This is a genomic window from Gordonia sp. OPL2, assembly GCF_003797825.1.
Classification (GTDB): domain Bacteria; phylum Actinomycetota; class Actinomycetes; order Mycobacteriales; family Mycobacteriaceae; genus Gordonia.
Genome location: NZ_RKME01000038.1, coordinates 1 through 45,342 on the forward strand (window position 1 = coordinate 1; position 45,342 = coordinate 45,342).

The following is a 45,342-nucleotide window of genomic DNA, read 5'->3' on the forward strand; positions in this document are numbered from 1 at the left end:
CATCGGATTCAGTCTCAGCAGAGAAGGACACCCCCCACACTCTGACTGCGACCACCGACAAGCGTGAGACGTCAACGATGTCCCGACGACACGACGTCAAGCATGTCCCGAGCCCTTACACGTCACACGTCGGCAACCCACCGGTGGCGGGTGGAGCCGTCGTGCTGGTACTCCGTCTCCAACTCTTGAAAGAACTCAGTGATGTACATGCTGGAGCGATACGGGAAGTACCGAACTTCGTCGACGTTCTGGGCATCGTCGCGTCCGAGGTTGCCCACGACGAGGTTTCCAAGAGCTTCGAGGTTGCGGCGACGGAACTTCACATGGGCATTGTTGCAAGCGACGCCGACGAATGCCCACACCTCGCGCGACCCTGCGGGCGATGCCCGATCAAGACCGAGGCGTTCGACTACCAGTTCGTCGGACCATCCGGGTAGCGTGTCGCAAGGGTCGGTTCCGAACTCGGCGGCCATGCCGTCGGCGGCAGGGAGATTGCACGCCCTGGTGGTTCTCGATCAATTTCCCACGGTGTATAGCGTGGACTTGCGGCGTTGAAGGTGTGCTGCAGGAGGATTTCCATCAGTGAGTTGAGTTGCCCGACTCCTTTGAGCCCGTGGCGTCGGTATGACTCATTCGCCTCGTAGACATCTGCGCGGCACATGTGCTGATCCGCCTCAAGCGTTCCGCGGTAGAGTGAGGGCATTCTCGAAGCCACTGACGAGCGCGAGTCAGATCTGTTGCCGGAGTGTCCTGTCTGCACGTAGCTCCTTCAAGGTGGGCGCCATTCAAGTGGCTCCTCGCCGAATCCCAGGTCAGGCAACAGGCTGTTTGATCGGATTGTGGACCACTGCTCGCGTACCAGGTTGCGCGCCGAGCTGAGATCGCCGTCGTTGGAATCCTCAGAGTAGAGCGATTCTGTCGCGAACTCGGCGGCCCCGCCGGTGTAGACCTCCCAAATCGCGACGGCTAGCGCGTGTGGAGTCACTGCTCTGAACGTGCGGCTCGTGCTAAGAATTCTCGCAATGGAGATCGTGAGATCTGGATTGGCAAGTTGAAGCCGCCGGCGGTGGTAATCGATAGGAGGCGGGCCGGTGAGCAGTTCCCGGGTCTGGTTCTCGATCTGATCCAGGGTGTCGGTCCAATCGCCGCTGCGCTTGATCTGGCGGATGAGTAGTGGTGGGTAGCGCGAGAATTCGTGAGGCAGTCCTAGCGCGAAAGCGATATGGCCCCAAGGTCTCGCGGTCCCAGACCGTGCAAGGAGCATGGAAAGGACGGCGCGATCCTTCGCAGTCGTGTAGTCGCGGAATCCCGTCCAGTGAACTTGAGGTATCGACGAGAGAGGAATGTGGTTGCCCGGGATCTCGTGGGCCGTCGGATAACGGGCACACCCACTAGCAACTCGAAACGTCAGTTGTGCCGTCGGCGATAGCTTTTCGGCGAGCGGGGTGATGGCGAGGTGGCCGATAACCGCATTCGTCCGACTACGGGGCAAATCTCGGCCGTCCCTGAGAAGCCAGGTTCCTGGAGTAAGGACGCTCTGCTCTACGGCGAGCGAATGAGCCGCATGAACGTCCTCCTCGCAGAGGATGGACTTTACCTTGAGGAGTTGCTCGAGGCACGCGGCGTCAGGGTCGCTTGCTGCCTGACAGCTCATAATGGGCTTGCCCAGCGTCAGAGCCGCGTCGAAGTATTCGCGTGTACTGAACCGCTGACCGCCAAAGCTGTTCGTCGAAGGCTCTGATGCACCGCGTGCGAGTTCGAGAATCCAAACCTGAGCTTCAACGATCTCGGGGGCAACCCTACGGAACTCGACGTCGCGCAAGTCGTGGCCGCAGTATGCGTGTCGAGTTCTTGGTGTTCGGGGGCGATTGTCGCGCTGCGGACAGGCCCAGTTGGGGTCGGTGCTATTGGGCCAACTCGTGCCCGCCCACGGCGTCTCGGCGCACCGAGGGCAGTTGGTAGGCATCAAGATCGCATGTTCGACACAGACGCGGTGTAGCGGCAGTGACCATGTCGAGTTCCAGTATCCTTGCTGAGCAAGGCATTCGGGACAGTAGGAAGGGTCGAGGGGCATCGATTCCGAAGACTTACCGTACCGTTCCCAGTGCGTGCGAAATGCGGAAACAGCCTCGGATATGAGTCCTGCCCGGAGGTATCGGGCTCGTTCGTCCGGTAGCCCCACCGTATCCACAATCAAATCACTGTGCTCAGCGATATGCGCAGAGACTCGTGTGGGGGACCAGGCACTCGTTGGAATCCCGAGTTCTCGGAGTAGCGCGCGTGCGGTGAGTCCGTAGCGGTGGCCGAAACGGCGCAGCCAACTCGGTGCGGTCTCATCGTCCCTGGGGGCGACGAGTATGGGAAGCCGCCGCGGGTTGTACCCGTCTGGTATCGCAATTGCGGAGGGTAGTTGCTCCGCGTCGGTTCTCTCACCTCTTGGGAGTGGTGAGCCGCTGAGCGGCATTGTCAACGACGACCTCCTCCAGGATGCTCGCAGTAATTTGCTCGGTGCCCGTCTTAATAGCCAGATAGGCGGCCCGATCGAGCAGGTTCGTCAGTGAACCGATGTGCCCTTGCGTTCGGCGGAAGAGTTCCTTGCCGAAATCGGATAGTGTCCCAGGCGTTTGCGCGGCGAGCATTAGGTGCAATTCGAGGGCGTTGAGAAGCGAGATCCAGGCGACGTTGCTGGCATCGGAGTCGGTGTTGAACGGCGCGACGCGTGCACGTGTGGCACGGCGGGCAGTCTGTGCGTACACGGCACCGTCATCGCCTCCCAGGCCCTCGTCGAAGAACTTCTTCTCTGTGAGGCGTACACCGACGTAAATGAACGTGACCGCCATTTCGTTGGCCAAGCCCTTCAGATGATTGCTTACTTCGCGACCGTGACGGTCTCGAAAGTCGATGAAGTGAAGGTCATCGATGACAATTATCTGAGTCTCGCAGCTCCGTACGCAGTCGACCGCGAGCGCACCCAAACCAGAAGTATTCGCACCAGCTACCCCCAGATGGCCATAGAAGGCGAGGATCTTTCTGTTCAGGCCCTTGAGGGTGATTCCAGCATCGAGCGGGATGAAGGCGACCGGAATACGCTGATCGCCTGCGGCGGTCTCGCTGCTGAGGCGGCGAATTGCAGTTCGATGGAACTGCCTTGCGTAGCGGATGGCGATGGTGGTCTTACCGAGACCTGGCGGGGCGTCGATCACGACCGATCCGCGGAGGCGGTCGCCATCGCGACGGTTGGACGCCATGACTTGATCGATGACAGCGAAGGCGTGCGTGAGTTGAGCTGTCTTGACAGTCGGGAGGTTGGCATTCCATACAAAGCGAGCTTCGTTGTAGTCTTCGCGCTCGTCGTCGCTGAGCGCTGCGATCTGTCCCTTCGTGAGGAGTTCCAGGCTCGCGCGCGGCGGCGAATGCACGAAGTCGTGCCAGCCCACTTTTGACGCCAGGTTGTAGCGATGCGGTTGATTGTTTCGAAGCCATAGTGCCCATGGGTTACTCATTCGTCGAATACCTCATAGCTCGAATCGTCTGCACCTTGGTACTTCTCAAACACATCGAGGTCATCGTCCAAATCCCAACCTGGAGGGCGACGTTCTGCTCTCCTCGCGAGAAGGTCGATAACTCCTGGCAGTGATGCAATCTCGTCGTCAGGTTGGCCATCGCCAGTATCGCTTGCCGTGGAACGGGTGCTGGCCAGGCGTCGTGCGAGGGCGCGGTCGCGCTTGGATTTGGTGTTGCCTTTGGACCACTCATCGAGGAGGTTGCGGACGGCGTCCTGTGGGTCGACATGCCGGTTTTCGCGGACGGCCAGAAGCTTGGTGTAGTCGGCGGCGTCCGAGGAGAAGGGCTGGTCGAGTCCACCTGCGTGCTCCCAGACCAGAGGCGACCATTTGCCAGATGAGGGGTCGCGGAAGTACACGCGTCGAACATCGCCGCTGTCTATGTGGATTGGCCATTTTCTAGCCTTCGGACCACCGAAGTTGGACTTGCTATTCCGGTAAGGGTTGAGCGCCGCGCCATCGTATCGGCGCCCATCCACTTCTATGCCATAGTGCTGGATCGTGCGCCACTCCACATTGAGAAACTCGTACGCAAGGTCCGGTGAGGACGGGATGGTGAGTCCACCGGCGCGAGCCAGGCCGATCTCGTACATTTCGAGCGGTGATAGTTCGAGGCCGGGCGTCTCAGGGAGACACAAGCCTTCGTGTTTCGACCGGTGGTACACCCGAGCTGTCCACTCGCGAATTATCGACTCAAGCTCGGCGACGTAGTAGAACGCTTGACTCTCAATGTCTTCACCGCGGTGATAGACGTCGGGTCCCTTGTAGCCCGGCAGTTGCTGAAGCAGGCCGAGCCGAATGGTCTTGAAGAAGCGTTCGACAGTTGGCTTGTCTGACGCCTTCTTTACGATCGCAGGCTGAATCGAGATTCCGAGTCGCGCACAGGCGGATCTGACATGGTGCGAGAGGTAGATCTTGCCATGGTCAACAACGATTGACTCGGGTAGGCAGCCTGGGATGCTCGGAGTGGCATCGTCTGCGGTCGGGTCGTCGCGTTCGATTGCGATCGAACTAGGCACGCCGTGAAACGGCCACGCTCCGTCGTCGACCGGTTCTTGGGGCGTCACCGACTGGTGTAACACATTGGCCACGTCGATTGCCTTGGTTGAAATCGGGGTCAGGCGCAGACCGACAATGCAGCGTGTATAGAGGTCTTGCGCCACAGTGAGTTCGACCGGCACCCAACGCAGCGTGATCGGCTCCATCGCGAACACGTCGAGGCGCGTTGTGTCGAGTACGAAGTACTCTCCGGGGCGCGTGGCGCGCAAACGGCCATACGGGGCCTCCGGCCGGTCGGCGGCGATTCGCCGTGCCTTTCCGCTGCCAAATGAATAGCGACCCTTGGAGAGCTCGTCCAGCCAGCGGTAGGCGGTCGCATTGGATGGGGTGGGCGCCAGATCGGCGCCACACCGCTCGGTCAGCAGATTGTTGGCCTGGTCGATTACTATGTTTCTGCTGGGTGTGGATTCGCGTGTGTACCGATTGAGTACGTCGAGGCACGCCTCCCGCCAGAGTGGGTCGATCGGCGAGCGCTGCTTCCTTGCTTCGACGAGGCCGGCTGGTCCTGACTCTTGATACGCCTTCACCCAGCGTTTGACGGTGCGGTCAGACATGTTGTGTGCGAGAGCGACCGTTTCGGAGCTGCGACCGATAGAGTCGCCGCTGTTGTGATGCATCTCCAGTACTGCTTCGACGACGGCGAGCCGTGCGTTGTAAGTCTCTTGCTGTTTCTTCGTAAGATTCGAAAGCAGTTGTCCGGACGTCTCGCAGGGCCTGCGAGGTGCGTCGAGCGGCTGAGAAGACCTCACGAGGTGTGGAGTGCTCACCGCTCGTGTGCCGCGATCCGATTCGACTATCGACCGACTGTCGCTGATCTCGACTATGCGGACCACGGATCCGTCGATCCACACCCGATCGCCAACAGCAAGTCGATAAGTGTTGCTCATACGGCCTCGGCTCGATGGATCAAGGTGTTGTCGCCGAATGGCCGGGTGAGATCGGCCGTGAAGGTGCCCGTCCACAGAAGCTCGAGGACGATGTGTCGAGGCCGTGCAATCCGCTCGGCTGCGAGTGTGGCTTCAGCGTGCGCGATTGAGAGCTCCTCTGGAAATCGTTCGAGCACCGTCTGGAACAGGGCCGCGCGCGACTCGCGGCGAGCCTGAGAAGCGAATCTGATGTTGTTGATCAACGCCGAGTCCTCGCCGGTCCAAACCTCATAATCGGCGGAGAGGCGCTTGGACACCACCTTGGTCCACGTGAACACGGCCTTGACCTCGTCTTTCTGCGCGATTCGTGGATTCTTGACGTCCACGACCAAATATGACCCATCAGCCCGCGTCAGTAGGAGATCGGGACAGTGGCGTCGGCCGGTACCTCTGTCGTCGCCGGTGATCCAGAAAGGTTGCGCCGTGATCCAAACGACTTCGGGATCGAAGTCGGCAAGCAAGATGCGGTCGCGTTCGAGAAGGCTTTCGTAAACCACGTGGTCGGCTGTTGTACGGGTCCAAAAAAGACCTGGATAGTGGCGTTGGCCGGCGTGGGACGGTGGCAGGCGCACTGGCTGGGCTCGGGCCATCGAGCTGATCGAGTGATCCCTGACCTGACTGATGGTCTCGTCACCGGCTTCGGTAACGAAGCGAATCTCGGTCGCACCGATCTGATCAGGCATTTTGCTATCGTGCCGCATGACAGCCCGATGAGAACGATGACACGCCTATGACAAGCCGATGAGAAAATGACACGTTCGGTGAGAAGCTACACAACGATTCCGCCCCTGGCGAAATATCCCCGGGAACAAACATTCCGCCACCAGGGTTGAGTCGGTCAGACTGAACTTTGGAGGTTACATGTCACAGACATACTCGGTGCCCGTCCTGTTCGTTCCTGACCTGGTCGTCCTGCCCGGCATGGTTGTGCCGATTCCGCTCGACGATGCCGCTCAGGCGACGGTGGACGCCGCCCGGTCCAGTGAGTCCGGGAAACTGCTGGTCGCGCCGCGACTGGACGACCGTTACCCCACCTATGGCGTGATCGCCTCGATCGTGCAGGTCGGACGTATCCCCGGTGGCCAGACTGCCGCTGTCGTCAAGGGCGAGAAGCGCGCCCACATCGGTACCGGTACCCCGGGCAACGGTGCGGGCCTGTGGGTCGAGGTGACCGAGGTCGACGATCCCGAGGTCACCGCCGAGGTGAAGGCGCAGGCGGCCGAGTACAAGAAGCTCGTGCTGGCCATGCTGCAACGTCGCGAGGCGTGGCAGATCATCGACGCCGTCAACAAGATGACCGACCCGTCCGACCTGGCCGACACATCTGGCTATTCGTCCTGGCTCGACGATGTCCAGAAGCGACAGCTGCTCGAGACGCCGGACATCGGCGAACGCCTCGGGCTTCTGATCGATTGGACCAGTGAGCATCTCGCCGAGACCGAGGTCAGCGACAAGATCGCCGACGACGTCCGCAACGGGATGGAGAAGCAGCAGAAGGAATTCCTGCTGCGCCAACAGCTCGCCGCGATCCGCAAGGAACTCGGCGAGGACGAACCCGAGGGCGCCGACGACTACCGCGGTCGTGTGGAGGCCGCCGACCTACCCGAGAAGGTGCGCGAGGCCGCGCTGCGTGAGGTCGGCAAGCTCGAACGCGCCAGCGACCAGTCGCCGGAGACCGGGTGGATTCGCACCTGGCTGGACACCGTCCTCGACCTGCCGTGGAACGAGCGCACCGAGGATTCGGCGGACATCAAGGGTGCCCGCGAGATCCTCGACGCCGATCATCACGGGCTCGACGACGTCAAGGATCGGATCGTCGAGTACCTGGCCGTGCGCGCCCGGCGTGCCGGTCGCGGCCTGCAGGTCGTCGGCGGCCGTGGCTCCGGTGCCGTGATGGTGCTGGCCGGCCCTCCCGGCGTCGGCAAGACGTCACTCGGTGAGAGCGTCGCGCGAGCTCTCGGACGAAAGTTCGTGCGCGTCGCCCTGGGCGGCGTCCGCGACGAGGCGGAGATCCGTGGTCACCGACGCACCTACGTCGGCGCCCTGCCGGGTCGTATCGTGCGTGCCATCGGTGAAGCGGGATCGATGAATCCCGTTGTGCTGCTGGACGAGATCGACAAGGTCGGCTCCGACTACCGCGGTGATCCCGCGGCGGCGCTGCTCGAGGTGCTCGATCCGGCGCAGAACCACACGTTCCGCGATCACTACCTGGACCTGGATCTCGATCTGTCCGACGTCCTGTTCCTGGCCACCGCCAACGTCGTCGAGAACATCCCGTCGGCGCTGTTGGACCGGATGGAGCTGGTGACCATCGACGGCTACACCGAGGACGACAAGGTGGCCATCGCGCGGGACTACCTGCTGCCGCGCCAGGCCGAGCGTGCGGCGCTGAGGTCCGACGAGGCCTCCGTCAGTGACGGAGCGCTCCGTGAGATCGCGGCGAACTACACGCGGGAACCCGGTGTGCGACAGTTCGAACGGCTGCTGGCCAAGCTGCTCCGCAAGGCGGCGACCAACCTCGAGTCCGGAAAGGCGCAGGCGCCCATCGAGATCGGCGAGTCCGACCTCACCGACTACCTCGGGCGGCCACGCTTCACCCCGGAGTCCGAGGAGCGCACGGCGGTGCCCGGTGTCGCAACGGGACTGGCGGTCACCGGCATGGGCGGCGACGTCCTGTTCATCGAGACCAACGCGGTCGACGGTGAGCCCGGACTCAAGCTCACCGGTCAGTTGGGTGACGTCATGAAGGAATCTGCGCAGATCGCCCTGTCCTACGTGCGGGCGCACGCCGAGCAACTCGGTGTCGATCCCGCGGCGTTGAACAAGACGATCCACGTGCACGTCCCCGCGGGCGCCGTGCCCAAGGACGGTCCGAGCGCGGGTGTGACGATGGTGACGGCGCTGGTGTCGATGATCACCGGTCGCAAGGTGCGCGCCGACGTCGGCATGACCGGTGAGGTCACGCTGAACGGACGGGTGCTGCCGATCGGTGGGGTCAAGCAGAAACTGCTTGCCGCGCAACGCAACGGGCTGTCGACGGTGTTCATCCCGCAACGCAACGAGCCCGATCTCGACGATGTCCCGGCCGAGGTGCTCGACGCGCTCGAGGTGAAGCCGATGGTCGACGTCGCCGACATCATTGCCGAGGCGCTGGAACCGGCCGTCGAACAGGCGGCCTCAGCGGCCTGATCCGAGATCGGGGGCGACGTGAACGGGCCGCGGCGACAATGATTGTCGCCGCGGCCCGATGCGTTGTTCGGGGTGCGGTGTGCGGGCCGTCAGAAGTGCGACGGACGCGAGAAGCCGGCCTGATCCGACCACTGCGACGACTCGCTACCGATCGTGCAGATGTGCGACATCGCCATGTACACCATGGGACGGGTCACCGTGTCGAGCCTGCCGAGGACGAGTTGCTGGATGAGGCCGTCCATCAGTGCGACGACCAGGTTCGCCGCGTCCTCGGGACGTTCCGGCCGGAAGGCGGCACCGACGGCGACCGAGAGCTGTACGAGCTCGTTGCGGTGCTCGTTGATCATGTCCGCGAGTTCGGGATAGAACTGCGCTTCGACGAGCAGCGCGTGCCGTGCCGTCACGACGTTGCGGCCCTGATGGCGCGACGTCTCCACGAAGACGGTTCCGCACTCGACGACCTCGTCGGGGGAGTGAGGACCCGGAGCCATGAGCGGTCCGAACGCCTCCATCGCGATGTTGCGCAACTGTGCGTGGACGGTCTCGAGGGCGAGCGCGAGAAGGCGGCTGCGCGTCGAGGCGTAATAGTTGACCGATCCCGGTGCGAACCCGGCGGTCTCGTCGACGGTCCGGTGGGTGAGGGCGCGGATGCCCTGGGTCGCGATGATCTCCACCGCTGCCTCACCGAACTTGCTCCGACGCTCACCCCGACGCTGCTTGGGGAGATCCATGGCGCTCCTCTCTACCTGTTGCACTTCGCCCGGCCCCGACTATCCGTTACTGGGTGCGCGGTAGACGCCCGCCTACTTGAGCGTCCCTCATGTTACGAGCGTTCGCCCGGCCACGGCAGGTCTCTGCGACCGCTGTCACGTTCGTCATGCAGTGTGACCGTCACCACGATCATGGACGATTGTCCAGAAAAATATGTGCGGGCGGGAACATTTGCCGAACATCCCCCGTTGACCCCAATGAGAAACTTGAGTCTGATCGGCTCAACCCGGTTGACTCCGGCGACATGTTTGATTAGAACATGAGTCGGATGCACTGAAGTTCGGGCCCTACCAGGTTTCGACGAACATCCAGGCTCGCGCAGAACGTGGCGCGGGCCCGGCCACGCACTTGGGTGCAGACCCATGAACTAGGAGGAACACACATGTCTCGTGCTGTTGGAATCGACCTCGGCACCACCAACTCGGTGGTCTCCGTGCTCGAAGGCGGCGAGCCCGCCGTCATCGCCAACGCCGAAGGCTCCCGCACGACCCCGTCGGTCGTCGCGTTTGCGCGCAACGGCGAGGTGCTTGTCGGGCAGCCGGCGAAGAACCAGGCGGTCACCAACGTCGACCGCACCATCCGGTCCGTCAAGCGCCACATGGGCGAGGGCGACTGGTCCGTCGAGATCGACGACAAGAAGTACACCCCGCAGGAGATCAGCGCGCGCACGCTCATGAAGCTCAAGCGTGACGCCGAGTCGTACCTTGGTGAGGACGTCACCGACGCGGTCATCACCGTGCCGGCGTACTTCAACGACGCCCAGCGTCAGGCCACCAAGGAAGCCGGACAGATCGCAGGCCTCAACGTCCTGCGCATCGTCAACGAGCCGACCGCGGCCGCACTGGCCTACGGCCTGGACAAGGGCGAGAAGGAACAGACCATCCTGGTCTTCGACCTCGGTGGCGGTACGTTCGACGTCTCGCTGCTCGAGATCGGCGACGGTGTCGTCGAGGTCCGTGCCACCTCGGGTGACAACAACCTCGGTGGTGACGACTGGGATCAGCGGATCGTCGACTGGCTCGTCGACAAGTTCAAGAGCCAGAACGGCATCGACCTGACCAAGGACAAGATGGCGATGCAGCGTCTGCGTGAGGCTGCGGAGAAGGCCAAGATCGAACTGTCTGCCTCGCAGAGCACCTCGATCAACCTCCCCTACATCACCGTCGACGCCGAGAAGAACCCGCTGTTCCTCGACGAGCAGCTGTCGCGCAGTGAGTTCCAGAAGATCACCTCGGACCTGCTCGAGCGCACCCGGTCGCCGTTCCAGGCGGTCATCAAGGACGCCGGCATCTCCGTGGGCGACATCGACCACGTGGTGCTGGTCGGCGGTTCGACCCGTATGCCCGCGGTCACCGAGCTCGTCAAGGAACTGACCGGTGGTCAGGAGCCCAACAAGGGCGTGAACCCGGACGAGGTCGTCGCGGTCGGCGCAGCCCTGCAGGCCGGTGTCCTACGTGGCGAGGTCAAGGACGTGCTGCTGCTCGACGTCACCCCGCTGTCCCTCGGCATCGAGACCAAGGGTGGCGTGATGCACAAACTCATCGAGCGCAACACCACCATCCCGACCAAGCGGTCGGAGACCTACACCACCGCCGAGGACAATCAGCCGTCGGTGCAGATCCAGGTCTATCAGGGTGAGCGCGAGATCGCCTCGCACAACAAGCTGCTCGGTTCGTTCGAGCTCGGTGGAATCGCTCCCGCGCCGCAGGGTGTCCCGCAGATCGAGGTGACCTTCGACATCGATGCCAACGGCATCGTGCACGTCACCGCGAAGGACAAGGGCACCGGCAAGGAGAACTCGATCCGCATCCAGGACGGTTCCGGCCTGAGCAAGGACGAGATCGACCGGATGATCAAGGACGCCGAGGCGCACGCCGACGAGGATCGCAAGCGTCGCGAGGAGGCCGAGACCCGCAACCAGGCGGAGTCGCTGGTCAACCAGACCGAGAAGTTCCTCAAGGAGTCCGACGACAAGGTCCCGGCCGAGCTGAAGACCAAGGTCGAGGGTTCGATCGAGGGTGTCCGCGAGGCGCTCAAGGGAACCGACATCGGTGCGATCAAGACGGCCGTGGAGACGCTGACCACCGACTCGCAGGAGCTGGGTCAGGCGATCTACGCGGCATCGGCTGCCGAGTCGCCCAACGGTGAGGCCGCCGAGGGCGGCGCCGCCGGCGACAGCGACAACGATGTCGTCGACGCCGAGGTCGTGGACGAGCCCTCCAACTCCGGAGACAACAAGTGACCGCTGGTGGGCCGGAAGGCGCACACGCCGACGAGCCGGTGACGGTGACCGATCGTCGTCGTATCGACCCGGAAACGGGTGAGGTACGCGACGATCCGGCCGCCGGCCCGGGTCCGGCGGAAGCCGAACCGGTCGTCGACGACGTACCTGCCGCAGGTTCCGTCGACCCCGAGGTCGCGGAACTGACCGCGGCCCTGCAACGCGAGCGTGCGCAGTTCGCCAACTTCAAACGGCGTGCCGCCGAGGAGAAGCAGGGCTCGGTCGCCTACGGCAAGCAACTGCTGATCGACAAGCTGCTGCCCGTGCTCGACGATCTCGACCGTGCCCGTGAGCACGGCGACCTCGAGAGCGGTCCGCTGCGTGGCGTTGCCGACAAGTTGGCGGCCGCGCTCAGCAGTGAGGGACTCGCCAAGTTCGGCGAGTCGGGCGACGCGTTCGACCCGGAGCTCCACGAAGCCGTCCAGCACGACGGCGACGGGGCGACTCCGGTGATCGGCGCGGTGTACCGGGCCGGCTATCGGCTCGGCGAGAGGGTGATCCGCACCGCGATGGTGACCGTCACCGACCCGGCCGAAACTGGTGCACAATAAGCCAACTCCCATCGGTCCCTGAGGAGCGAGGAGCGCTAGCGACGAGCGTCACGAAGGGCCGCCCCTTCGTGACGCTCGCAGGCTCGCTCCTCAGGGGGCGGGTGAGGCCGGCAGGCTCGCTCCTCAGGGAACGGGTGAGGCTGGCAGGCTCGCTCCTCAGGGAGCGGAGAACAACTACATCCAGACAACTGATACATCGAAGGAGGTGACGTCTGGTGGCTCCACAACGGGAGTGGTTGGAACAAGACTTCTACAAGGACCTGGGCGTTGCTTCTGACGCTTCGGCTGAAGAGATCAAGAAGGCCTATCGCAAGCTCGCTCGCGAGCTGCACCCGGACGCGAATCCGGGCGATGCGGCGGCCGAGGAGCGCTTCAAGCGGGTGTCCGAAGCCCACAGCGTGCTGGCCGATCCCGAGAAGCGCAAAGAGTACGACGAGACCCGCGCGATGTTCGCCGGTGGGCGATTCCGCGGCGGGGGCAACGGATTTCCCGGGGGATTCCCCGGCGGTGGGGGAACGACCTATACAACGACCGGCGGTGGCGATTTCGACCTCGGCGACCTGTTCGGCAACGCCGGCGGCAGCGCCGGATCGGCGGGCGGCGGAGGTTTCGGCGACCTGTTCGAGGGGCTGTTCAACCGGGGCGGCCAGCGGTCGTCGACGGCCACCCGGCCCAAGCGCGGCAACGACCTCGAGACCGAGACCACACTCAGCTTCAAGGATGCGGCGCAGGGCACCACGGTTCCGCTGCGGGTGACGAGCCCGTCGCCGTGCACCACATGTCACGGCAGCGGTGCCAAGCCCGGCACGAGTCCGCGGGTCTGCCCGAACTGCAACGGTTCCGGATTCGTCAGTCGCAACCAGGGCGCCTTCGGCTTCAGCGAGCCGTGCCAGGACTGCCAGGGCACCGGATCGCGGATCGACGATCCGTGCACCGACTGCGACGGCAGCGGCGTCAAGGTCCGGGCCCGCACCATCAACGTCCGCATCCCGGCGGGCGTCGAGGACGGGCAGCGCATCCGGCTGGCCGGTCAGGGTGAGGCGGGACGTCGGGGAGCGCCGTCCGGCGATCTCTATGTCGTCGTCCACGTGACCGCCGACAAGGTGTTCACACGTAGCGGCAACGACCTCAAAGTGCAGCTGCCGGTGAGCATCTCCGAGCTGGTGCTCGGGGCGACGGTCTCCGTGCCCACGCTCGACGGCAGCGTCGGCGTCAAGATCCCGGCGAACACCACCGACGGCCGGACCCTTCGGGTCCGCGGACGTGGTGTGCCCAAGCGATCCGGTGGTGCGGGTGATCTGCTGGTCACCGTCAAGGTGGCCGTCCCGCCGACACTCGACGACGCCGCGGTCGAGGCCATGCGCCGGTACGCCGAGGCAGAGAAGGCGAGCGGTTTCGATCCTCGCGCCGGGTGGGGGCGGTGATGATGGCCGCCAACTACGAGAAGGACTCGGCCGCGACCTTCATGATCTCGGTCGCCGCCGAACTCGCCGGCATGCACGCCCAGACCCTGCGGACCTACGACCGGTTGGGTCTGGTGACGCCGCAGCGCACGAGTGGCGGCGGGCGCCGCTACTCGTCGCGTGACGTCGAACTGCTCCGCGAGATCCAACGGCTCTCCCAGGAGGAGGGCGTCAACCTGGCCGGGATCAAGCGGATCATCGACCTCAGCAACCAGGTCGACGCACTGCAGCAGCGCGTCCGTGAACTGCAGGCCGACGTCGAGAACGCCGCCGCGCGGCGCGGGGGCGAGCTCGTCCCGGTGCCACGGACCAGCGCCCTGGTCGTGTGGCAGCCGCGCCGCAAGCGCAACGCCGACTGATCGCTCGTCCCGGGCACCCGCTACCCTGACTCGGGACAAAACCCGACCGCCGGCGCGTGACAGGCGGGCCGGGACGCCCGGAGACCGAACGGCCCCAACCCGGCGAGACTCCCGGGCGAGCACAGCCGGGTGTGCACAGCCGGGGACAGGGCAGACGGGACAGGACATGGCCGACACGACGAGCGACCGCACGGCGGCTGGTGGCTCTCCGACGGCCGGTTCGATCCTCGGGATCTCGGTCGTCGAGGACCAGGTCTCCTCGGTCGTCCGAAGCGCCGACGGTGACATCGTCGCCAGCAACCTCGTCGACCTGCCCGACCCATCCGCGCAGAGCGCCGAGTCGGCCATCCACGAGCTCGTCGATTCCGTGCCCTATGAGATCGACCGGATCGGCATCGCCTGCGCCCGGCCGGCCACCCAGAGCTACCTGCAGACGGCGATGTCACCGGGCACGTCGCGGCCCGGCTGGTACGACAAGGTCGTCGTGACCGATCTGCCCGCCGCGCTCGCCGAGGTCGCCCGCTCCGTCCCGACCAACAAGGGCATCATCGCCGTCATCGATCTCGATCGCTCGGCGGTCCCGTCACCCGGCTCATCGGTGGTGACGCTCGACTCGGCGACCGGCGAGATCCTCGGCACCGCCGAGTTCGCCTATGGATCCCCCGGGCCGGTCACCGACCCCGCGCACGCGAGTGCGGTTGCCGATGCGGTCATCGCCGCGCCCGGCGGATCCTCGGTCACCTCCGTGATCTGCACCGGACCCGGCGCCGAGGTGCCCGGCGCGGTGGCCGCACTCGGATATGCGCTGGCACGACCCGTGACGGTCGTCGACCAGCCGGCATTGGCTGCGGCGGTCGGCGCCGCGACGATCGCGTCGCGTCCCGGCGGTGTGCACCGCGGGGCGTCGTCGAGCCGCCGTTGGTGGATGATCGGCGCTGCCATGGTCGGTGCGCTGGTGCTCGGGGCGATCGCCGCGTCGGCCGTCTTCGCCGGCGTCGACGCCGCCGAGGAGCGCTCGGCCCCCACCTCGACGGTCACCCAGACCCCGCCCGCCGTCACCGTCACCAAGACAGCCGAGCCGGTCACCGAGACCCGCACCGACGTCGACACCACGACCGTGACCCGACCCCGCCAGACGGTCACCCGGACGACGACGGAGACACAGACCGAAACCGAGACGGCGACCGATGGTTCCACGGTGACGGTCACCGAGACCCAGACGTCGACGGTGACAGCGCTGCCCGACGGCGGCCCGGGCGGCGGCGGACAGCAATAGGTCGACGACCGGCGGCGCCGGACGGTTCGACGCTCAGACCGGATCGTGCTGGATGCGGCTCGCGCGCACCCCGGAGATGATGAGCCGCCGACGGGTCGCCTCGATCATGGCCGCCGACCCCGCCAGCAACACCTGATGCTCGTTCCACGGCCCGGCCGCACTGACCGCGTCGGCCAGGGTGCCGATGTGATGGGAGATCCCGAGCGACTCGGGTGTCGCCATCGACGTGATCCACCACGGGTCGGACGTCTCCTCGGACACCGCGGTGATCGTCAACCACGGATTGGTCGTCGCGATCCGTCGCAGGACCGCCAGATCGTAGAGCTCGCCGGGATACCGGGCGCCGTAGAAGATGTGGGTCGGCGGCGAGTCAGCGCGTTTGGACATCTCGATGAGCAATGCGCGCAACGGGGCGAGCCCCGTCCCGCCGGCCAGCATCAGCACCGGCGACGACCGTTCGACGTGCAGCGTTCCGTGGCCCTGCGCGAAGAACCACACGTCGCCGACCCGCGTCTCGCCGACGATCGCCGAACTCACGGTCCCGCCCTGCACCGCCCGCACGTGGAACTCGAGTTCCCCGGCCGGGTTCGGCGGGATCGCCGGGGACAGGTCACGCCAGGTCTTGGGTCGCTGGGGGATCTGCACCTCGAGATACTGGCCCGGCTCGAACCGCAACGGCGATGTGGCGAGCAGGCGCACGACGGCGAGGTCGCGGGTGATGCGGAACTTCTCCACCACCTCCGCCGACCACAGGGCCGGGTGCGGGGCCGTCTCCGCGGCGCCCCGCATGACACCGGTGGTCAGCATCATCGCCTGGGTCACCGTCTGCGCCGCCTCGTCGTCCCAATAATCACCGAGCAGGTTCGCGAATTCGGAGATCAGCGCCTGGTACATGATGCCGTAGTGCGCGGGAAGGACGCCGAACTTGCGATGATCGCGACCGAGTTGCGCGAGGAACTCGATCAGTTCGGCATGCCCGGTGTCGCTCGGGATGACGTCGAGAACATGATCGATGACCCGATAGAAGGCGTCTCGCTGGCCCGCCATGACCGCCGGGAACAGTTCGCGCAGATCGGGATCGATCGAGAACATCCGGGTGTAGACGTTCGCGGCGAAACGGTCGGGATCGCGGTTGATGAGGTCGCGGAGATGATGCAACGTATGTCGTGAGTGACTCGGCACGACCCGGACACCTCCCCTCGTCGTCGGACACGGATTCCCCGCCCAAGGGTAATCAGACTAGCGGTGGATCGACGACGACTTACGATCGATCATTCGATGTCGGATTCGCGGGCACTGTGGCAGGGTCGAGTACGTGAGCACGCTCGATGGTGTGATTACGGGCATTGTCGATGCCCATCTGCACCAGTGGAATCCGCGGAGCACACCGTGGGCGGCGAATCGCCTGTCCAAGCTTTATCGTTTCGTGCCCGCATTCGGTGACCGGGTGTTCTCGATGGCCGTGTCGCAGGCCGACCGCGAGTACGTCCTCACCCCCAGCACGGTCGCCCGTGTCTACGAACCGATGCAGTATCTCGGCGATGCGTCGGCGGTCACCACGATCGCCGGCGTCCCGATCGACACCGTCGTGCACATGGAGTCGCACTGGCGCAGTGACGAGACAGCTGGTCGAGCGGAATCGCCGGCCGGGCGCTCGGCCGTCGAGGAGACCCGCTACGTGATGGGTCTGCCGTTCGGCGTCGGCCAGTCGCCGCGGCTCGGTGCGATCGTCGCGCATGCCGACCCGCGCTCGGAGCGATTCGGCGAACTCCTCGACGAGCACAGCGTACTGACCGACCGGCTGCGGGGCATCCGGTGGATCACCACCCGCCATCCCGACCCGAAGATCCGCAACGGCGCCGACGTCGACGGCATCCTCGCCTCGACGGCCTTCCTGAAGGGGTTCGCCGAGGTCGCCGAGCGGGGCCTCGTCTTCGACGCCTTCGTGTACTCGCATCAGCTCTACGACGTGGTGACCCTGGCCCGGGAGTATCCGGAGGTGACGATCGTCGTCGACCACATGGGTGCACCGGTGGGAGTGTTCGGTCCGGTGGGTGCCCGTACGGGTGCGACCGCAGGGGCCCGCGCGGACATCCTGCGACTCTGGCGCGAACGGATGGTGACCCTCGCCGCGTGCCCGAACGTGATGGTGAAGATGTCCGGTCTCGGGCTGCCCGTGCTCGGCTACGGACGAGAGCGGTGGGGCAACATCGGCAGTCGGGGCACACTCGCCGAGATGGTCGGCCCGCTCGTCGAGCATGTGGTTGGACATTTCGGCGCCGACCGCGTCATGTTCGGTTCCAACTTCCCCATCGACAAACCCAACGCTGCGCTCGACATGATCATCGGCGCACTCGTCGACCTCCTCGCCCCGCGCGGTGACTACGTCCTGGCGAGGGCGTTCCGCGACAACGCGATGCGGGTGTACGGGATCGAGTGAGGTCTCGTGGGTCGTGGTTTCGATACGCGTCCGGCGCTCCTTCTGCTGGTCGAGTAGCCGTGCGAGCGTAGCGAGCCCGGCATATCGAGACCACGGGTGGCACGCGCATGTGTTTGTCTGTGGGGTGTGGTTTCGATACCCGTCGGACTCGCTGCGCTCGTGCGTCGCTACTCAACCATCGGTGGAAGCCCCTGTGAGCGTAGCGAGCCCGGCGTTTGTTGTGGTGGTCGAGTAGCCGAGCGAGCGTAGCGAGCCCGGCGTCTGTTCTGCTGGTCGAGTAGCCGTGCGAGCGTAGCGAGCCCGGCGTATCGAGACCACCCGCCCTCTTGCCGTCAGTCCTCGTCATCCTCGGTGTGGTGGTGCGGGTGCGGGCCCTCCGGAACCGGCGGTTGCGGCACCACCGGGTACTCGCCGGTGTAACCCTGACGCTGCGCCGCCATCGTCATCACCTTGCCCCGCACCGCATACCACCCGCCGACCAGCAGAGGGATCAGCACGACGATCGCGATCAGATTCCAGATGTTCTCGTAACACATGAGTCCGACGACGGCGGCCAGGAAGACCAGGGTCGCGTAGCTCGTGTACGGCGTGCCGGGCAGCCGAAACGACGGTCGCGACAGGATTCCCCGTTGTTCCCACCGGTAGAGCTGGATCTGACAGGCCATGATCATCGCCCACGTCGAGATGATGCCCAGTGCTGACAGATCGAGCGCGATGTTGAACGCGTCCTCGGGGACGAACAGGTTCAAGATGATGCCGAGCAGGGTCAGCGCGCCGGTGAGGGCGATACCTCCGAACGGGACACCGTTGCGGTTCATCTTGCCGGTGAAGGCCGGTCCGCTGCCGTTCATCGCCATCGACCGCAGGATTCGTCCGGTCGAGTAGAGGCCGGCGTTGAGGCTCGACATCGCCGCGGTCAGGACCACCAGGTTCATGATCCCGCCCGCCGCGGGGACCCCGATCTTGGAGAAGAACGTGACGAACGGGCTCTCGCCCTCCTTGAACTCGGTATAGGGCAAGAGCAACGCCAGCAGCAGGAGCGACCCCACGTAGAAGACGGCGATCCGCAGGATGACTGAATTGATCGCGCGTGGCATCACCTTCGGCGGATCCTCGGTCTCGCCGGCCGCGATACCGACGAGTTCGACTGCCGCGTAGGCGAAGATGACACCGGAGGTGACGATGCAGAGCGGGAAGAGCCCGACGGGGAACATGCCGCCGTTGTCGGCGATCACCGAGATCCCGGTCGGTTGCCCGTCGATCTCGAAGCGTCCGGCCAGGAACACGATGCCGACGACCAGGAAGGTCACGAGTGCGGTGACCTTGATGATTGACGCCCAGAATTCCATCTCGCCGAACAGCTTCACGGAGATGACGTTCATCGTCAGGACGATGCCGAGTGCGATCAGGGCTATCAGCCACTGCGGAATGGCCTCGAACATGCCCCAGTAGTGGACGTAGAGGGCCACCGCCGTGACGTCGACGATCGCCGTCGCCGCCCAGTTGAAGAAGTACAGCCAACCGGTGACGAATGCTGTCTTCTCCCCGAAGAATTCGCGGGCGTACGACACGAAGGAGCCCGACGACGGGCGGTGCAGAACGAGTTCGCCGAGGGCGCGCAGGATGAAGAACACAAAGACGCCGCAGAATGCGTACACGATGAACAGGCCCGGCCCGGCGTCGTGCAGGCGGCTGCCGGCGCCCATGAACAGGCCGGTGCCGATCGCCCCACCGATCGCGATCATCTGGATCTGTCTCGGCTTGAGGCTCTTGTGATAGCCCTCGTCCTCGTGCGCGAGTGCCGAGGTGTCGTAGGACGTCGGTGATTCGGCCGTCATGGTCTTCCCCCTGAGGTCGGGTGGTGCAGGGCATGCAGGATTCCGATCACGTGACCCCCTGCCGCGATTCACGGTCCAACGTCAGCCGACGTTATCGATCACATATGAAACGGACTTGCCGCTGATGTAAACAATCGAGCGGACATTTCGGGCACCATCCCAGGTCTGATGCGGCAATACTGCTGCAACAGAATCGATTCGGAGCCATGTCCGAGTTTACTTCGCTAGACGACGTGACGTCGGCGCCACAGTCGTCGTCGAGGGGGTGCGTCCGGGGTCGGGACGTCGCGCAGTGCGCGCCTCACGATCTCGGTGAACTCGGTGCAGGTCTCGTACCGTTCACCCGGGTTCTTCGCGAGAGCCCTCGCGAACACGGAGTTCAGGGCGGATGGCAGCCACGGTCGCATCCGGGTGAGTTTCGGTAGGGGATCGTGGATGTGTGCGTAGGTGATGGCGAAGGCGGTGGCCCGTGGGAAGGGCGGTTCCCCGGTGAGCAGTTCGAACATGCTCGCCGCCAGCGCATACAGATCAGTGGCAGGTGAAAGTCGTTGCGCGGTCAACAGCTCCGGAGCGGCATAGGCGATCGACCCCTGCACGCGCCCGTTGCGAGCGAGCGGGCGGGCGTCGTCGAGCAGCTGGGCGATCCCGAAATCCGTCAGTACGGACCGTGACCCGATGCCATTCCGCCCCACCATGATGTTGGCTGGCTTCACATCGCGGTGCAGGACGTCACAGGAATGGGCGTAGTCCAGTGCGGCCGCGATCTGGCCGCCGATCTCCACGACGGTCGCCGTGTCGGGCTCGGCACCACGTTCCGGGATCAGTTCCATGGCCGACGTCCCGGCGATGAACTCCATCGCCATCCACAACACCGTTGCATCGGAACGGTTCTCGCGGCCCACCGTGTCCGCGTCGATCTCGCCGCGCGCATACATGCCGACGATGTGCCGATGGTGCAGGCGTGCGGCGATGGAGAACTCGCGTTCGAACCGTTCGCGCACGCGTTGTCGGTCGTTCGGCCGGGTGTGCAGCACCTTGAGCGCAATGGGATCGTCGGAGGAGTCCCGGTGCACGCGATAGACCTCGGCGCTGCTGCCGCTGCCGAGGAACTCGTCGATGGTGTAGCCGGCCACCACCTCGCCCGCGCCGAACACCACGTCAGCGTATCCGTGAACCGTGCCGGGGGCGCGCTGTCCGCTCGAGGCCACCGCTACCACCGTCGCAGCGCCGGGGCGGCGATCAGCGGGTCGGCGACGGCTCTCACCCGTCTCATTCTGCACGTGTCGACAGCGATCGTGACGCAGAACACTAGAGTGGAAACCATGGTCGACGTCATCTCGCCGGCGGATCTCGCCGCCTCGCTGCCCGACGGGATGGTGGTCACCGATCCCGACATCCTCGCCGCGTACCGCCAGGACCGCGCACAGGACCCGGACGCCGGCACCCCGTTGGCGCTCATCCGTCCGACCACCACCGAGCAGGTGCAGACAGTCGTGCGCTGGTGCGCCGAGCACAAGATCCCGATCATCACGCGCGGCGCCGGGACGAGCCTGTCCGGCGGCTCCACCGCGGTCAACGGCGCGGTGATGCTCTCGACGGAGAAGATGCGTGAGCTGACCATCGACACCACCACCCGCACCGCCGTCACCCAGCCCGGATTGTTCAACGCCGAGGTCAAGGCGGCCGCCGCCGCCCACGGACTCTGGTATCCGCCGGACCCGTCGTCGTTCGAGATCTGCTCGATCGGTGGCAACGTCGCCACCAATGCGGGTGGGTTGTGCTGTGTGAAGTACGGCGTGACCACCGACTATGTACTCGGTTTGCAGGTGGTGCTGGCCGATGGCCGCGCGGTGCGACTCGGCGGCAAACAACTCAAGGACTCGGCCGGACTGCCCCTGACCAAACTGTTCGTCGGCAGCGAGGGACTCCTCGGGATCATCACCGAGGTGACGTTGCGCCTCCTGCCGCCGCAGGCGCCCGCGTGTACCGTCGTCGGCGCCTTCTCCTCGGTGCACGACGCCAGTCAGGCCGTCCTGGCCATCACCTCGCAGATTCGGCCGGCCATGCTCGAGTTCATGGATTCGGTCTCCATCAACGCCGTCGAGGACATGCTGCGGATGGGCCTCGACCGAGAGGCCGGTGCTCTGCTCGTGGCCCAGTCCGACGCCCCGGGGCCGGCTGGTGCCGCCGAGGTCGCGATCATCCGGGAGGCGTTCGAAACGCATGGGGCGAGCGAGGTGTTCGATACCGACGATCCGGCCGAGGGTGAGGCGTTCACGGCGGCTCGGCGAGCGGCGATTCCCGCGGTCGAGAAGATCGGATCGTTGCTCCTCGAGGACGTCGGAGTGCCGTTGCCACAGTTGCCGACCCTCATCGACGGCGTCGCCGCGATCGCCGATGACAATCAGGTGATGATCTCGGTCATCGCGCACGCCGGCGACGGCAACACCCACCCACTCATCGTGTTCGACCCCACCGACGACGACGAGGCGGCCCGTGCGCAGCGGGCGTTCGGTCAGATCATGGATCTCGCGATCTCGTTGGGCGGCACCATCACCGGTGAGCACGGCGTGGGGCGGCTGAAGAAGGGGTGGCTGCCCGATCAGGTCGGCCCCGACGTCATGGACCTCACCGCGACCATCAAGAACGCACTCGACCCGCACGGGCTGCTCAATCCGGGGGTCATCCTCTAGGCCCTTCGCGACGCTCGCAAGCTCGCTCCTCAGGGACCAGTTGATCGGGCGCGGACGAGACTTCGGTCCTGAGGATCATTTGATCTGGCGGACGAACTTCGGTCCCTGAGGAGCCCGGAGCCTGCGAAGGGCGTCACGAAGGTCGGCACCATCGTCTGAGTGAGACTCCGCTCAGGCCCCCGACGGCCAGCCCTCGGTGATCATCTCGGTCATCTCGTCCACCCAGGCGTCGTCGAGCGCGGCGTCCCGGCGGATGAGGATGCGAAAGATCGCGGTGCCGGCGACCACCTCGGCGAGCATCGGCAACTGATCGTCGTCGCGGCGACCCCGGCCGAAGCGGGTCTCGAACGCGGTCAGATTGCCGGCCAGTCGGGTGATCATCATGCTGTGGACGTCGGGGTCGGCGACGGTGTCCGCGATCAGGCCGGGTAGTGCCATCCGCACTTCCGGACTGTCGAACATCACGCGAACCGTGTCGACCAGCGCCCGGATGTCGGCACGGATGTCGGCGGGGCCGTCCGGCGCGGGCAGCATCTCGGCAGACAGCACGGCCTCGTGGACGAGTTGCGCCTTGCCCGACCACCGCCGGTAGATGGCGGCGGTGGTGGTGCCGGCGCGTGCCGCGATCGCCGACAACGACAACGCGGAGTAGCCCGTCTCGAGGATCAACTCGCGGGTGGCGGTGATGATGGCCGCATCGATCCTGCCGTCACGCGGCCGCCCCGGCGGCGGGGACTGCCTCTTGCCTTCGTCGGGGCTTTCTGCTGTCATGACCTGAGCATAGTTCCAATACAGTGTGCATCGTATTAGAGGGAGCGTTTGTGAAGCTGAGCCCGCTCGACGAGTACCCGATTCATCAGACGCCGGCGCCGGTGAGCTGGCCCGCCACGTCGGATCGCAATTTCTACGATCGCTCCTACTTCAACGTGCTCGACCGTGCCGGCCGGTTCATGGCGCTCACCGGAATCGGCTACTACCCGCGGCTCGGGGTGAAGGACGCCTACTTCGTCGTCCGCCGCGGCGACACCCAGACCGCAGTACATCTGAGCGATGCCATCGACGACGATCGGTTGAACCAGCACGTCGGGGGCTATCGACTCGACGTCGTCGAGCCGTTGCAGGAGATGCACCTGACGTTGGCCGACACCGAGGGCATCGCCGCGGACCTGACCTGGCGCGGCCTGTTCCCGGCGGCCCTCGAGAAGCCGCACGATATGCTGACCGATCGTCGAGTGACGTTGCAGGCGAGTCGCTTTGCGCAGGTCGGGACGTGGGAAGGGTGGATCGACGTCGACGGGGAACGGCTCACCGTCGATCACGATTCCAGTGTCGCGAGTCGTGACCGATCGTGGGGAATCCGGCCGGTCGGAGAGGCCGAGCCGCCCGGGCGGCCGGATGCAGCGTTCCGCGGGATGTGGTGGCTCTACCTCCCGCTGGCCTTCGACGACTTCCACCTGTTCCTGATCCTGCAGGAGGATCCCGACGGACACCGGAGTCTCTACGACTGCACTCGACGTTGGCGCGACGGACGCGTCGAGCAACTCGACGGGGTGCGGGTCACCGTCCACTACACGCCCGGCACGCGGATTCCGGACGGCGCGCAGATCGACTTCCTGAACCGTGCCGGCGATCGGATACATCTCGAGGTTCAGTCGAAGCTGTTCGCGCCCATCGCGTTCGGAGCGGGCTATGGTGGCGACTCAACCTGGGCGCACGGCACGTGGAAGGGAGGTCCGTTCACCGAGCGCGTGAGCTTCGATCTGACCGACCCCGACGTGATGGCGGGGGCCGCGTTCAGCCTGATCGACCACGTCTGTTCCGCGGTGTGCACGGAGCCCGATGGACAACGACGCGACGGCGCAGGGTTGTTCGAGCACGGCGTGATCGGTCCGCATCACCCGTCGGGCTTCACCGAGTGGACCGATGTCGCGGCAACCCCCGCCGACCGTGCCCAGGAATCCGCCGATCGCGCCCAGCCATCCGCCGATCGTGCCCAGCCATCCGCCGAGGAGCAGGCGAGTCCGGCATGAAGGTCTCGACGGCGCTGTTCGGACCCACCGACGCCCTGGAACGCGCGACAGCCCTCCGAGAGGCAGGCGCGTCGGGTGTGTTCACCTTCGAGGGGCCGTTCGACGTGTTCACCCCGCTCGTACTGGCGTCGTCGGTGCCGGACCTCGACATCATGTCCAATGTCGCGATTGCGCTTCCCCGCAATCCGATTCAGCTCGCTCATCAGGCCAACGACCTCCAGTTGTTATCGGAGGGCCGCTTCATCCTCGGCCTGGGCACGCAGGTGCGCGCGCAGATCGAGAAGCGTTACGGCGCCGATTTCGATCGCCCGGTCGCGCGGATGAAGGACATGGTCGGTGCGCTGCGGGCGATCTTCGCCACCTGGAATGACGGTGAACGGCTGGACTATCGCGGCAAGTATCACCGCCATACCCTGATGACGCCGACCTTCGTCCCCGGCCCGAACCCGTTCGGGCCGCCACCGATCTATCTCGGAGCGTTGGGCCCGCGGATGACGCGCGCGACCGCGGAGGTGGCCGACGGACTGCTGGTCATGCCGTTCGGCTCGAAACGATTCCTGCACGACACGACGATGCCCTGTGTGCGAGAGGGATTGACGACTGCCGGACGGTCCGAGGACGACTTCGACGTCGTACCCGAGATCATCGTCTCGGTCGGCGACGACCACACCTCGACGCGAATGCTATTGGCGTTCTATGGTTCGACCCCGGCGTACCGGCCTGTTCTCGACGCCCACGGATGGGGTGATCTGCAACCGGAACTCAATGCGATGTCCAAGCAGGGTCGCTGGCAGGAGATGGCCGGCCTGATCGACGACGACATTTTGCACACTATCGCCGCGTGCGGCTCCGCGCAGGAGATCGCCGCACACATCCGTGATCGGGTCGACGGTGTGTCCGACCGGATCTGCCTGTACCAGCCCGGTCCGATCGGCGTCGACGCGCTGGCCGAGATCGTCGACGAGTTGAGCTGAGCGACATGGCGCCGACAACCGTCGAACTCGACGACATCACCGACGACCGCTACGGCGGTAAGGCCGCCGGACTCGCGCGCCTGCGGGGTCTCGGGCTTTCCGTTCCCAGCGGATTCGTCATCGTCGACGCGTCGGCGAATGAGGTAGCCGTCGACGCGTCGGCGAAGGAGGTAACCGTCGACGCGTCGGCGACTGATGCGGGCAATGCTGCGTTGGAACGGTTTTCGCAGATGCGTGCCGCCGGGATGACTCCGGTCGCGGTGCGGTCGTCGGCGGTCGGGGAGGACGGGGTCGACCAGTCGTTCGCCGGTCAGTACGACACCGTCCTCGGGGTCGACTCCGCCGACGACTTCGCCGCGGCGGTACAGACGTGTATCGCCTCCGTGCACTCTCGTCGGGCCGAATCCTACGGTGGGGGCGAGGGTGCCACGATGCATGTGGTGGTCCAGACGATGGTCGACGCCTGTGCCGCGGGCGTCGTCTTCACCGCCGACCCGACCAGCGGTCGACGCGATCTGATGGTGATCGACGCCGTCGCCGGACTCGGGGACTCACTCGTCGACGGGACAGCGTCGCCGGACCACATCGTGCTGGATGCCCAGGGCGATCGGGTGGTGGAGTCGATCGGCGAGCGGGCGGTGTTGTCGGCGGAGCAGATCGCGGAGGTCCGTTCGGGTGCACTGCGGGCGGAGCATCATTGGGGCAGGCCGATGGACCTCGAGTGGGCGATCGACCGGTCCGGGAAACTGTGGTGGTTGCAGGCGCGGCCGATCACCACGTTGCCCGGCGATCTCAACGAGATGGACTCGCCGTTGGCGGGTGCCGATCATGTGTACACACGCTGCAACATCGGCGAGATGATGCCGGGTGCGTTCTGCCCGTTGACCGCGGCGGTGTCGGGATATGCGATCGACTACGCGATGCAGATGACGCAGGTGGTGGCGCGGGCACAGGATCGCTACGCCACACCGTGGCTGCAGGTCGGCTACTTCTACGGTCACATGTTTCTCGACATGACCGAGGGCACCGGCCTGAGTTCCGGCATCCTCGGCAACTCGCTCGAGCAGTTCTCCATGTCGATCTGCGGTCGGGTGATCGACGAGCTCACTCCCAAGCCCCCACAACCGTTCCGCCGCAAGCTCGGCAACACCATCCGGCTCTCCACATATGCGCTGTCCGTCGGACCGAAGATCCGCCGCCTCGATGGACAGATCGCCGGATTCCGAATACCGAGCACCGATGATGCGCAACTACTGTTGCGGGCGTTGGAATCCGGTGTCGAACAGTACTGTGACGTCACGCTGACCCACGTGCGGTCGTCCTCACGCGCCGCGGTGGCCGCCAACATCCTGGAGAGCGTGCTGATCCGGCGGGCGATCGCCGACGGCCGTGGCGAGGACGACGGGCGCGCCGAGGCGATGCGCCTGATGGCCGGGGCCGCCGACGTCGAGAGTGCGCTCATGCTCGGCGAACTCGACTCGGTGGTACGGGCCATCGTCGCCGATGCGACGGCCGCCGAGGAGTTTCTCTCGGCCACACCGGAGCAGGCGGTCAGCGCGCTGCAGGTCGCCGACGGTGCCTGCGGTACTGCGTTGCGGCACTTCCTGAATCGTCACGGACACCGCGGATATCGCGAGTTGTGCATGCGTGACCCGTCGTGGGCCGAGGATCCCGCCGGGCTGGGCGCGATGATGCAGGTCATGGTGCGCGCCGCCCTCGACCCCGAGGAAGCCCCGCGACCGTCGACCGAATCGGCGTCGTCGACGTCGGCATCCATCCGCGCACTGGCCGGACTGGCCCAGCGAGGGGCGCGCGGTCGGGAGTTGACGAAGTCGAAGATGGCCCTCATGGCGCACCGGCTCAAGCGAGGCTATCGCCGGCTGGGCGAGGTGCTCGCCGCATCGGGTCGGCTGCCCGATGCGGATCTCGTCTTCTTCTTCGACCGAGCGGAATTGGCTCGGGTTGTCGGCGTCGACGACATCGGCGACCTCGTGTTCGCGGCATCGCAGCGTCGAGAAGCCCTGGCGTATCAGGAGACGTTGGAGTTCGACGATGTGTCGGTGGGGCGCCCGACTCCGCGCGTCGTCACCGCTGAGCACGACCTCGACGGCCAAGAGATCGTCGGCCGTCCGGCGGGCCGTGGAGTCGTGGAAGGCGTTGTCCGCGTGGCGAGAACGGTTGCCGATGCCCGTTCGGTGCAACCCGGTGAGATCTTGGTCGCGCCGGTCACCGACGTCGGGTGGACACCCTATTTCTCGGTCATCGCCGCACTCGTCACCGATATCGGCAGTTCCGTGTCGCACGGCGCCGTGGTGGCCCGCGAATACGGTCTGCCCTGCGTGGTGAACACGCTGGCCGCCACCCATGTGCTCCGGACCGGTGACCATGTCCGGGTCGACGGTGACCGGGGACTGGTCACGCGATTGGGCCTCGATCCCTGAGGATCGGAGCGCCAGCGGGGTGTCTTCTCGATCCCTGAGGAACGGAGCGCCAGCGGAGTGTCGTCTCGATCCCTGAGGAACGGAGCGCCAGCGGAGTGTCACGAGGGGCACTGACCCGACGAAACCAGCGTGGAAGCGATCCGAAACGTGTTCCGCCCCGCCTTCTTCGCGTCGAACAGTGCCCGATCGGCGGCGAGGATCGATTCGGTCACGATCGCGTCGGCCGAACGGCGGGAACCGGTACGCGCCCGCTCGTCGTGCACCACCGCACCCGTGCTCATCGTGATGCGACGCCCATCAAGGGGTTCGATGTCATGGTCGCGGATCCGCTCGGCGAGATCGATCATGGCCTCGCGATCGATCGAGGCCCCTATGGCGAACTCGTCGCCGCCCAGTCTCCCGACCACGCCGTCGGTGCCCACGACGTCGACGAGCATTGCCGCAACCCGTGCGAGGACGGCGTCCCCGGTGGCGTGGCCGTACTGGTCGTTGATCTGTTTGTAATTGTCGATGTCGACGACCGCGGTCGCGTAGGTCGAGCTGTTGCGGCGCACCGCCGACGTCGCCCGATACCGGAAGCCGCGGCGGTTGAGCACGCCGGTCAGCGGATCGGTGTTGGCCGATTCCAGCTGGATGCGTAGGGCCCGCTGTGACTCTGTGGAGTAGATGCACAAGAGCCCCAGGATGCCGTTCGCGGCCGCCAGTGAGATCAGGGTGGAGTAGAGCGCACTGGACCAGCTGAGTCCGATCGCCCAGGTCGCGATCCCGCATCCGATGATCACGACCGTGGTGAAGATGCCGTGGTAGATCGCTGTCCGCGCGCGGACGAAGTGTGCGACGTATCCGCCGATGACTGCGAACAGGGCGGTTCCGTGCAGCGCCATCGCGGGATTCTGGAAGGTGCACAGTGCAGCGGTCACGCCGACGTCGGCGTACACGACGAACGCCGTGTTGATCCCCCGGATCGCCGCTTTCTTCGACCACCACATCGACGACAGATTGACCCGCGCCACGACGATGGCGACCGGGATGGTCGTCGCGCTGATCGCGACGATCGCCGCGATCCGCAGCGGGCTACCCGCGGAACCGTCGGGCGACAACGTGCTGAGCAATCCCATCAGCCCGAATGCCAAGGTCAGACCGGCGATGCCGTAGCGAGGTAGCCGCTCGGAGATCTCGATCTGCCCGAGCACGTGGTCTGGTTCGTCGTAGGCCTGCGACGACGCGATGCGGACGTCTCCTCGGAGATTGCCCGCACCCACCGCCTGATATTCGTCGAGGTACACCGCTCGCGTCCCGCCCCTAGTTGCTGACGTGCTGAACGCGGCTCCGCCGCCCCGACCCAGGGTGACGCGCTCTGATACGCCATCCTAAACAGGTGTTGTAATTTCTGCGAGGTGAGCGGCATGAGCTGCGATGATGTGCTTTGCGAGCGTCAGTTAGATCCCTGAGAGCGACCCTGCGAGCGTCACCCAGGTGCCTGAGGAGCGAGCTTGCGAGCGTCACCACCAGGTCCCTGAGGAGCGAGCTTGCGAGCGTCACCACCAGATCCCTGAGGATCGAGCGTGCGTCACCGCCGGTCCCTGAGGAGCGAGCTTGCGAGCGTCACGAAGGGCCCGAACCCTCAGTGCCGCTCCAGAATCCCCGCCAGGTCTGCACCATCGGGCAGCGCGCCGTACTCAAACGCCCGATCCTCACCCAGGCGCGCCGCGACAAACGCATCCGACACTGCCGCAGGCGAATACCGCACCAGAAGCGATGCCTGGAGTGCCAGCGCCATCGACTCGACCACTCCGCGCGCTCGTCGGTGCGCCGAGGCGGCATCCATCCGGGCGAGTTCGCCGAGTTGATCGCGCAGCCTCTCGAGGTGCAGATCGAGCGTGCGGTTGGCGCCGAGCGCGGTGCTGATCTCGGCGTCGAACGCCGCGATCGACTCCGGTTCGCGAGTCATCGCCCGCAAGACGTCGAGCGCGATGACGTTGCCCGATCCTTCCCACACTGCCATCACTGGTTGTTCGCGGTAGCGCATCGCGAGGGGGAAGTCCTCGGTGTATCCGTTGCCGCCCAGGCATTCGAGGGCCTCGTAGGAGTGATGGGGGCCGCGTTTGCAGATCCAGTACTTCGCGACTGCGGTGGCGAGACGACGGAACGCGCGCTCCTGATCGCTCGCGTCCTCGTCGTGCGCCCGCGCGAGTCGGATCGCCGTGACCGTCGCGGCCTCGGATTCCAATGCGAGATCGGCCAATACGGCTGTCATGGCCGGCTGATCGGCCAGGGTGGCGCCGAATGCGTCGCGGTGACGCGCATGCCAGACGGCCTCGGCGACCGACTGCCTCATCCCGGCCGTGCTGCCGAGGACGCAGTCGAGTCGTGTCTGTGCCACCATCTCGATGATCGTGCGGACACCGCGCCCGGGCTCGCCGACCATCACCGCGACGGTCCCGTCGAGCTCGATCTCCGACGATGCGTTCGACTTGTTGCCGAGCTTGTCCTTGAGTCGTTGGATGCGGAAGACGTTGCGGGTGCCGTCGGGTAGGATACGGGGAAGCAGGAAGCAGGAGAGTCCTTCTCCGCCGGGTCCTTTCGCCTGGGCGAGCACGAGAAATGCATCGGACATCGGTGCGGAACAGAACCACTTGTGTCCGGTCAGCAGGTACTCGGCGCCAGGTCCGCCGGAGCCGACCGGTGTAGCGATCGTTGTGTTGGCGCGAACGTCGGAGCCGCCCTGCTTCTCGGTCATGGACATACCGAAGATGGCGGAGGCCTTGTCTGCGCCGAGATCGGGGGAGTAGCTGCGGGACAACGCCTTCGGAACCCATTGGGCGGCCACATCGGGTTGCAGTTCCAGGGAGGGGATCACGGCGTGGGTCATCGAGACGGGGCAGGCGTGACCGGGTTCGATCTGACCGAACAGCATGAAGCTCGCGGCGCGGACGACGTGGGAGCCGGGCTGCGGGTCGGCCCAGCATCGGGTGTGGCTGCCGTGCGCGACCGACGCCGAGATGATCCGATGGTAAGCAGGGTGATACTCGACCTCGTCGATCCGGTTGCCCCACCGGTCATGGGTGTGCAGTTCCGGCGTGATGGTGTTGGCGAGATGGGCATCGTGCTGGAACTGTGCGCTCCCGACCAGTTCGCCGATCTCGCGGAGTTCGTCGTCGGCCCAACTGCCGTCATGTCGCGCAACCGATTCACGCAGAACGGTGTTCAGCTCGTACTCGTTGACGTCCACGCGCGGCGTCGACTGGTTGAACACCGTGTGGGTCGTGTGCGGCTTCGGATGCGTGGAGGTCTCAGTGGAGTGGGTCATGAGTTGCCTTTCAAAACGTCTGTTCCGCTGGTGAGGATTGCTGCATCCCGTTGGTCGAGTGGCCGCGTGCGTGCGCGGCGGGCGCGTGTCTCGCTGGTCGAGTAGCCACGAGCGAGCGCAGCGAGCGCGAGGCGTATCGAGACCACCGCCACTCCATCAAATCGCATGTTGCAGCACCTGTTCCGGGATCTGGAGGTTGGTGAACACGATCGCGACGGCGTCCTCGAGACTGTAGTCGAGCTCGTCGGACGCGGCCGCCTGCTGGATGACGAGCCCGAAGATCGCGGACCAGAACGCCTTTGCCTCGACGTCGATCGGTGCGCGCAACTCCCAACCGGTTCGCACCAGCGTGCGCATCAGGGCCTCCGCCCCCCGACGATGCAGATCGGACAGTACCTCGGCGATCTGCGGCCGGAGTTCGGGGCGCCGCGACGCCATCGACATCGCCGTGGTGAACAGTTCGACGTTGCGTGCCTGCCCGCCGAGGAGGGTGGAGATCAATGCGTGCGTGTACTCGCCGACGGTCGTCGTCGCCGATGCGGCTTCCTCGGCATGACGGCCGGCGCGCAGCACGGCGGCACACGCGACCTCGACGAACAGGTGCTCCTTGGAGCCGAAGTAATAGGTGACCTGATTCGGGTAGGCGTTGGCGTTGCGGCAGATCTGGGCAACCGATGCCGTCTCCCCGAGCTCCTCGAACACCTCGGTGGCCGCACGCAGAAGTGTCTGGCGCGTCGCTTTGCCGGCCTCGCGGGTCCCCCGTCCGGAAGTGGTCATGGGAGCACGGTGCCACACCCTTGTTTGTATGGCAAACAATATGCCGCGGGGTTGAGGAGCGAACGGTCTGGACCACTGTCGCGTTCAGATCAGCAGGGTGTGGCGGCCGGTCGTATGTGACAGCCGCTCGCGCGTCGCCGCGCCTCGCCCACGAGTCGATCGCGGTAGTGCCATATGGGAACGGTCTCGCATCCTTTGTATGACAACAAGAATGTGGCGTGCCTGCACCGTGAATCGCCGCGTGCTCAAACCATCGAGTGGAGAAGCTCCCGCCGTATGGGGATCACCCGCATCAGGATCACCCCCGCATCAGGATCACCCCCGCATCAGGATCCCCACAGCGCCGAGGAAAGTGGATAATCCACTTTGCTCGGCGCTGAGGTGACCTTCATGCGGATGCCCGTGGCCGATCGACCCTCACGACCTCGCCGAATCCCGCCCCGTCCCCAGCCCGATGTCTGCGGTGTTGCGTTGTCCGGCAACGATGCTGACCTGCACGGCAGCCGGTTCGTACATGCTCGCGACGACGGTGAATCGTCCGTCGGTGAGGCCTTCGATGCGGTATCGGCCGTCCGCGTCGGTGGTGGCCGACGCGACGATCGTCTGATCCGGGCCGATCGCCGACACGGTGGCGCCTTCGAGTGCGGTGCCATCGGGGGTGCGGACCGAGCCGTGTAGTCCGCTGTTGGCGACCAGCACGATGTCGAGCGGGTCCGCGTATCCGGTCGGTGTGTTGACGGTGACCAGCTGACTGGCCGGTTGGCAGCCGGGTGCAGATGCGGTGACGGCCACGGTGTCGCCGTCGGACAGTCCGGTGATCGCGAACAGTCCGTCGTCGTCGGCTTCGGTCTGTGTCACGACGGCACCCGACTGGTCGGTGACGATCAACTGTGCGGCGACCGGGCCGTGGGCATTGCGCACTCGTCCGCGAACCGTGGCACCGCCGGCGAGTGCGAAGTCGCGGCGGAAGACCGCCTCGCCGACGACCGAGACGGTCATCGCCCTCGGCGAGCGGCCGGGCGCGGTGGCGATGACGGTGTAGGTGCCGTCGGCGATCCCGTACACGGCGTAGGAGCCGTCCGGATCGACCGCGGTCGCCCCGGTCTGGCGGCCGCGAAGGTCGGTGACGGTGATGGCAGCACGGTCCAGTGCTGTGCCGTCGGCGGCGGTGATCCGACCGGCGACACGCGGCCGCGGACCGTGTGAGGGGTCGGCCATCTGAGTGAGTTCCGCGTCGGTCGATCTGGTCGGGACGGCCTGAGTCTGCTCGGCCTCCTCGTCGGCAAGTGATTCGGGAAGCGACGATTCGACCGATTCCGTCGGGTCGCCTCCGGCATCGGGCCCGGTGACGTTGCCTGCCCGCCGACGAGCGATGGGGATGCACAACGTGATCGCGACACCGACGAACGCGGCGATCGCCCCGATCAGGAAGCACCACCGGAACGCGGAATGGCTCGGCACGTCGACCGGCCCATAGGAGACGGTGGAACTGGTCAGGACCAGCGCCATGACCGCCGACGCACTGGTGGTGCCGATCGACCGCATCAGGCCGTTGAGCCCGACGGCAGCACCTGCTTCGGTCATGGGCACAGCCCCCATGATCAGGGTCGGCATCGCCGCATAGCCGATGCCGACACCGGCCGAGCAGATCACCGACGCCAGCGCCAACTGCCACGGTGCATTCATCAGCAGGAACGCGCCGAGGTAACCCAGTCCGAGGACGGTCGCGCCGATCGCCAGCGTGTACTTGGCACCGATGGTGTTGATGAGCGTGCCCGAGACGGGTGCGAACACCAGCATCATCAACCCGCCGGGCGCCATCCACAGGCCGGCCGCGAGCAGAGTCTGTCCGAGACCGCCCATGGCCGTGGGAATCTCGAGCAGTTGGGGCACGACGATCGTCTGCGCCATCATGCCGAACCCGATCGCGATGGCGCCGATGTTGGTGAGCAGCACCGCGGGACGCGCCGTGGTCCGCAGGTCCACCAACGGTGCGCGGTGGCGCAGTTCGAACATGCCCCAAACGATCAGTACGGCGAGCCCGCCGAACAGCAGGCCGAGGGTGGTGCCGGTGCCCCATCCCCAGTCGTTGCCCTTGGAGACGGCGATGAGTACGCCCGACAGGCCGATCGCCAGGCCGATGGCTCCGATGACGTCGAATCGCTTCTCGCCCGTGCTGTCGTCGATGTGCGGGACGACGAACGCGACGAGCACTGTGACGACGACGGCGAGACCGGTCGACACCCAGAACAGCGCATGCCAATCCCATTGCTGGGCAACCCAGGCCGACAGTGGCAGGCCGATCGCGCCGCCGACGCCCATCGTCGCGCTCATCGCCGACACCGCCATCGAGGTCAGGCGTGGCGGGGTCACCTCCCGCATCAGGCTGATGCCGAGCGGGATGAATCCCATCGCCAGACCCTGGATCGCGCGTCCGACGATCATCGGGATCAGTGCCGAACTCAGCGCGCACACGAGCGATCCGGCGATCAACAGGATCGAGCTCGCCAGGATGATGCGCTTCTTGCCGAACATGTCACCCAGGCGGCCTGCGATCGGCATCGCGACGGCCGCGGCGAGCAGCGTGGCGGTGACGACCCATGACGCATTCGAGATCGATGTGCCGAGCAATTTCGGCAGTTCCGGCTGGATCGGGATGATCAACGTCTGCATCAGAGACGCGACCAGGCCGCCGAAGCACAGCACGGCGACCACGGCGAGCGCGGCTCCGGTGTGCTTGTCGTCGGTCAGTTCGCTGTCCACCGGCACGGTGTCTTCCCGGGCCGGTGCATCGCCGGTCGGCGTAGTGGTCATGTAGGCACCCTCCTCGGGTTGTGTACCCTACATATGTATCGTGCACATGCCAAGCCCGGCGACGGTGCGGCTAACTCAGCAGCCCTTCCACGAACTGGGCGGAGCCACCCCCGAACGACCAGTCCTCTTTGGTGTTGGGCACGACAGAGATGATGAGGTCGTCGGGCCGCACCAATCCTCGAGCGTCGAGTTCGGTTGCGAGCGAGCGGTATGCGGCCTGCTTGTGGGTGACCGTGCGACCTTGCTGATAGATCTGGATGACGACGATGTCGTCCGTGCGTTCGAATCCGAGTCCGGTGTCCTCGGCGATGATGTGGCCCGGGCGGTGCTCGGTGATGAGTTGGTAGCGATCGCGATCGGGGGCGTCGAAGTGATCGAGCATCACGGTCTGGACGGCGTCGGCCAGTTCGCGCAGACGTGACGGAGGCCGTCGTCCGTCGATGACATGGATGTGGACCAGGGGCATGGTGGGAACTTTCGTTGATGGACGGCGACGGCGCGGGGACGATCTCGTCCCCGCGCCGCTATTGTGTTGTCGGTCCGGACGCTCAGGCGTTCTGGGGGAAGCCCAGGTTCAGACCACCGTGCGACGGGTCCAGCCAGCGGCTGGTGATGGCCTTGCCACGGGTGAAGAAGTTGACGCCGTCCATCCCGTGCGCGTGGGTGTCGCCGAACAGTGAGTTCTTCCAGCCGCCGAAACTGTAGTAGGCCATTGGGACCGGGATGGGCACGTTGATCCCGACCATGCCGACCTCGACCTCGTTCTGGAAGCGTCGGGCTGCGCCGCCGTCGTTGGTGAAGATGGCGGTGCCGTTGCCGTACTCGTTGGAGTTGATGAGTTCCAGGGCCTCGTCGTAGGTGTCGACGCGCAGGACGGACAGGACCGGGCCGAAGATCTCGTCGGTGTACACGCTCATGTCGGTCGTGACGTTGTCGAGCAGCGTCGGACCCAGCCAGAACCCGTCGGCAGATCCATCTGCCTCGACGGCGCGGCCGTCGACAACGATGGTGGCGCCGTCCCTCTCGCCGGCGTCGACGTACGACCTGACCTTGTCGCGGTGGGCGGCGGTGACCAGCGGTCCCATGTCGGCGTTCGTGGTGCCGTCACCGGTGGTGATCGTCTTGGCGCGCTCGGTGATCTTGGCGACGAGGTCGTCGGCGATCGGTCCGACCGCGACGCAGGCCGAGATGGCCATGCAGCGCTCGCCTGCCGAGCCGAAGCCGGCGTTGACCATCGCGTCGGCCGCGAGGTCGAGATCGGCGTCGGGCAGGACGATGGCGTGGTTCTTGGCGCCACCCAATGCCTGGACCCGTTTGCCGGCGGCGGTACCTGTGGCATAGACGTACTGGGCGATCGGCGTCGACCCGACGAAGCTGATCGATTTGATTGCCCTGTTGGTGAGCAGTTCGTCGACGGCGGTCTTGTCACCCTGCAGGACGTTGAACACGCCCTCGGGCAGGCCGGCTTCTTTCCACAGTTCGGCCAACCACAGCGAGGCCGACGGGTCCTTCTCAGACGGCTTGAGCACCACGGTGTTGCCGGCGGCGATGGCGATGGGGAAGAACCACATCGGCACCATGGCGGGGAAGTTGAAGGGACTGATGATGCCGATCGGGCCGAGTGGCTGACGAATGGAGAAGACGTCGACCTTGGTGGAGGCGTTCTCGGTGAATCCTCCCTTGAGGAGATGCGGGATGCCGCAGGCGAACTCGGCGACCTCCTGGCCCCGGCTGATCTCGCCGAGGGCGTCGGAGAGGACTTTGCCGTGTTCGGCGGTGATGATGGCGGCGAGTTCGGGTTTGCGGGCCTCGAGAAGTTCACGGAAGCGGAACAGGATGGCGGTGCGTTTGGCCAGGCTGGTGTCACGCCAGGCCGGAAACGCCGCGGTGGCGGCGTCGATCACGGCGCGGGCATCTTCGACGTTGGCCAGGGCCACCTCGCCGGTCACCGCACCCGTGGCGGGGTTGGTCACCGGCGCCGTCGCGCTCGAGGTACCGGGATAGGCCTTGTTGTTGACCCAATGGGAAATGGTCGTGGGCATGGTGATTCTCCAGAATGGTTGTCGAGGAATGGGTTCGATTCAGAAGATCGAGTAGGCCTTGCGGATTGTCTCGGTCACGTCCCACCGGCCCGACCAACCCGGTGGCAGGGTGACGAAGTCTCCTGCGCTGATCTCGGTGACCTGGCCTGTGGCGTCATCGGTGAGGGTGGCGCGGCCGGAGATGATGTAGCAAGTCTCGGTGTTCGGGCGGTCGATGACCGGCCATCCCCCGGGTTCGCATTCCCAGATACCGACTTGCGCTTCTGTTCCCGATTCGATCGGGAGCGTGCGCAGTTGGGGGTCGCCGCTGTCCGCGCCGGGCCGCTGACCGGAGGGAGTGAGCTCACCGCGAACAGTGAGCGAGTCGAGATGGATGAGTGAGGTCATGGTCGTCTCCTCGTGATCAAGGGGGATGTGCGAATCAGTGTGCGCCGGTGAGCTTCTCGAGCATGGCCGAGATCCTCGAGGGTTTGTGGGTGGTGCGCTCCTCGACGTCGGCGGCGGAAGCCGCCTGCAACCCGGCGTTGACCCCCAGCCAGCGGAAGGGTTCGACCTCCCACTTCTTCGACTGGTGGTTCACGATCGGAAGGCTGTTGAGGTCGTCGGGACGGTCCAGGACGAGATTCCGTACGATGCGTCCGGCGAGATTGCTCGTCGCGACCCCGTCGCCGACATACGGCCCTGCCCATGCCAACTTGGTGCGCCGGTCGTAGCCAACGGAGGGGAACCAGTCGCGTGGTACGCCGAGCGGCCCGCCCCAGCGGTGAGTGATCGGGATATCGCGCAGCTGCGGGAAGAAGTCGTGCATCGTCGAGATGATCTTGGTGTGGATCTTGTCGTCGACGTCGAAAGACGAGTGCACCTTGGAATTGAAATGGTAAGGCGCGCCCCGCCCACCGAATACCAGTCGCCCATCGGCCGTGGGGTGAGCATAGATTCGCAGATTGCGCATGTCGTTGAATGCTGTGCGCCCATCGAGACCGAGACTCTCGCGAACATCGGCGGGGATCGGGGCGGTCGCGACCACCAGCGAGTACAGCGGAGCGACATTGCGGCGGTAGGCGGCGAACTCCGGCGTGAACGCCTCGGTGGCCCGTACGACTGCGGTCGCGGTGACGCGACCGCGATCGGTCGTCACCACTCCGTCGTCGATCGATGTGACCGCGGTCTGCTCGTAGATCACCCCGCCGTGATCTTCCACCCAGTCGGCGAGCCCACGGACCAGTCGGTCGGGCTGGAGTAGTGCACAGTGCTCGGTGAAGATCCCACCGCGCACATCTGTGGCAGCGATGGTGCCCTGGGCCTCCGCCTGAGACAGCAGGCTCCACTGCCCGCGCGTGCCGAATGCGTCCGAGCCGGCGACGGTGGCCGCTGCGCGGGCGAGTTGCGCATCATTGCGTGCCAGGGACACGAAGCCGTCGCGAGCGTAATCGCACTCGATGCCCTGTGCGGTGACGACGTCACCGATCTCGGTCACGGTGTCGTTCATCGCGGCCTGAAGGTTGAGCGCCGACTGGTGGTCGTAGAGCTTGGCCACGTGCGCGAGTGAGACCGGGAAGATCGACGATGCCCACCCGCCGTTGCGCCCGGATGCTCCGAAGCCGGCGTACTCACGTTCGAGAAGTGCCACCCGTAGCGACGGGTCTGCCTCGAGCAGGTAGTAGGCGGTCCACAGTCCGGTGAAGCCTGCGCCCACGATCGCGATGTCGACATCGATGTCGCCGTTTAACGCCGGTCGGATGCCACCGACGCGGTCCTCACTCCACAGCGAGATCCCGACGCTGCTCGACGCGCCGTGGGGCGCGTGTACGTCGCGAACCACCATTGTTTCCTCCAACGTTCGATGATTGATCGTGACCCAGTCTGGGCGGGAACTGTGACCGGTGACATACGCGAACCCGATAGTCTTGGCCTCGGGGGTCATACTTTTGTATGAAGGGAGGTCGCGCCATGATCTCGGTCGATCAGCTGGCGGCGGTTCCGTCGCTGGGACTGCGTTATCTCGCGGGTGAGCGAGGCGGATCTCGGCTTGTCACGTGGGCACACGCGTGTGACCTCGACGATCCATGGTCGTGGTTCGAAACCGGCGATCTCGTGATGACCACCGGTGGTGGGCTCCCGGCCGAGGAAATCGAACAGCGCGAATGGATCTCGAAGCTGATCGACAGCAGGGTGAGCGGTCTCGTCGTCGCACCCAGTCCGACTGCTCCTGACGTGACCCCCGGCATGCTCGCCGTCGCCGAGGACAGAGGCTTCCCCGTTCTCGGTGCGGATTTCGACCTCCAGTTCGTCTCATTGGCCCGCACGGTCATCGAGAGCGCGATCGAGTCGGAGCGCCAGCGGGTGGCGGCGATCAAACGCCTGTACGACGTCTACTGGCAGTCCCTGCATCGTCGAGGGACATTGGGGGAGCGGCTGTCGGCCCTGGAGCGGTCCACCGGATGGACACTTCAGGTGCGCGATCTGGTCGCCGGCGAGGCGGTCGCGGTGGGCCGGCGCGCCTTCGACCGCGGCGACCAGACCTCCGGCGGTGGCGCGGAGGTCGAGATGCCCGGGGTGGGTCGTCTGGTCCTCACCGCTGGTGCGGATGCCGCGGAGGTGACCGACCGGCCGCTCCTCGAGCATGTCGGTGGCCTCGTTGCGCTGGAGCTCGAACATGCTGCGGTGCAGCGTGATCGGATGCGCGCATCCGGCGAGGCGTTGCTGAACGGCCTGCTCGACGAATCGATCACCCTGTCCGCGGTATGGCCCGAACTGAAGCACCGCGGCATGAGTGGAGGTGTCGCGGTGGCCTGTTGGGAGACCCCGGACGGATCTCCGCTCGATCACCTCGGCGTACACCACCAGCTGTGTCTGCAGAACTGTGCACCATTGATCATCCCCCGCGAGAACATGCTGATCGGTGTGGTCCCGTTCGATGTCCAGCTGTTGGAGCAGGTGAGTGTCGCACTGGCGCCGAACTGTGCTGTCGGAGTGTCGATTCCGCTGGCGCTGAACTCCCAGGTCCCGGAGGCGGCGCGTCAGGCGCACCTCGCGGTGGTGCGGGCTCACGACCGCGGCGTGTCGGCGGTCGCCTACGGTGAGGAGGAGACGAGTGCGGACGTCCTGCCTGGCAGCGTCGACGACATCCGACGGCTGGTTCGTCGGGTACTGGGCCCGCTCATCGACCATGATGCGAGCAACGACGGGGAACTCGTCGAGTCCGTGCGGGTGTTTCTCGACAATGACGGCGTCTGGCAGAAGTCGGCCGACGCGCTCAACATCCATCGCCAGACGCTGGTCTATCGCCTCAAGAAGGTCGAACAACTCACGGGCCTGAAGCCGACCTCGACCGAAGGATCGGCACTCCTGTGGCTCGCGTTCACCGGTGCGGACCGTGCCGGGGTCACATTGTCGGACGGCGGGTTCTGACCTGCGGCCGCCGGATCGCACCGAACGCTCCGACGACGCGCACCCGCCTCCCGTGGCCGTCGGCCATGCGGGAGGCGGGTGCGGTCTGGCGAAAGGTGGGTCGTCAGCGCGTGCGCGGTGGTGTCTCGGACGGTGAGCTGGTCCGGACGTCGGCGTGGGGGATCGGATCGACGGATCCCACACCTGTCGCGATCTCGAACTCCGCCGAATGCGGAGCATCAGGGACGTCGGTCGCGGAATCAGAACCAGAGGGACGCAACCGCTTCCGGATGAAGTAGATCACGACCAGTGCCGCCCAGACGGCCACGCCCTGGATCAGCTCCACGCGGTTCTGGTCGCGGATTCCCATGCTGACCAGCACCGTGACGATGGCGAGGGTGACGAGGATCGGCAGACCCGGGTAGAGCCACATCCGGAACTGCAGGATTCCCGGGTTCTCGCGCTCCCACTGTCGGCGAAGCTTGAGTTCGGAGATGCAGATCATGAAGTAGACGAACAGGAAGACTGCACCGGAGGCGTTGATCAGGAACAGGAAGACGGTGTCCGGCCAGAGTGCCGACAGGACAACGCATCCGTATCCGACGACCGTGCACGACAGGATGCCCTTGACCGGCACACCTCGCTTGTTGGTCGCGCTCATCCACCGCGGTGCGTCTCCCCGGGCTCCCATGACGAAGAGCAGGCGCGAGGAGGTGTAGAGGCCAGAGTTCAGCACGGACAACACCGCGACCAGGATCACCAGGGTCAGCAGATCGGCCGCACCCGGGATGCCCACCCGGTCGAGCGCGGTCACGAACGGCGACTCCCCAGGGACCACGGTGTTCCACGGGACGATGATCGCGATCAGGAACGTGGAGATGACGAAGAACGCGAGGATGCGGAAGACCACCGAGTTGACCGCTTTGCGGATCGCCTTCGCGGGTTCGGCCGACTCGGCCGCGGCGACGGTCACCACCTCGACCCCGGTCATCGAGAAGATGACCACCACGACGCCGACGAACAGGGTCGAGATCCCATTGGGGAACAGCCCGTCGTGTGCGGTCAGGTTCGAGAAGTCGATGTCGGCGCCCGGCCACAATCCGAGCACGAAGAGCAGCGAGATCGAGATGAACGCGACGATCGCGACGACCTTGATCCCGGCGAACCAGTACTCGGCCTCCCCGAACGCGCCGACCGACATCAGGTTGATCAGAGTCATGATCACCATCAGACCGAGGGCGATGGCCCAGACCGGGAGCGCCGGAATCCACTTGTTGATGATCTGTCCGCCGACGACGGCTTCGAATCCGACGACGATCACCCAGAAATACCAGTACAGCCAGCCGGTGGTGAAGCCGGCGAGAGGTCCGAATGCCATCCGCGCATAGTCGGTGAACGACCCCGTCGATGGTTTGGCTGCCGCCATCTCACCCAGCATCCGCATCACGAGCAGCACGATGAGCCCGGTGATCGCATAGGTGATGCAGGCGAGTGGTCCGGCCTCGGCGATGATGGCGCTGGACCCGACGAACAGTCCTGCGCCGATCACTCCGCCCAGGGAGAGCATGGTCAGGTGCCGCTGTTTCAAGCCCTTTTTCAGCTGGCTGGTGTCTGGAGCAGGTGCGATTCCCATGAGACCTCTTCCTTCCCGCTCGACAACCGAGGTGGCTGATCGATCGAGTTGTTTGTGATGGGAGTCACCTTCCAGGGTTCGGTGCGCACACACCATTCGCAATACCGACAGGATGACGGCGGGCGTTCATACAGGTGTACGAGCGGTGGGTGAATCGCCTAGGTGAGGACCGTGAACAGCTTGGCGATCTTCCCGCCCTCGATGAGGGCGACATCAAAGCCGGACGCGATCACCTCGTCGGAGCCGGGTGCTACCACATGCCACGCGAGGTGACCCATTCCCGGAACCTGGTGAATCGGACCGGCTTTGACGAAGTGCATGCCGGCAAGAGGGCCGTCGAGGAGCGCGGCGACCTTCGCGGAGATCTGCTCGTGTCCCGTCACGGTGCCCTCCGCGTCGGTGAACACGACATCGGGTGAGTAGGTGCGTGAGATCGCGTCGCGCCGACGGTCGGGATCGCGCTCGTCGAACACCTCGAGCAGGTTGGCTTCCATCAGGCGGGTGATGTCGTCGGTCACTTGTCCTCCAGTCGGCGGTCTGGAGCGAAGGTTAGTCCAGGTGGGAGGGGTGTGCACCCGGGTCCGGCGATCTATGCGGCGCCGCTGTTGGCCCTTCGTCCTTCGCCGACCGTGCCCAAGTTTTCGCCGACCGTGCACGACGATCAGCACGTCGCCGCGGCGGGGCGATCGATAGAACACGGTCGACGAAAAACAGGACACGGTCGGCGAAAATCAGGGCACGGTCGGCGAACTGTCGGACCCGGCAGGACCGCGGCCGGACTAGTCTGATCCCGTGACCGCATCTGTCGCCGAGTACATCACGATCAACCATCCGACGCCGGATACCCGTGTATGGCACGAGATCCACGGGGACGGCCGGCCCGTCGTCTTGCTGCACGGCGCGTTCTCGGGCGCGTCGTCGTGGGGCGGTCAGGTCCCCGCCCTGGTGGACGCCGGCTGGAAGGTCTACGTTCCCGAGCGCCACGGGCACGGGCACAGTCCCGACGTGACCGACGAGTTCCACTATGCGGACATGGCCGAGGAGACCATCGCGTATCTCGACGAGGTCGTCGGCGGTCCCGCCGAGATCGTCGGCTGGAGCGATGGGGCGGTGGTAGGCGTGCTGGTCGCGCTGCGTCGTCCCGATCTGGTCCGTCATCTGGTGCTGATCGGCCAGTACTACAACAGTTCGGGGCGCGCCGTCGGCGGTATCCTGGACGCGCTCGATACCGCCGACGACGAGATGATGGGTTTCTTCGCCGCGGAGTACGCATCCGAATCCCCGGACGGGGCAGATCATTTCCCGGTCATCTTCGACAAGACGATGGCGATGATCAACTCCGAACCCGAGATCGATCTGGCCGATTTGTCGGCGATCACGGCGCCGACGCTGGTGATGCAGGGCGACCGGGACGAGGTGACCCTCGAACACACCCGCGGGGTCGTCGACGCGATCACCGGAGCGCGTCTGTGTGTCCTGCCCGGCTCCCACCTCATCCCGATCGAGACGCCGGCGGCGGTCAACGCGGTGATCGTGCAGTTCCTGGGTTCCGACCACTGATCCGGCTTCCCCCGCGCTCACCCCGCCGACTGCGCGAACTGCTTGCGGTACACGGTCGGTGAGATCCCGTATGCCACTGCGAACTTCTGTCGCAGCGTGACGGCGCTGCCGAATCCGCTCGCGGTCGCTACCACGTCCACCGGCCAGTCCGTGGTCTCCAGCAATGCGCGGGCCCGATCGAGTCGTCGGTCGAGAACCCAACGCGCAGGGGTGGTCCCGGTGGCGTCACGGAAGTGCCGCACGAAGCTTCGCCGGCTCATGCTTGCCCGGTCGGCAAGGGTGCCGATGTCGAGTGTCTCGTCCAGATGTGCCAAGGCCCAGTCGAGGATCTCGGCCATCATGCCGTCGTGCGCCGGCCTCGGCAGTGGCCGCTCGATGTACTGGGCCTGGCCGCCCTCACGATGTGGTGCGACGACCAGCGACCGCGCCACTCGAGATGCGGCCGCGGACCCGAGGTGTGTGCGCACCAGATGGACACACGCGTCGATCGCGGATGCCGTACCGGCCGAGGTGAGCACGTCACCGTGGTCGATGTAGAGCACCGTGGAGTTCACCCGCGGTCCCGGCCGGCGCTGCGCGAGACGATCGATCGCCTCCCAGTGGGTGACCGCGTCGCGGCCGTCGAGCAACCCGGCATCGGCGACGGGAAACGCGCCGAGGCACAGTCCGACGACGGTGGCGCCGCGATCGTGCGCGTCGGTGATGATCCGCCGCAATCGTGGGTCGAGCTCGGGCAACGACATCGGCCAGGAGGGCATGATCACGATGTCGGCATCCCGGGTGACCTCAGGTCCACGGACCTCGGCGATGGGGTAACCCTCCGCGGTGCGGATCGATCCGGCACGATCCGACCACAGCTCGGTCGTCCAGTCCGCGGCGATGTCCAGACGCCCCACCTCGCCGAACACCATCAACGGTGCGGCCAGGTGGAACATCGTGATCCCGTCGAAGGCGTGGACGGCGATGCGCATGAACACTCCTGACGGTCGGGCGACAGCGTTGGCCTGAACTCATCGAAAGTATGCATTCATGCCACTCGTGCGGCAAGGCCGTCTCCCGAAGAATCGATGACGGAGCACATCCGCCATGACAACCCGAGGAGCCACCTCATGACCGCACCTCGCCGCGCACTCATCGTCGTCGATGTTCAGCAGGAGTACTTCGACGGTCCGTTGCAGATCCAATACCCGCCCCACGAGGACTCGCTGACCAATATCGTCACCGCTGTCGAAGCAGCCACGGCGCAGCGTGTCCCGGTGGTGGTGGTCCAGCATCAGATGCCCGCCGGAGCACCGGTCTTCGTCGAGGGCACCGACGGTTGGGATCTCCATCCGGAGATCGAGAAGCGCATCGATGCGTCGACGAAGCGGGTCCACAAGATCCACGGAAGTGTCTTCGCCGGCACCGATGTCGCCGAGTGGCTGCGCCAGAACGACATCGACACCATCACGATCGTCGGGCACATGGCCAACAACTGCGACCTCGCGACCGCGGTCGAGGCCGAAGGTCTCGGGTTCGCCGCCGAGATCCTCTCCGATGCCACCGGTGCGATCAACCTGTCGAACGACCGGGGTTCGGTGTCCGCACGTGACCTGCACGAGACATTGATGGTGCTGCTGCACTCGAACTTCGCGGCGGTGACCACCACGCGCGGATGGATCGAGGCGCTGGATTCCGGCGAACCGCTCGAGAAGAGCAACCTGGTCGTGTCGGCGATGTCGGGTCGGGAGGCGGCAGCCTCGGTGTGAAAAAGGTTGTACGGCAATGTGATAAGAGCTACTCGGTTCCGCCGATGGGCGGCGCACCCCGATTCTGCAACAGCACCTTGGTTGTGACGGTATTTGTCAACCTGTCTGAGACAGGACCTGGTTCTGTTTCTGTTTGTTGTTGATGCCGACGATGCTGGGGACTTCAGGTGCCCGGGGTGGGTGCCGGTAGCGCTGCGGGTTGGCTGCGTAGAGG

35 protein-coding genes and 1 pseudogene are annotated in these 45,342 nt (G+C 65.5%); 15 read left to right on the forward strand and 21 right to left on the reverse strand.

Annotated elements, in window-relative coordinates:
- Positions 1 to 437: hypothetical protein (locus tag EEB19_RS26775; protein WP_210739739.1), on the forward strand; the 437-nt coding region annotated here is incomplete at its 5' end.
- Positions 438 to 769: 332 nt separating this feature from the next.
- Here the strand turns inward: EEB19_RS26775 and EEB19_RS27100 are convergent.
- The 5 genes and pseudogenes from EEB19_RS27100 to EEB19_RS23985 form a co-directional block, all read right to left on the reverse strand.
- Positions 770 to 1,822 (reverse strand): hypothetical protein, encoded by a 1,053-nt coding sequence (locus EEB19_RS27100; protein ID WP_020169780.1) that lies wholly within the window; start codon positions 1,820 to 1,822, stop codon positions 770 to 772.
- A 159-nt stretch (positions 1,823 to 1,981) separates the two neighbouring features.
- A pseudogene (locus tag EEB19_RS27235) lies at positions 1,982 to 2,464 on the reverse strand (TniQ family protein); the annotation flags it as partial.
- Entirely contained in the window at positions 2,430 to 3,503 is a 1,074-nt protein-coding gene (locus tag EEB19_RS23975) for an ATP-binding protein (protein ID WP_006369929.1), read from the reverse strand. The pseudogene EEB19_RS27235 and the gene EEB19_RS23975, both read right to left, overlap by 35 nt.
- Positions 3,500 to 5,509: a helix-turn-helix domain-containing protein gene (locus EEB19_RS23980; RefSeq protein ID WP_079931101.1), complete on the reverse strand. Its 2,010-nt coding sequence runs from the start codon at positions 5,507 to 5,509 to the stop codon at positions 3,500 to 3,502. The genes EEB19_RS23975 and EEB19_RS23980 overlap by 4 nt, the downstream gene beginning before the upstream one ends.
- The gene (locus EEB19_RS23985) at positions 5,506 to 6,231 is read right to left on the reverse strand and encodes a TnsA-like heteromeric transposase endonuclease subunit (RefSeq protein ID WP_006369927.1); all 726 of its coding nucleotides are present in this window, start codon (positions 6,229 to 6,231) and stop codon (positions 5,506 to 5,508) included. Before EEB19_RS23985 ends, EEB19_RS23980 begins: the two co-directional genes overlap by 4 nt.
- A 178-nt stretch (positions 6,232 to 6,409) precedes the next feature.
- Between EEB19_RS23985 and lon the strand changes: the two genes are divergently transcribed.
- The gene (gene lon, locus EEB19_RS23990) at positions 6,410 to 8,737 is read left to right on the forward strand and encodes an endopeptidase La (protein WP_187589834.1); all 2,328 of its coding nucleotides are present in this window, start codon (positions 6,410 to 6,412) and stop codon (positions 8,735 to 8,737) included.
- 89 nt (positions 8,738 to 8,826) lie between these two features.
- Here the strand turns inward: lon and EEB19_RS23995 are convergent, their stop codons facing one another.
- Positions 8,827 to 9,468: a TetR/AcrR family transcriptional regulator gene (locus EEB19_RS23995; protein ID WP_187589835.1), complete on the reverse strand. Its 642-nt coding sequence runs from the start codon at positions 9,466 to 9,468 to the stop codon at positions 8,827 to 8,829.
- Positions 9,469 to 9,890: 422 nt separating this feature from the next.
- Between EEB19_RS23995 and dnaK the strand changes: the two genes are divergently transcribed.
- The 5 genes from dnaK to EEB19_RS24020 all read left to right on the forward strand — a co-directional run bounded on the left by dnaK (position 9,891) and on the right by EEB19_RS24020 (position 15,438).
- Positions 9,891 to 11,750, forward strand: coding sequence for a molecular chaperone DnaK (gene dnaK / locus EEB19_RS24000; RefSeq protein ID WP_187589836.1), 1,860 nt, complete (start codon positions 9,891 to 9,893; stop codon positions 11,748 to 11,750).
- Positions 11,747 to 12,340: a nucleotide exchange factor GrpE gene (gene grpE / locus EEB19_RS24005; protein WP_187589837.1), complete on the forward strand. Its 594-nt coding sequence runs from the start codon at positions 11,747 to 11,749 to the stop codon at positions 12,338 to 12,340. Before dnaK ends, grpE begins: the two co-directional genes overlap by 4 nt.
- 215 nt (positions 12,341 to 12,555) lie before the next feature.
- Entirely contained in the window at positions 12,556 to 13,764 is a 1,209-nt protein-coding gene (gene dnaJ, locus EEB19_RS24010) for a molecular chaperone DnaJ (protein ID WP_187589838.1), read from the forward strand.
- 2 nt (positions 13,765 to 13,766) lie between these two features.
- Positions 13,767 to 14,162, forward strand: coding sequence for a heat shock protein transcriptional repressor HspR (locus EEB19_RS24015; RefSeq protein ID WP_187589839.1), 396 nt, complete (start codon positions 13,767 to 13,769; stop codon positions 14,160 to 14,162).
- A 166-nt stretch (positions 14,163 to 14,328) separates the two neighbouring features.
- On the forward strand, positions 14,329 to 15,438 hold the full coding sequence (locus tag EEB19_RS24020) for a hypothetical protein (RefSeq protein ID WP_187589840.1): 1,110 nt from the start codon (positions 14,329 to 14,331) through the stop codon (positions 15,436 to 15,438).
- 33 nt (positions 15,439 to 15,471) lie between these two features.
- Here EEB19_RS24020 and EEB19_RS24025 read toward each other — a convergent pair whose 3' ends face one another.
- On the reverse strand, positions 15,472 to 16,620 hold the full coding sequence (locus EEB19_RS24025) for an FAD-binding oxidoreductase (protein ID WP_187589841.1): 1,149 nt from the start codon (positions 16,618 to 16,620) through the stop codon (positions 15,472 to 15,474).
- Positions 16,621 to 16,753: 133 nt separating this feature from the next.
- On the opposite strand from EEB19_RS24025, the gene EEB19_RS24030 reads away from it, so the two are divergent.
- Positions 16,754 to 17,878, forward strand: coding sequence for an amidohydrolase (locus tag EEB19_RS24030; RefSeq protein ID WP_187589842.1), 1,125 nt, complete (start codon positions 16,754 to 16,756; stop codon positions 17,876 to 17,878).
- Positions 17,879 to 18,210: 332 nt separating this feature from the next.
- Here the strand turns inward: EEB19_RS24030 and EEB19_RS24035 are convergent, their stop codons facing one another.
- Entirely contained in the window at positions 18,211 to 19,716 is a 1,506-nt protein-coding gene (locus EEB19_RS24035) for an amino acid permease (RefSeq protein ID WP_187589843.1), read from the reverse strand.
- Positions 19,717 to 19,940: 224 nt separating this feature from the next.
- On the reverse strand, positions 19,941 to 20,870 hold the full coding sequence (locus tag EEB19_RS24040) for a serine/threonine-protein kinase (protein ID WP_187589861.1): 930 nt from the start codon (positions 20,868 to 20,870) through the stop codon (positions 19,941 to 19,943).
- Between the two features lie 168 nt (positions 20,871 to 21,038).
- On the opposite strand from EEB19_RS24040, the gene EEB19_RS24045 reads away from it, so the two are divergent.
- Positions 21,039 to 22,409 (forward strand): FAD-binding oxidoreductase, encoded by a 1,371-nt coding sequence (locus EEB19_RS24045; protein WP_187589844.1) that lies wholly within the window; start codon positions 21,039 to 21,041, stop codon positions 22,407 to 22,409.
- 171 nt (positions 22,410 to 22,580) lie between these two features.
- Here the strand turns inward: EEB19_RS24045 and EEB19_RS24050 are convergent, their stop codons facing one another.
- The gene (locus tag EEB19_RS24050; protein WP_187589845.1) at positions 22,581 to 23,180 is read right to left on the reverse strand and encodes a TetR-like C-terminal domain-containing protein; all 600 of its coding nucleotides are present in this window, start codon (positions 23,178 to 23,180) and stop codon (positions 22,581 to 22,583) included.
- A 50-nt stretch (positions 23,181 to 23,230) separates the two neighbouring features.
- On the opposite strand from EEB19_RS24050, the gene EEB19_RS24055 reads away from it, so the two are divergent.
- The 3 genes from EEB19_RS24055 to EEB19_RS24065 are packed head-to-tail and all read left to right on the forward strand — an operon-like array spanning position 23,231 to position 27,854.
- The gene (locus EEB19_RS24055) at positions 23,231 to 24,439 is read left to right on the forward strand and encodes a hypothetical protein (protein ID WP_262365886.1); all 1,209 of its coding nucleotides are present in this window, start codon (positions 23,231 to 23,233) and stop codon (positions 24,437 to 24,439) included.
- Positions 24,436 to 25,413: a TIGR03617 family F420-dependent LLM class oxidoreductase gene (locus tag EEB19_RS24060; protein WP_187589846.1), complete on the forward strand. Its 978-nt coding sequence runs from the start codon at positions 24,436 to 24,438 to the stop codon at positions 25,411 to 25,413. The genes EEB19_RS24055 and EEB19_RS24060 overlap by 4 nt, the downstream gene beginning before the upstream one ends.
- Positions 25,414 to 25,418: 5 nt before the next feature.
- Positions 25,419 to 27,854, forward strand: a complete 2,436-nt coding sequence (locus EEB19_RS24065; protein ID WP_187589847.1) for a PEP/pyruvate-binding domain-containing protein — start codon at positions 25,419 to 25,421, stop codon at positions 27,852 to 27,854.
- 98 nt (positions 27,855 to 27,952) lie between these two features.
- On the opposite strand, the gene EEB19_RS24070 is transcribed toward EEB19_RS24065, so the two are convergent.
- From EEB19_RS24070 to EEB19_RS24105, 8 genes are all read right to left on the reverse strand, one after another.
- Complete coding sequence (locus tag EEB19_RS24070) at positions 27,953 to 29,140, reverse strand: diguanylate cyclase (protein WP_187589848.1); 1,188 nt, start codon at positions 29,138 to 29,140, stop codon at positions 27,953 to 27,955.
- A 338-nt stretch (positions 29,141 to 29,478) separates the two neighbouring features.
- Positions 29,479 to 31,164 carry an acyl-CoA dehydrogenase family protein gene (locus tag EEB19_RS24075; protein ID WP_187589849.1) on the reverse strand — a complete coding sequence of 562 codons (1,686 nt, stop codon included), beginning with the start codon at positions 31,162 to 31,164 and terminating at the stop codon, positions 29,479 to 29,481.
- Between the two features lie 156 nt (positions 31,165 to 31,320).
- Entirely contained in the window at positions 31,321 to 31,941 is a 621-nt protein-coding gene (locus EEB19_RS24080) for a TetR/AcrR family transcriptional regulator C-terminal domain-containing protein (protein WP_187589850.1), read from the reverse strand.
- Between the two features lie 417 nt (positions 31,942 to 32,358).
- Positions 32,359 to 34,755, reverse strand: coding sequence for an MFS transporter (locus EEB19_RS24085; RefSeq protein ID WP_187589851.1), 2,397 nt, complete (start codon positions 34,753 to 34,755; stop codon positions 32,359 to 32,361).
- 70 nt (positions 34,756 to 34,825) lie between these two features.
- Positions 34,826 to 35,221 carry a tautomerase family protein gene (locus EEB19_RS24090; protein ID WP_187589852.1) on the reverse strand — a complete coding sequence of 132 codons (396 nt, stop codon included), beginning with the start codon at positions 35,219 to 35,221 and terminating at the stop codon, positions 34,826 to 34,828.
- 82 nt (positions 35,222 to 35,303) lie between these two features.
- Entirely contained in the window at positions 35,304 to 36,797 is a 1,494-nt protein-coding gene (locus EEB19_RS24095; protein WP_187589853.1) for a CoA-acylating methylmalonate-semialdehyde dehydrogenase, read from the reverse strand.
- A 39-nt stretch (positions 36,798 to 36,836) separates the two neighbouring features.
- Positions 36,837 to 37,184, reverse strand: coding sequence for a cupin domain-containing protein (locus EEB19_RS24100; protein WP_187589854.1), 348 nt, complete (start codon positions 37,182 to 37,184; stop codon positions 36,837 to 36,839).
- A gap of 34 nt (positions 37,185 to 37,218) precedes the next feature.
- Positions 37,219 to 38,622 (reverse strand): FAD-binding oxidoreductase, encoded by a 1,404-nt coding sequence (locus EEB19_RS24105; protein WP_187589855.1) that lies wholly within the window; start codon positions 38,620 to 38,622, stop codon positions 37,219 to 37,221.
- Between the two features lie 125 nt (positions 38,623 to 38,747).
- Here EEB19_RS24105 and EEB19_RS24110 point away from each other — a divergent pair, with 125 nt between their 5' ends.
- Complete coding sequence (locus EEB19_RS24110; protein ID WP_187589856.1) at positions 38,748 to 40,208, forward strand: PucR family transcriptional regulator; 1,461 nt, start codon at positions 38,748 to 38,750, stop codon at positions 40,206 to 40,208.
- A 103-nt stretch (positions 40,209 to 40,311) separates the two neighbouring features.
- Here EEB19_RS24110 and EEB19_RS24115 read toward each other — a convergent pair whose 3' ends face one another.
- Positions 40,312 to 41,820: an amino acid permease gene (locus EEB19_RS24115; RefSeq protein WP_187589857.1), complete on the reverse strand. Its 1,509-nt coding sequence runs from the start codon at positions 41,818 to 41,820 to the stop codon at positions 40,312 to 40,314.
- A 158-nt stretch (positions 41,821 to 41,978) separates the two neighbouring features.
- Positions 41,979 to 42,338, reverse strand: a complete 360-nt coding sequence (locus EEB19_RS24120; RefSeq protein ID WP_262365887.1) for a nuclear transport factor 2 family protein — start codon at positions 42,336 to 42,338, stop codon at positions 41,979 to 41,981.
- A gap of 274 nt (positions 42,339 to 42,612) precedes the next feature.
- Between EEB19_RS24120 and EEB19_RS24125 the strand changes: the two genes are divergently transcribed.
- On the forward strand, positions 42,613 to 43,380 hold the full coding sequence (locus EEB19_RS24125) for an alpha/beta fold hydrolase (protein WP_187589858.1): 768 nt from the start codon (positions 42,613 to 42,615) through the stop codon (positions 43,378 to 43,380).
- 17 nt (positions 43,381 to 43,397) lie between these two features.
- On the opposite strand, the gene EEB19_RS24130 is transcribed toward EEB19_RS24125, so the two are convergent.
- On the reverse strand, positions 43,398 to 44,351 hold the full coding sequence (locus EEB19_RS24130; protein WP_187589859.1) for a GlxA family transcriptional regulator: 954 nt from the start codon (positions 44,349 to 44,351) through the stop codon (positions 43,398 to 43,400).
- A gap of 138 nt (positions 44,352 to 44,489) precedes the next feature.
- Between EEB19_RS24130 and EEB19_RS24135 the strand changes: the two genes are divergently transcribed.
- Positions 44,490 to 45,128 carry an isochorismatase family protein gene (locus tag EEB19_RS24135; RefSeq protein ID WP_187589860.1) on the forward strand — a complete coding sequence of 213 codons (639 nt, stop codon included), beginning with the start codon at positions 44,490 to 44,492 and terminating at the stop codon, positions 45,126 to 45,128.
- The last annotated feature ends 214 nt before the right edge of the window (positions 45,129 to 45,342 follow it).

Coding starts and splice junctions, on each gene's coding strand:
- EEB19_RS23975 (WP_006369929.1), bottom strand. CDS start 3,503: ATGAGTAACCCATGGGCACTATGGCTTCGAAACAATCAACCGCATCGC.
- EEB19_RS23980 (WP_079931101.1), bottom strand. CDS start 5,509: ATGAGCAACACTTATCGACTTGCTGTTGGCGATCGGGTGTGGATCGAC.
- EEB19_RS23985 (WP_006369927.1), bottom strand. CDS start 6,231: ATGCCTGATCAGATCGGTGCGACCGAGATTCGCTTCGTTACCGAAGCC.
- lon (WP_187589834.1), top strand. CDS start 6,410: ATGTCACAGACATACTCGGTGCCCGTCCTGTTCGTTCCTGACCTGGTC.
- EEB19_RS23995 (WP_187589835.1), bottom strand. CDS start 9,468: ATGGATCTCCCCAAGCAGCGTCGGGGTGAGCGTCGGAGCAAGTTCGGT.
- dnaK (WP_187589836.1), top strand. CDS start 9,891: ATGTCTCGTGCTGTTGGAATCGACCTCGGCACCACCAACTCGGTGGTC.
- EEB19_RS24015 (WP_187589839.1), top strand. CDS start 13,767: ATGGCCGCCAACTACGAGAAGGACTCGGCCGCGACCTTCATGATCTCG.
- EEB19_RS24020 (WP_187589840.1), top strand. CDS start 14,329: ATGGCCGACACGACGAGCGACCGCACGGCGGCTGGTGGCTCTCCGACG.
- EEB19_RS24035 (WP_187589843.1), bottom strand. CDS start 19,716: ATGACGGCCGAATCACCGACGTCCTACGACACCTCGGCACTCGCGCAC.
- EEB19_RS24045 (WP_187589844.1), top strand. CDS start 21,039: ATGGTCGACGTCATCTCGCCGGCGGATCTCGCCGCCTCGCTGCCCGAC.
- EEB19_RS24050 (WP_187589845.1), bottom strand. CDS start 23,180: ATGACAGCAGAAAGCCCCGACGAAGGCAAGAGGCAGTCCCCGCCGCCG.
- EEB19_RS24060 (WP_187589846.1), top strand. CDS start 24,436: ATGAAGGTCTCGACGGCGCTGTTCGGACCCACCGACGCCCTGGAACGC.
- EEB19_RS24065 (WP_187589847.1), top strand. CDS start 25,419: ATGGCGCCGACAACCGTCGAACTCGACGACATCACCGACGACCGCTAC.
- EEB19_RS24075 (WP_187589849.1), bottom strand. CDS start 31,164: ATGACCCACTCCACTGAGACCTCCACGCATCCGAAGCCGCACACGACC.
- EEB19_RS24080 (WP_187589850.1), bottom strand. CDS start 31,941: ATGACCACTTCCGGACGGGGGACCCGCGAGGCCGGCAAAGCGACGCGC.
- EEB19_RS24085 (WP_187589851.1), bottom strand. CDS start 34,755: ATGACCACTACGCCGACCGGCGATGCACCGGCCCGGGAAGACACCGTG.
- EEB19_RS24090 (WP_187589852.1), bottom strand. CDS start 35,221: ATGCCCCTGGTCCACATCCATGTCATCGACGGACGACGGCCTCCGTCA.
- EEB19_RS24095 (WP_187589853.1), bottom strand. CDS start 36,797: ATGCCCACGACCATTTCCCATTGGGTCAACAACAAGGCCTATCCCGGT.
- EEB19_RS24100 (WP_187589854.1), bottom strand. CDS start 37,184: ATGACCTCACTCATCCATCTCGACTCGCTCACTGTTCGCGGTGAGCTC.
- EEB19_RS24105 (WP_187589855.1), bottom strand. CDS start 38,622: ATGGTGGTTCGCGACGTACACGCGCCCCACGGCGCGTCGAGCAGCGTC.
- EEB19_RS24110 (WP_187589856.1), top strand. CDS start 38,748: ATGATCTCGGTCGATCAGCTGGCGGCGGTTCCGTCGCTGGGACTGCGT.
- EEB19_RS24115 (WP_187589857.1), bottom strand. CDS start 41,820: ATGGGAATCGCACCTGCTCCAGACACCAGCCAGCTGAAAAAGGGCTTG.
- EEB19_RS24130 (WP_187589859.1), bottom strand. CDS start 44,351: ATGCGCATCGCCGTCCACGCCTTCGACGGGATCACGATGTTCCACCTG.
- EEB19_RS24135 (WP_187589860.1), top strand. CDS start 44,490: ATGACCGCACCTCGCCGCGCACTCATCGTCGTCGATGTTCAGCAGGAG.